This window comes from Lutimonas sp. (genome assembly GCF_051011215.1).
Classification (GTDB): domain Bacteria; phylum Bacteroidota; class Bacteroidia; order Flavobacteriales; family Flavobacteriaceae; genus Lutimonas.
Genome location: NZ_JBPCUJ010000105.1, coordinates 1 through 57,671, shown reverse-complemented (window position 1 = coordinate 57,671; position 57,671 = coordinate 1). Strand labels below are relative to the sequence as shown.

General features: G+C 37.2%; 55 protein-coding genes and 1 tRNA gene (1 of these 56 running past the window's edge). 23 read left to right on the top strand and 33 right to left on the bottom strand.

Annotation, left to right across the window (positions count from 1 at the left end; all coding sequences use genetic code 11):
• The 6 genes in view from panC to ACR2MV_RS09665 are tightly spaced (at most 35 nt apart) and all read left to right on the top strand, a layout consistent with a single transcriptional unit that may run on beyond the window.
• Positions 1-213: the 3' portion of a pantoate--beta-alanine ligase gene (panC, locus tag ACR2MV_RS09690; RefSeq protein ID WP_434021713.1), read on the top strand. 663 nt of this gene lie to the left of the window's left edge; the window shows 213 of its 876 coding nt (coding positions 664-876); its start codon lies beyond the left edge, outside the window; the stop codon is at positions 211-213.
• A gap of 33 nt (positions 214-246) precedes the next feature.
• Entirely contained in the window at positions 247-597 is a 351-nt protein-coding gene (gene panD, locus ACR2MV_RS09685) for an aspartate 1-decarboxylase (protein WP_434021712.1), read from the top strand.
• 4 nt (positions 598-601) lie between these two features.
• Positions 602-1,573, top strand: coding sequence for a lysylphosphatidylglycerol synthase transmembrane domain-containing protein (locus tag ACR2MV_RS09680; RefSeq protein ID WP_434021711.1), 972 nt, complete (start codon positions 602-604; stop codon positions 1,571-1,573).
• A 33-nt stretch (positions 1,574-1,606) separates the two neighbouring features.
• Positions 1,607-2,524 (top strand): GYDIA family GHMP kinase, encoded by a 918-nt coding sequence (locus tag ACR2MV_RS09675; RefSeq protein WP_434021710.1) that lies wholly within the window; start codon positions 1,607-1,609, stop codon positions 2,522-2,524.
• Complete coding sequence (locus ACR2MV_RS09670; protein ID WP_434021709.1) at positions 2,517-3,737, top strand: NAD(P)/FAD-dependent oxidoreductase; 1,221 nt, start codon at positions 2,517-2,519, stop codon at positions 3,735-3,737. The genes ACR2MV_RS09675 and ACR2MV_RS09670 overlap by 8 nt, the downstream gene beginning before the upstream one ends.
• A 35-nt stretch (positions 3,738-3,772) precedes the next feature.
• Positions 3,773-5,344: a M20/M25/M40 family metallo-hydrolase gene (locus ACR2MV_RS09665; protein ID WP_434021708.1), complete on the top strand. Its 1,572-nt coding sequence runs from the start codon at positions 3,773-3,775 to the stop codon at positions 5,342-5,344.
• A 27-nt stretch (positions 5,345-5,371) separates the two neighbouring features.
• Here the strand turns inward: ACR2MV_RS09665 and arsB are convergent, their stop codons facing one another.
• The 9 genes from arsB to ACR2MV_RS09620 form a co-directional block, all read right to left on the bottom strand.
• Complete coding sequence (arsB, locus tag ACR2MV_RS09660) at positions 5,372-6,403, bottom strand: ACR3 family arsenite efflux transporter (protein WP_434021707.1); 1,032 nt, start codon at positions 6,401-6,403, stop codon at positions 5,372-5,374.
• Complete coding sequence (locus ACR2MV_RS09655; RefSeq protein ID WP_434021706.1) at positions 6,403-7,020, bottom strand: low molecular weight phosphatase family protein; 618 nt, start codon at positions 7,018-7,020, stop codon at positions 6,403-6,405. Before ACR2MV_RS09655 ends, arsB begins: the two co-directional genes overlap by 1 nt.
• A 16-nt stretch (positions 7,021-7,036) precedes the next feature.
• Complete coding sequence (locus ACR2MV_RS09650) at positions 7,037-7,924, bottom strand: arsenite methyltransferase (RefSeq protein ID WP_434021705.1); 888 nt, start codon at positions 7,922-7,924, stop codon at positions 7,037-7,039.
• 14 nt (positions 7,925-7,938) lie between these two features.
• Complete coding sequence (locus tag ACR2MV_RS09645; protein ID WP_434021704.1) at positions 7,939-8,268, bottom strand: ArsR/SmtB family transcription factor; 330 nt, start codon at positions 8,266-8,268, stop codon at positions 7,939-7,941.
• A gap of 181 nt (positions 8,269-8,449) precedes the next feature.
• On the bottom strand, positions 8,450-8,929 hold the full coding sequence (locus tag ACR2MV_RS09640; RefSeq protein ID WP_434021703.1) for a DUF6428 family protein: 480 nt from the start codon (positions 8,927-8,929) through the stop codon (positions 8,450-8,452).
• A 57-nt stretch (positions 8,930-8,986) separates the two neighbouring features.
• Positions 8,987-9,478: an N-acetyltransferase family protein gene (locus ACR2MV_RS09635; protein ID WP_434021702.1), complete on the bottom strand. Its 492-nt coding sequence runs from the start codon at positions 9,476-9,478 to the stop codon at positions 8,987-8,989.
• A gap of 12 nt (positions 9,479-9,490) precedes the next feature.
• On the bottom strand, positions 9,491-9,823 hold the full coding sequence (locus ACR2MV_RS09630; protein ID WP_434021701.1) for an ArsR/SmtB family transcription factor: 333 nt from the start codon (positions 9,821-9,823) through the stop codon (positions 9,491-9,493).
• Between the two features lie 67 nt (positions 9,824-9,890).
• Positions 9,891-10,127: a hypothetical protein gene (locus ACR2MV_RS09625; RefSeq protein WP_434021700.1), complete on the bottom strand. Its 237-nt coding sequence runs from the start codon at positions 10,125-10,127 to the stop codon at positions 9,891-9,893.
• A gap of 73 nt (positions 10,128-10,200) precedes the next feature.
• Entirely contained in the window at positions 10,201-10,551 is a 351-nt protein-coding gene (locus tag ACR2MV_RS09620) for a MotA/TolQ/ExbB proton channel family protein (RefSeq protein WP_434021699.1), read from the bottom strand.
• Between the two features lie 194 nt (positions 10,552-10,745).
• Between ACR2MV_RS09620 and ACR2MV_RS09615 the strand changes: the two genes are divergently transcribed.
• From ACR2MV_RS09615 to ACR2MV_RS09595, 5 genes are all read left to right on the top strand, one after another.
• Complete coding sequence (locus ACR2MV_RS09615) at positions 10,746-11,813, top strand: sensor histidine kinase (protein WP_434021698.1); 1,068 nt, start codon at positions 10,746-10,748, stop codon at positions 11,811-11,813.
• Between the two features lie 10 nt (positions 11,814-11,823).
• Positions 11,824-12,540, top strand: a complete 717-nt coding sequence (locus ACR2MV_RS09610) for a LytR/AlgR family response regulator transcription factor (protein WP_434021697.1) — start codon at positions 11,824-11,826, stop codon at positions 12,538-12,540.
• Between the two features lie 34 nt (positions 12,541-12,574).
• Positions 12,575-13,660: a diphosphomevalonate/mevalonate 3,5-bisphosphate decarboxylase family protein gene (locus ACR2MV_RS09605; protein WP_434021696.1), complete on the top strand. Its 1,086-nt coding sequence runs from the start codon at positions 12,575-12,577 to the stop codon at positions 13,658-13,660.
• Between the two features lie 129 nt (positions 13,661-13,789).
• Positions 13,790-14,716 carry a mevalonate kinase family protein gene (locus tag ACR2MV_RS09600; protein WP_434021695.1) on the top strand — a complete coding sequence of 309 codons (927 nt, stop codon included), beginning with the start codon at positions 13,790-13,792 and terminating at the stop codon, positions 14,714-14,716.
• A 12-nt stretch (positions 14,717-14,728) separates the two neighbouring features.
• A complete protein-coding gene (locus ACR2MV_RS09595; RefSeq protein WP_434021694.1) occupies positions 14,729-15,673 on the top strand; it encodes a geranylgeranylglycerol-phosphate geranylgeranyltransferase in 945 nt (314 codons plus the stop codon).
• Positions 15,674-15,685: 12 nt separating this feature from the next.
• Here the strand turns inward: ACR2MV_RS09595 and ACR2MV_RS09590 are convergent, their stop codons facing one another.
• Positions 15,686-15,835, bottom strand: a complete 150-nt coding sequence (locus tag ACR2MV_RS09590) for a hypothetical protein (protein WP_434021693.1) — start codon at positions 15,833-15,835, stop codon at positions 15,686-15,688.
• A gap of 112 nt (positions 15,836-15,947) precedes the next feature.
• Here ACR2MV_RS09590 and ACR2MV_RS09585 point away from each other — a divergent pair, with 112 nt between their 5' ends.
• Positions 15,948-16,847 carry a pseudouridine synthase gene (locus ACR2MV_RS09585; protein WP_434021692.1) on the top strand — a complete coding sequence of 300 codons (900 nt, stop codon included), beginning with the start codon at positions 15,948-15,950 and terminating at the stop codon, positions 16,845-16,847.
• A 45-nt stretch (positions 16,848-16,892) separates the two neighbouring features.
• Here the strand turns inward: ACR2MV_RS09585 and ACR2MV_RS09580 are convergent, their stop codons facing one another.
• From ACR2MV_RS09580 to ACR2MV_RS09565, 4 genes are all read right to left on the bottom strand, one after another.
• A complete protein-coding gene (locus ACR2MV_RS09580) occupies positions 16,893-19,436 on the bottom strand; it encodes an alpha-amylase family glycosyl hydrolase (protein WP_434021691.1) in 2,544 nt (847 codons plus the stop codon).
• A 67-nt stretch (positions 19,437-19,503) separates the two neighbouring features.
• On the bottom strand, positions 19,504-20,814 hold the full coding sequence (locus ACR2MV_RS09575; protein ID WP_434021690.1) for a SusE domain-containing protein: 1,311 nt from the start codon (positions 20,812-20,814) through the stop codon (positions 19,504-19,506).
• A gap of 19 nt (positions 20,815-20,833) precedes the next feature.
• The gene (locus tag ACR2MV_RS09570) at positions 20,834-22,744 is read right to left on the bottom strand and encodes a RagB/SusD family nutrient uptake outer membrane protein (RefSeq protein ID WP_434021689.1); all 1,911 of its coding nucleotides are present in this window, start codon (positions 22,742-22,744) and stop codon (positions 20,834-20,836) included.
• Between the two features lie 11 nt (positions 22,745-22,755).
• Positions 22,756-25,659 (bottom strand): SusC/RagA family TonB-linked outer membrane protein, encoded by a 2,904-nt coding sequence (locus ACR2MV_RS09565; protein ID WP_434021688.1) that lies wholly within the window; start codon positions 25,657-25,659, stop codon positions 22,756-22,758.
• 405 nt (positions 25,660-26,064) lie between these two features.
• Between ACR2MV_RS09565 and ACR2MV_RS09560 the strand changes: the two genes are divergently transcribed.
• The 8 genes from ACR2MV_RS09560 (at position 26,065) to ACR2MV_RS09525 (ending at position 38,244) form a co-directional block, all read left to right on the top strand.
• Positions 26,065-27,105 (top strand): LacI family DNA-binding transcriptional regulator, encoded by a 1,041-nt coding sequence (locus ACR2MV_RS09560; protein WP_434021687.1) that lies wholly within the window; start codon positions 26,065-26,067, stop codon positions 27,103-27,105.
• A gap of 191 nt (positions 27,106-27,296) precedes the next feature.
• A complete protein-coding gene (locus ACR2MV_RS09555) occupies positions 27,297-28,646 on the top strand; it encodes an MFS transporter (RefSeq protein WP_434021686.1) in 1,350 nt (449 codons plus the stop codon).
• An 8-nt stretch (positions 28,647-28,654) separates the two neighbouring features.
• The gene (gene pgmB / locus ACR2MV_RS09550) at positions 28,655-29,308 is read left to right on the top strand and encodes a beta-phosphoglucomutase (RefSeq protein ID WP_434021685.1); all 654 of its coding nucleotides are present in this window, start codon (positions 28,655-28,657) and stop codon (positions 29,306-29,308) included.
• A gap of 10 nt (positions 29,309-29,318) precedes the next feature.
• Positions 29,319-31,622, top strand: coding sequence for a glycoside hydrolase family 65 protein (locus ACR2MV_RS09545; protein ID WP_434021684.1), 2,304 nt, complete (start codon positions 29,319-29,321; stop codon positions 31,620-31,622).
• Between the two features lie 14 nt (positions 31,623-31,636).
• Entirely contained in the window at positions 31,637-33,499 is a 1,863-nt protein-coding gene (locus ACR2MV_RS09540) for a glycoside hydrolase family 13 protein (RefSeq protein WP_434021683.1), read from the top strand.
• Between the two features lie 85 nt (positions 33,500-33,584).
• Complete coding sequence (locus ACR2MV_RS09535) at positions 33,585-34,658, top strand: alpha/beta hydrolase (protein ID WP_434021682.1); 1,074 nt, start codon at positions 33,585-33,587, stop codon at positions 34,656-34,658.
• Positions 34,659-34,679: 21 nt separating this feature from the next.
• Complete coding sequence (locus tag ACR2MV_RS09530) at positions 34,680-36,356, top strand: alpha-amylase family glycosyl hydrolase (protein WP_434021681.1); 1,677 nt, start codon at positions 34,680-34,682, stop codon at positions 36,354-36,356.
• A gap of 7 nt (positions 36,357-36,363) precedes the next feature.
• Positions 36,364-38,244, top strand: coding sequence for an alpha-amylase family protein (locus ACR2MV_RS09525; RefSeq protein WP_434021680.1), 1,881 nt, complete (start codon positions 36,364-36,366; stop codon positions 38,242-38,244).
• Between the two features lie 60 nt (positions 38,245-38,304).
• On the opposite strand, the gene ACR2MV_RS09520 is transcribed toward ACR2MV_RS09525, so the two are convergent.
• The 13 genes from ACR2MV_RS09520 to ACR2MV_RS09460 all read right to left on the bottom strand — a co-directional run bounded on the left by ACR2MV_RS09520 (position 38,305) and on the right by ACR2MV_RS09460 (position 49,150).
• Positions 38,305-38,724, bottom strand: a complete 420-nt coding sequence (locus ACR2MV_RS09520; protein WP_434021679.1) for a hypothetical protein — start codon at positions 38,722-38,724, stop codon at positions 38,305-38,307.
• 57 nt (positions 38,725-38,781) lie between these two features.
• Positions 38,782-39,225: an Hsp20/alpha crystallin family protein gene (locus tag ACR2MV_RS09515; protein ID WP_434021678.1), complete on the bottom strand. Its 444-nt coding sequence runs from the start codon at positions 39,223-39,225 to the stop codon at positions 38,782-38,784.
• Positions 39,226-39,367: 142 nt separating this feature from the next.
• A complete protein-coding gene (locus ACR2MV_RS09510; RefSeq protein WP_434021677.1) occupies positions 39,368-39,874 on the bottom strand; it encodes a nicotinate-nucleotide adenylyltransferase in 507 nt (168 codons plus the stop codon).
• 498 nt (positions 39,875-40,372) lie between these two features.
• Complete coding sequence (locus ACR2MV_RS09505; protein WP_434021676.1) at positions 40,373-40,636, bottom strand: hypothetical protein; 264 nt, start codon at positions 40,634-40,636, stop codon at positions 40,373-40,375.
• Between the two features lie 125 nt (positions 40,637-40,761).
• Complete coding sequence (locus tag ACR2MV_RS09500) at positions 40,762-41,607, bottom strand: universal stress protein (protein WP_434021675.1); 846 nt, start codon at positions 41,605-41,607, stop codon at positions 40,762-40,764.
• Between the two features lie 81 nt (positions 41,608-41,688).
• Entirely contained in the window at positions 41,689-42,720 is a 1,032-nt protein-coding gene (locus tag ACR2MV_RS09495) for a response regulator (protein WP_434021674.1), read from the bottom strand.
• Positions 42,721-42,753: 33 nt separating this feature from the next.
• Complete coding sequence (locus ACR2MV_RS09490) at positions 42,754-44,004, bottom strand: PAS domain-containing sensor histidine kinase (protein ID WP_434021673.1); 1,251 nt, start codon at positions 44,002-44,004, stop codon at positions 42,754-42,756.
• 113 nt (positions 44,005-44,117) lie between these two features.
• Positions 44,118-44,987, bottom strand: a complete 870-nt coding sequence (locus tag ACR2MV_RS09485) for a toxin-antitoxin system YwqK family antitoxin (protein ID WP_434021672.1) — start codon at positions 44,985-44,987, stop codon at positions 44,118-44,120.
• Between the two features lie 142 nt (positions 44,988-45,129).
• On the bottom strand, positions 45,130-45,342 hold the full coding sequence (locus ACR2MV_RS09480; protein ID WP_434021671.1) for a hypothetical protein: 213 nt from the start codon (positions 45,340-45,342) through the stop codon (positions 45,130-45,132).
• Positions 45,343-45,417: 75 nt separating this feature from the next.
• Entirely contained in the window at positions 45,418-45,870 is a 453-nt protein-coding gene (locus ACR2MV_RS09475; RefSeq protein WP_434021670.1) for a GNAT family N-acetyltransferase, read from the bottom strand.
• 21 nt (positions 45,871-45,891) lie between these two features.
• Positions 45,892-47,169 (bottom strand): cryptochrome/photolyase family protein, encoded by a 1,278-nt coding sequence (locus ACR2MV_RS09470; protein ID WP_434021669.1) that lies wholly within the window; start codon positions 47,167-47,169, stop codon positions 45,892-45,894.
• A gap of 17 nt (positions 47,170-47,186) precedes the next feature.
• Entirely contained in the window at positions 47,187-48,611 is a 1,425-nt protein-coding gene (locus ACR2MV_RS09465) for an SDR family oxidoreductase (protein WP_434021668.1), read from the bottom strand.
• Between the two features lie 11 nt (positions 48,612-48,622).
• Positions 48,623-49,150, bottom strand: coding sequence for a PH domain-containing protein (locus ACR2MV_RS09460; RefSeq protein WP_434021667.1), 528 nt, complete (start codon positions 49,148-49,150; stop codon positions 48,623-48,625).
• A gap of 173 nt (positions 49,151-49,323) precedes the next feature.
• Here ACR2MV_RS09460 and ACR2MV_RS09455 point away from each other — a divergent pair, with 173 nt between their 5' ends.
• Both ACR2MV_RS09455 and ACR2MV_RS09450 read left to right on the top strand, forming a co-directional pair.
• Positions 49,324-51,531 carry a penicillin acylase family protein gene (locus ACR2MV_RS09455; RefSeq protein WP_434021666.1) on the top strand — a complete coding sequence of 736 codons (2,208 nt, stop codon included), beginning with the start codon at positions 49,324-49,326 and terminating at the stop codon, positions 51,529-51,531.
• Entirely contained in the window at positions 51,528-52,574 is a 1,047-nt protein-coding gene (locus ACR2MV_RS09450; RefSeq protein ID WP_434021665.1) for an ATP-grasp domain-containing protein, read from the top strand. The genes ACR2MV_RS09455 and ACR2MV_RS09450 overlap by 4 nt, the downstream gene beginning before the upstream one ends.
• 14 nt (positions 52,575-52,588) lie before the next feature.
• Here ACR2MV_RS09450 and ACR2MV_RS09445 read toward each other — a convergent pair whose 3' ends face one another.
• On the bottom strand, positions 52,589-52,795 hold the full coding sequence (locus tag ACR2MV_RS09445; RefSeq protein WP_434021664.1) for a helix-turn-helix transcriptional regulator: 207 nt from the start codon (positions 52,793-52,795) through the stop codon (positions 52,589-52,591).
• Positions 52,785-53,261: a hypothetical protein gene (locus ACR2MV_RS09440; protein WP_434021663.1), complete on the bottom strand. Its 477-nt coding sequence runs from the start codon at positions 53,259-53,261 to the stop codon at positions 52,785-52,787. Before ACR2MV_RS09440 ends, ACR2MV_RS09445 begins: the two co-directional genes overlap by 11 nt.
• A gap of 162 nt (positions 53,262-53,423) precedes the next feature.
• Between ACR2MV_RS09440 and ACR2MV_RS09435 the strand changes: the two genes are divergently transcribed.
• Positions 53,424-54,230, top strand: coding sequence for a M48 family metallopeptidase (locus ACR2MV_RS09435; protein ID WP_434021662.1), 807 nt, complete (start codon positions 53,424-53,426; stop codon positions 54,228-54,230).
• 20 nt (positions 54,231-54,250) lie between these two features.
• Here the strand turns inward: ACR2MV_RS09435 and ACR2MV_RS09430 are convergent, their stop codons facing one another.
• From ACR2MV_RS09430 to ACR2MV_RS09415, 4 genes are all read right to left on the bottom strand, one after another.
• Positions 54,251-55,285, bottom strand: coding sequence for a bestrophin family protein (locus ACR2MV_RS09430; RefSeq protein ID WP_434021661.1), 1,035 nt, complete (start codon positions 55,283-55,285; stop codon positions 54,251-54,253).
• Between the two features lie 205 nt (positions 55,286-55,490).
• Positions 55,491-56,546, bottom strand: coding sequence for a VOC family protein (locus ACR2MV_RS09425; protein ID WP_434021660.1), 1,056 nt, complete (start codon positions 56,544-56,546; stop codon positions 55,491-55,493).
• Between the two features lie 23 nt (positions 56,547-56,569).
• Positions 56,570-57,364, bottom strand: coding sequence for an SDR family NAD(P)-dependent oxidoreductase (locus ACR2MV_RS09420; protein ID WP_434021659.1), 795 nt, complete (start codon positions 57,362-57,364; stop codon positions 56,570-56,572).
• Between the two features lie 201 nt (positions 57,365-57,565).
• Positions 57,566-57,638 (bottom strand) — tRNA-Phe (locus ACR2MV_RS09415).
• Between the last annotated feature and the right edge of the window lie 33 nt (positions 57,639-57,671).

Sequence of the window (57,671 nt, the reverse complement as noted above, 5' to 3'; positions counted from 1 at the left end):
AAACTTTTTGAAAATTCCAATCTTGCCAGAGTTAAAAGTTTTGTTAAAAATGAATTTATTCAAAACAAAGAATTAGAACTGGAATATTTTGAAGTAGCTGATGCAGAGTCACTTATCCCGGCAACTGAAATAATACCTAAAAAAAAATACCGTGGGTTTATTGCGGTTTATGCCGGAGAAGTCAGATTAATAGACAATATAGCTTTAAATTGAGTAACTTTGCACGGTTAAAATTTTAAGCAAAAAATGAATATTGAAGTTGTAAAATCAAAAATACATCGTGTAAAAATTACAGGATCTGATTTGAACTATATTGGTAGCATCACCATTGATGAAGATTTGATGGATGCTTCTAATATTATTGAAGGAGAAAAAGTTCATATTGTTAACATTAATAATGGTGAAAGGTTTATAACGTATGCCATAAAAGGGAAGCGAAAAAGTGGTGAAATAATTTTGAACGGACCTGCTGCAAGAAAAGTGGCAAAAGGTGATATCATCATTATTATTGCCTATGCCATGCTTGAATTTGAAGAAGCAAAAGTGTTCAAGCCCTCAATTGTTTTCCCAAATGAAAAGGATAATTCATTGACATAATTTTTTGAAATTCAGTTCTAAAAAGATCATTTTTACCATACTCCCGATTGCCTTGGGTGTGTTTCTTATTTGGTATTCTCTTTCGAAACTGAAACCTGCAGATATTGAAGCTATTAAGACTTCATTCAAAACCGCTAATTACTGGTGGGTTGTTCTCTCGTTATTTTTAGGGATACTCAGTCATTTATCAAGAGCCTATCGATGGCAGTTCATGTTGGATCCTCTAGGATACAAACCTAAGTTTGCCAATAATGTGATGGCAGTTCTTGTAGCCTATCTGGTGAATCTGATTGTACCTCGGGCTGGCGAGATTGCCAGGGCCACCACCGTCGCAAAATATGAACACATTCCTTTTGAAAAAGCCTTTGGCACCATAGTATCGGAGCGTGTGGCAGATGCTATCATGCTTTTGAGTATCATTGCGCTGGCTTTTGTTTATCAAACGGAACTCCTTTCAGACTATCTTTTTAGCAAAGAAGATACTGGAACAAGCTATACTTGGTATATTCTGGGCGTATTGGCAATTTTTGGACTGGGTTTTGCCTGGTTCTTGAGAAAATCAAAAAACCCTTTAGTACTAAAAATTCGAACATTTATCCAAGGACTCATTCAAGGTGTTGTGAGCATTTTTAAAATGAAAAAGAAGTGGGCCTTTATATTTCACACAGTCTTTATTTGGGTCATGTATGTTTTGATGTTTTATGCGGTGACCTTCGCCTTGCCAGAAACAACCCATTTGGCATTTGGTGCAATCATTGTGGGTTTTGTTGTTGGTGGAATAAGTATGGCTTTGACCAATGGTGGACTTGGCACCTACCCTATCTTTGTTGCGAGCGCGCTAACTTTATACGGAATTGACGAAAATCCTGCCCTCGCTTTTGGCTGGATTATGTGGACGGCTCAAACAGTGATGGTATTGTTTTTTGGAGGACTGTCGTTTTTAATTCTTCCAATTTACAACAAAGAAGAAGACTAACTTCTTTAAAAAAAAAATGAGCTCATTAACAAGATGCAAAAATTTTATAGCAACGGTAAATTACTAATAAGCGGAGAATACCTGATTCTTGATGGCGCTATGGGTTTAGCACTACCCACCCTTCAAGGTCAAGATTTGTTTGTAGAAAAAGTAGGTCAGGATCACGTCTTATCCTGGAAGAGTTTGAATGAAGATAACAGCGTCTGGTTTGAAGCCAGTTTTAATTTACCCAAATTAGAAATTATTAAAAGCAAGGGGGAGGAAAAAGTAGCGACTACCCTTGTCAAAATTCTAAGGAAAGCCAAAGCATCAAATCCAGATTTTTTAGGTCAGGCACATGGAATAAAGGTCACTACAAAATTACATTTCCCCAGAAATTGGGGGTTGGGAAGCTCATCTACCTTAATTAATAATATTGCTCAATGGGCAGAAGTTGATGCTTTTAAACTGCTATTCGAAAGCTTCGGAGGAAGTGGTTATGATATTGCCTGCGCTCAAAATAATCAGAGTATCTTATACCAGTTAAAACAAGGAATTCCCTTTATAGAAAAGGTCGTATTTGACCCTCCCTTTAAAAATCATCTCTACTTTGTTCATTTGAACAAAAAGCAGGTAAGCAGCGAAAGTATAAAAAGTTACAAAACGAGGCATCTGGACCTAAATACCGTGCAAAGAATTTCGAAATTGACACAGCGTATTCTTTTGGCGCATACGCTGACAGATTTCAATCATGCTGTAAAAGAGCATGAAGATTTGATTTCAACCGTATTAAATCAAATGACGATTCAGGAAAAATATTTTTCAGATTACAAAGGTCAAACAAAAAGTTTGGGCGCCTGGGGAGGAGATTTTATTCTTGCTGCCGGTGATGAATCGAGTATGGAATACTTTAAGAAAAAAGGCTTTGGTACGGTGCTGCCTTATGCTTCAATGATCAAAGAACATGAATAAATCGAAGGAAGTAATTATCATTGGAGGCGGAGCTGCAGGATTTTTCGCAGCGATCAATATGGCAGAAGCAAACCCCGAACTAAAGGTTACCATCTTAGAGAAGAGTGGGAAAGTATTACAAAAAGTTAAGGTTTCCGGCGGTGGAAGGTGCAATGTTACCCATGCCTGCTTCGACCCTAAGGAGCTTGTTGAGTACTATCCCAGAGGTCATAAAGAATTACTGGGGCCCTTTCATAGGTTTATGACTGGAGATACCATTGAATGGTTTGAACAAAAAGGAATTCAATTGAAAATTGAAGAAGACATGAGAATGTTTCCTGAATCAAACTCATCTCAGACCATCATTGATTGCTTTGTTGACAGTGCCGAAAAAGCCGGTGTAACCGTACTTTTGAACCAAAATGTTCAGCAAATCACTGCTTTGGAAGAGGGTTTTAGCATTGAAACAAAAACAAAGCGTTTTAGGTCTGATATCTTACTAATTGCTTCTGGTGGTACTACCAGAATTTGGGAGATGATAAAGGGTTTAGGGCATACAATTGTAACGCCGGTCCCCTCTCTTTTTACGTTTAATATTAAAGATCCTTTGCTCGATGAAATTCCAGGTATTTCGGTGCCTGATGCACAAATTAGCATTGAACATGGACGCTTTGAAAGCACTGGCCCTTTATTAATTACTCACTGGGGTCTAAGCGGACCTGGCATTCTTAAACTGTCTTCGCTAGCGGCAATTGAACTGGCAAAATTAAACTATCATTTCAGCGTAGAAGTTAATTGGTTAAATCTACCCCAAGAAGAAATTTTGGAGTCATTGAAAAAGCAAAAATCAAAAAACCCTAAAAAAAATGTACTTCTTAAGTCTTGTTTTGAACAAATTTCAAAACGTCTCTGGGCTAAAATGGTCTTGTCATCGAATATAAAAGAAACGCAAAACTGGTCTGACATTTCGAATAAACAACTCGAAGCTTTGTGTGAGCAACTCAGCAAAAGCAGATTCAAATCTCATGGTAAAACCACCTTTAAAGAAGAATTTGTAACAGCCGGCGGTGTGGATCTAAAAGAAATTAATTTTAAGCGCTTTGAAAGTCGGATTCATAGTGGTCTGTTTTTCGCTGGTGAAGTGCTCAATATTGATGGCTTAACTGGAGGCTTCAATTTTCAAAATGCCTGGACCGGAGCTTATATGGCAGCCAGCGCCATAGCCGATCAATAAATCAAGCGTTTTTCTTATATTTATGGAAAAACCATATGACACTCCCCAAACCTTTCCGCCTTTTTATTAGTCTTTTAATCCTCACTTCTTCGGTGTATGCTCAAGAAAATGCCTTGGCCAGGATCAATGCAGAAGGCTTTCAAAAATCACAAGTATATGAGCTCATTGAGGAACTATCAGACACTTACAGTCCTCGCCTAACCGGCACTCATCAATACTATAAAGCCGCGGAATGGACCAAAGGAAAACTTGAAAGCTGGGGTGTTGACAAGGTTGAATTGGAACCCTACTGCGATGACTGCATGGGCTGGGATTTGAAATCTTTTAACGTTGAAGTGACCCAACCTTCATATATAAAAATAGAGGCCTATCCTTATGCCTGGACAGAGGATTCAAAAGGTATACAGCAAGCCGAAATTATTTTGATAGAAAACTCAAATAATCTTGAAGAAGTCAAAAAAAAATGGTCTGGAAAATTAAAAGGAAAAACAGTTCTTATTGGGAATAATAATATCAAACTAAAGGGAGCTTCATCAGGAAATCATAAACTGCTTGAACCATTGAGCGAAAGATATACTGAAGATAGGTTGACAGAGGCGGAAGGTTCAATAGTGCCTATTCCTGAAGACCCTTTGGGATATGTGGCAGGCGATCTTACCTTGCCTCAAATGATGGACTTTTTCGAAAATTTCCTCAAACAAGAAAGGCCCTTTTTTGAATTTTTGAATCAGGAAGGTGCCCTTGCTGCCTTTGGGACAAAAGATTTACATCCAGGAATTTTGCATCCTAGCGGCACCTACAACCTCAAAAGTTCTGATACACAGAATATTCCTTATTTCGCCATTGCTGTCGATGATTATGGAAGACTTAGCCGACTCCTTAAAAAAGGGGTTCAACCCTCCATAAAGTTTGAACTAGATTCAGAACTCTATTTAGAACCAAAAAACAACGTAAACATCATTGGAGAAATTACAGGATCTGACCCTAAACTAAAGAATGAAATTGTCATGATTGGCGCTCATTTTGATACTTGGCATGCTTCTTCCGGAGCCACAGATAATGGAGCTGGAACGGCAGTGATGATGGAAGTTATGAGAATTCTAAAGCATTCAGGTGTAAAACCGAAAAGGACGATTAGAATCGGTCTATGGGGAGGAGAAGAACAAGGATATATAGGCTCCCTTGCTTACGCGCAAAATCATCTAGGCGGGGTCAATGATGAGAAACTCAAAAAGGAATCGGAACTGATTTCTGCCTACTTGAATATGGACAATGGTGCAGGAATGATGAAGGGAGTTTTCTTACAAGGTAACGAAGCAATACGGCCTATTTTTGAAGCTTATCTTACCCCTTATGCTCATCTTGATGTGAATCATTTAACCATTGAAAACACTAATTTTACAGACCACGATGTTTTTAACCATTATAATATCCCGGCTTTTCAGATTATTCAAGATCCGCTAAACTACAATTCTGTTACTCATCATACGAATATGGATGTACTTGAATATGTTCCGGAAAAGGACTTGATGGTCAATGCTACCGTTTTAGCCGGTCTTGTATATCAAATTGCACAACGGCCAGAATTATTGCCTAGAAAACAATAAGGTTGAGGCTTTTCTGATAAGGTCGAATTAAAAATATTTCTTTTTTAACCAAAAGGAAACCTTCACCAACAAAATAAGGGCTGGCACCTCTACCAATGGACCAATTACACCTGCAAAGGCCTGTCCTGAGTTTAATCCGAAAACTGCTATCGCAACAGCAATAGCCAATTCAAAATTATTTCCTGCTGCTGTAAATGCCACAGCTGCCGTTTGATCGTATTTGGCTCCAACACTTTTGGTGACGAAAAAACCAATGATGAACATCAGACTAAAATAAATAAGTAAGGGTATGGCGATAATTACTACATCCATGGGAATTTCTACGATCAATTCTCCCTTGAGCGAGAACATGATCACAATCGTAAACAACAAAGCTATTAAGGTCAACGGTGAAATGGTTGGAATAAACTTTTCATCGTACCATTTTTCACCTTTTAATTTTACCAAAATGACCCGACTTAATATCCCTGCCAAAAATGGGATCCCCAAATAAATAGCAACACTTTCTGCAATGGTTCCAATGGAAATATCAACAATAGCACCTTCAAATCCAAAATAAGGAGGCAGTACGGTAATAAAGATCCAGGCATAAAAACTATAGGCAAAAACCTGAAAAATACTATTCAATGCCACTAAGCCTGCTCCATATTCGCTGCTACCATCTGCTAAGTCATTCCAAACCAACACCATAGCGATACAACGTGCAAGACCGATCAATATCAGGCCCACCATATATTCTGGATAATCCCTGAGAAAAGTAATTGCCAGAAAAAACATTAATACCGGTCCGATGATCCAATTTAACAACAAAGAAATGGAAAGAATCTTCGTGTTTTTAAATACTTTAGGAAGCAATGAATATTTGACTTTTGCCAAAGGAGGATACATCATTAAGATCAATCCGATTGCTATGGGTATATTAGTTGTACCAGAACTGAAGGAATTCACAAAGTCAGGAAAAGTTGGCACATAGTATCCAAGAGCCACTCCGATTGCCATTGCTACAAAAATCCACAGGGTCAGATTTCTGTCTAAAAAGCTTAATTTTTTTGATGCCATTAGGATTGGATTTTAGAGAAAACGTAGAACATTTCAGTGGCAATTTGCAAACTTCTTTCAGCGTACTTAGCAGCCTGTATGGGCGTATTATCAAATGCCTTTGGATCATCAAAAGTGATGGGTATTCTTGCCGCCGCACCTGGAACAAAAGGACATCCTTCATCTGCCTGCGAGCAGGTCATTACAGCTGCAAAATTTGAACTGGGATTAAAATCATCATCGAGTTTTTTAGAAAATCCAATAACAGGGTGTTGATCATCTGAATATTTAATGCTATAAACAGGGTTCTCTCCAGTTGATAAATTTATAATCTCGAATCCTGTACTTTTCAAAGTTTCGGCTACCATTGGGAACAGAGCTGTAGCCTCCGTTCCACCGGAATAACAGTACACATTCTTCACATTAAAATAGTGACTTAAGGCTTGTGCCCATACTTGAGATAAATGACTTCTCCTTGAATTATGCGTACATATAAAATTGATATTGATCGTTTCTTCTGAACTTAACTTTTCCGAAACATAATCGATTAGTTTTTGAAGCGTTTGCTTTCTCTCAACTGATATATCTTCCGTATTGAGCTTTGAAACGAACTTATCCAGTTCTGTAAATAATGCCATAATTATGATTAAATGGTTAACAACATCCACTCTTATGGTCACAGGAAGACGCTTCCTGCAATTCTGAAAGTGTACGATTTGGTTTTTGTTGATTGCTTTGAGGCTTTTCACCATAAACGGTTATACTAAAAATTCCTATCCCTGATTTGTTGAAATTCTTGATTTCACTTTTAGATAAGTATTTGTCAAGGATATCATCAGGAATAGTGATCGCCTTTTCTTTTTGCAATCTTAAATTTTGAAACCCCTGTTCCTCCAATAGATTTAGATAATCTGATTTTTGAATTGCTCCGGCTACACATCCTGCGTACATTTCGGCATCCTGTTTAAGCGCTTGCGGCAGATTTCCTACCAATACGATATCTGCGATACTGAAATGTCCTCCTGGCTTGAGAACCCTAAATATCTCACCTATTACCTTTGGTTTATCGGGAACCAGATTGAGTACACAATTACTGACGATAACATCGGCCACATCATTATTCACCGGCATATTATCGATATCTCCTTCTCTGAATTCAACGTTGTTAAAACCTATTTTTTCAACATTGATCCGTGCTTTTTGAATCATTTCAGGTGTAAAGTCTATACCGATCACCTTTCCTTCGGCCCCTGTTTCATGTCTGGCCACAAAACAATCGTTACCTGCGCCAGATCCAAGATCGATCACCGTATCACCGGTACTTATTTTAGCAAACTTTGTAGGAAGACCACAGCCAAGACCCAAGTCTGCCTGTTCATTATACCCGTCAGTTTCGGTATAATCATCCATCATAATATTATAAATCTTGTTAGAGGAAACTGTTGCTCCACAACAGGAAGATGCGTTCTCAGCTTTACCTTGATCTGCAATTTTCGCGTATCGATCTCTGACGATCCCTTTTAGTTCTGTTTCTTTTTTCATACTAACTATATTTGTTAACAGCAGTTGGTTTCGTGAAGATCCGAATTTAAAAATGCTGACATTAATTCTTTCATTTTGGTCCATTTCTCAGGATCTATACAATAGCAAACACTTGTTCCTTCAATACTTCCCTTGATCAGACCTATGTGTTTCAGCTCCTTTAAGTGCTGTGATATCGTGGCCTGAGCTAGTCCAATTTCATCCACCAGATCACCGCAAACACAAGCATTAATCTTAAAAAGATGCTGTAAAATCGCTACTCGAGCAGGACTTGCAAAGGCCTTAGCAAGCAATGAAATTTCATTTTGTTGATCTGTAAAGATGTCGGTTTTCGCTACTCCCATATCTTAATCGTTTAATTGCAATATTACGATGAATGTCTGTATTCGTCAAGGAAAATTTATGCCAATTATCAAATTTTAAAATACCCCTAATTAAAAATATCTAGGGGTATTTTATAAACTCTAAAAGCCTTTATCATCCTAGATCTGTAGGCTCTTTTATCTTGGCCCAGCGAATGCTCAATTAGGCACAACAAGTTGCCTCCTCTTTTTGTGCTGCGCCGGCACCTTCCGGGATCCCGCATGCATCATTTGCCTTGCATCGCGTTGCTTCGGCAAAAAGCGACACGAGCACTCTACTCTCTTGCAATGTAATATGTTCTACAGGCATGACTGAAGTCGCAAAACTATCATTGCCATATTCCATTTTTAATTCGGTATCGACTTTGACGGGTTTAATACCATCCACTCGTTTGATAATCGACAATATCTTATCAGTAGTCATATACGTTCTTTTGCCCAATTCACTAGGGCTTTCCCAAAGTTGGAAATGCGTTTCTTCCCAGAAATTGGTCTTTCCTCCGCAATCTGTAGTATCAAACTGTACGTTTTTCACTTCCGTCAGGTGGTAATTAGCACCAACCAATTTATCTTGTGCATACGAGAATACTAATTCTTTATTCTTATTTTGTTCTAATACTTTCATAAATTCATTTACTTTCATAATCTTTAATTTACTTGTTATCAAAAGGGTATCGATCCAAATAGAACTTTCATTTTTTTATACCCCAGTTTTTTTACTTCTTTTTTCCATTAGGACATTATCTTTCCATTCCCCGTCCAGTTGACCAATTCGTTCTCTAAAACCTATTTTTCTAAAACCCAGATTCTCATGCAATTTTATACTGGCCAGATTCTCCGGAAAAATGCCAGATTGCAGGGACCAATATCCTTGCACTTCACTTTGATCAATTAGGTTTTTCAATAATATGGCGCCTACTTTCTTGCCTCTAAGGTTGGTAGCCACATAAACGCTCACTTCCGCTACACCACCATAAACACAGCGAGATGAAACTGGTGACAAGGCAGCCCAGCCAACCACCGAACCATCTATCTTAGCAACTATTCTGCAAGACTCAAGATGGTTTTTATCCCATTCCTCCCAGCGTGGAACGCTTTTTTCAAAAGTCGCTACATCCGTTTCGATGCCTTGCCTGTAGATCTCAGAAACTTCCAACCAGTCTTCAGGTTTCATTTGTTGAATTTCAATCATTTCTACTATTTTTTAGCAACAGCTCATACTTGTGAAATCTTCTTTGAACAAGATTTGAAAAAGTCCCTGGGCCTTTTTCCAATTCGCATCGTTGATGCAATATTTCACCTTGGGAGGGTTTACTTCACCATCTATCAGACCTGCTTCCTTTAGCTCCTTCAGATGTTGAGAGATTGTTGACTGTGCTAAAGGCAACACATCTAACAGATCTCCGGTAAAACAACAACTCTGATTACTAAGGTGTTTTAAAATAATGATACGTGCAGGATGTCCTAAGGCTTTGGCAAATTTTGACAAAACCATGGTGTCTTCTGTATATTCGAATTCTTTGGCTGATCTTTTCATCTCCTTTGTTAATTGTTCATCGCAAATGTACGATGAATATTATTATAAAAAAAATCTTCTTGAAAATTTATGGAGCGACTTCACCTCGATGAGGGTGCAATGCATCTCTAAATACAATCATATTCACCTCTCTTACAGTAATATAGGCCATACAATACATGTCATTTACAGCTTGAATATCTGTCTCATAAAAAAACAAATCCTCCTTATTGGAGAATTCTTCCAAGTGAACGACATGATGTTTTGCTATTTCTAACGCTTCCGGACCTCTAAAATCCCAGATCAATTTAATTTTTCTGTCCAACGTGATAATTTTGAACAAAGATATTCATTCTGTAAACAAAATGAATATCCTTTAATTGTAAATAAATTTTGAATTAGTCCTTTTTAATCCAGGTCAGAACGATAATTCCAAGCCTTCCTACCAAAAAGGTAAACATCCCAAAAACGGGTGCTAGAAAAGCCACCTTCAAGCCAGCTGCCAACATGGCGGGGGATACTTCACCAATCGATTCAATAGCATCAAAAGCACCAATCAAACCAATAATTTGGCCTAAAAAACCCCATACAATGGCAAACAGAGATATTGAGCTAATCAAACTCATGGTTTTTTCAACCGATCCTTTCTGTAAAAATGCTTTTACAATTAAAATGATAACAAGAATTAGAATTAGAAATAAAGGATACATAAAGAATGGACCTCCTTCGTTCAATCGGTCAAATAACATAGTGTTTGATTTAAGATTTATACCTGCAAATGTAATTGAAAGGTTCAAATAAAAAATTTATATGCGACGGACCGACTAATTTCCACCTGATTTGACCAAAATAAGAGGTATTATGCAAAATCTATGCGTAAAGTGGTAGAATCACCGGCTAAAAATGCAATTCGCCTGAATAAAAGTATCATTTCAAATAAATTATGCAACTTGCAGCCATGGATATTGTAAAATATGTCAACTCTAAATTCATTCCGATTCACCTGTTATTCTGGGTAGGAGTTTGGTTCTTCTATGTCTATTTTTTTAACTACAATTCTACCGATGCAAATTTTGTCACCTGGTTTTCTGCCTTTCTATTGCCAGTAACCATGGTTACAACATACTTTGTTGTTTATTTTTTGATCCCAAAATACTTATTGGTCAAAAAGTATTTTTTATTTACACTTTACAGTATTTATACCCTGATTATCTCCACCTGGCTTATTCTAATGACCATTTTTGCAAGCCTGCTTTTCCTGTCTAACCTGAACATCGATCGAATGCCACCCATGAGTCGAAATTATATTTTTGTTCTCATTTTGGTCTATTTAGTAGTATTGTTGGTGAGTTTTGTAAATCTTTTAAGTCATAACTTCCAAATTGAATCAAAAAATAAAGAGCTTCAAAACAAAATTTTAGAAACTCAATTACAAATTAAAGATCAGGAATTGCAATACCTGAAGAAGCAAATTCATCCTCACTTCTTATTTAATACCCTGAATACTATTTATGGTTTTGCCTTAAAGCAATCTAAAAACACCCCCGAAATCATCCTAAAACTTTCGAACCTATTGGATTATATCTTATACCAGGTCAATAAACCAAAAGTTAGTTTAAAAGAAGAAATTCTTCATATAGAAGAATATATAGATTTAGAAAGGATCCGGTTTCAAGACAGTCTTGACATCAGTTTCTCTTCTGATATCAGGAACGAAGAGAAACTAATACCGCCTATGTTGTTCATCCCTTTTGTGGAGAATGCTTTTAAACATGGAAACCTGATTGATGGTTCTTTACAGATAATTATCGACATCAAACTCAATAAGGATAGCTTGAATTTTTCCATAAAAAATACGGTTAAATCAGATTCAGATCAGGAAACGAGTCCGGGTATAGGTCTGGAGAATATTAGAAAAAGGTTGGATCTGATATTTTCAGATCAATACGAGTTACAGGTTATTCCGAAAACAGATTGGTATCAGGTTGAATTAACTATCAATAACATTTAAATTGTAGAAAATGGGGAAGACCATTCATTGTATTATCGTTGATGATGAGCCCATGGCTCGGGAAATTTTAGAAAACCATCTGAAAAGGATTGATTCGGTGGAAATTATCGGCTTGTGCAAGAATGCCATAGAAGCTTTCAACCTTCTAAATACCCATGAAGTTGATCTTATTTTTCTCGACATCAATATGCCTGAAATTTCCGGCTTATCCTTTGCAAAATCAATCAATAAGAACATAAAGGTCATTTTTACAACGGCCTATCGTGAATATGCTATTGATGGCTTTGATCTCAAGGCTGTAGACTATCTTCTAAAACCAATTTCATTCGAACGGTTGGTTCAGTCTATTGAAAAATTCAAAAACGAAAGTATCGAATTCAGACCTGAGGACACCTCGGATATTGCCAACGAAAAAACAGATTTTTTCTTTGTACGGTCCAATCGTAAAATGATGAAGATCAATTATGCCGATCTTCAATACATAGAGAGCCTGGCGGATTATGTGAAATTGTTTGTCAATAATACATCCATCGTGACCCGGGAAACCATTACAAGTATCGAAGCGAAATTACCTGCCAAAGAATTTCTGCGTGTACACCGATCTTTTATTGTATCGATTGATAAAATTGATTCTTACACCCAGGAATTCATTGAAATCCAAAACAAGGCCATACCGATTAGTAGAAGTTATAAAAACGATGTCAGGCAGAGATTAGATAATGTATAACTAAAAAATTATCTTTGTCAAAATTTCAGAAATCTTGATCGAAAAAAATTTTATATTTCATATGCCCGTGAGTAAAAAAGCACTTTCAGGAAGTGTGGCATGGAGAAGTCCCAGCAATATTGCGCTTATAAAATATTGGGGGAAAACAGATCCTCAGATTCCTAAAAATGCTTCTATCAGTTTCACCTTATCGAATTGTCACAGCAATACAAGACTTGATTTTTCACCTAAAGCCACTCCCTCGGATCAATATGATTTTCAGGTTTTTTTAGATGGTAAAAAAGCGCCTGATTTTGAGCCGAAAATAGCGGCATTTTTCAAGAGGGTTGACACCTATCTTCCTTTTCTAAAAACATATTCTTTTGATATAAAAACAGAGAATTCCTTTCCTCATAGCAGTGGGATCGCGTCGAGTGCCAGTGGCATGAGTGCATTATCACTTTGTTTGATGAGCCTTCAAAAGTTAATAGATCCATCTATTTCTGAAGAGGATTTCTTTAAAAAAGCATCCTTTCTGGCCCGTCTGGGATCGGGAAGTGCTGCTCGAAGTTTGACCGGCCCGTTGGTGGTTTGGGGGGAGCATCCAGACATACATGGAAGCAGTGATCTTTATGGAACAGCTTTTACAAATCTTGTGCATGCTAATTTTCGAGATTATCAGGATACGATACTACTGGTAGACAAAGGAGTTAAACAGGTCTCATCTACTATTGGTCATAAATTAATGCTTGGGCACCCGTTTGCAAAGGCTCGATTTGAACAGGCACAAAATAATCTGTCTCGTATGGTTGAGATTCTCAAAAGTGGGAATCTTGAGGATTTTATAGATGTGGTGGAAAAAGAAGCCTTGTCATTACATGCAATGATGATGACCTCTGACCCCTATTTTGTTTTAATGAAACCAAACACACTTGAAATTATAGAAAAAATCTGGGCATTTAGAAGATCTTCAGGATCTCATATCTGTTTTACCCTGGATGCAGGAGCCAATGTACACGTTCTATATCCCTTAAAAGATAAAGATTTGGTAGAAGCCTTTATCGCAAGTGATCTTGCTCCATTTTGTGAGAACAATCAGTTTATCCAGGATCAGGTGGGTATGGGCGCCTCACAATTATAATGTTCTGGACGAACTGAATAATTTCGAATTAAAGGCACGTTTTTTAGGATTCAGACGTTTATATGACAAGCAGTTAAGTAACTAAAGCATTTTTCTCTTATATTTGTAACGAATTTTTAAATGGACGCAATGAACGGCCCCCTTTTTTACGCTAAAATCCTTTTGTTTGGAGAATATGGCATTATAAAAGACTCAAAAGGTCTGGCGATCCCTTATAATTCTTACCAAGGTGCTTTGATAATTTCTGAGGATAGTTCAGAAAAAGCCAAAGACTCAAATCAAAAATTACGTGAATTTTACAGGTATCTGGCAGATCTAAAGGATCCTAATATTCGCTTACGTCTTGACGAATTAAAAGTTGATATAGACAATAACATGCATTTTAACTCCAGCATACCTCAGGGCTATGGGGTAGGAAGTTCTGGAGCACTGGTCGCTGCGATTTATGACAAATATGCGGATGATAAAATAACCGTTTTAGAAAACCTTACCAGAGATAAATTACTGAAACTGAAATCCATTTTTTCAAAAATGGAATCCTTTTTCCATGGGAAAAGTTCAGGCCTAGATCCTTTGAACTCTTATTTGAGTCTGCCGATTCTTATCAAGTCCAAAGACAATTTAGAAGCTACAGGTATTCCTTCTCAGAAGGAGGGAAAAGGTGCTGTTTTCTTGTTGGATTCTGAAATGATCGGAGAAACACAACCTATGGTGAACATCTTTATGAATAAGATGAAGAATGAAGGTTTTAGAAAAATGATCGATCGTGACTTTGCAAGGTATACGGACAATTGTATTGATGATTTTTTACATGGCAATGTGAAGTCTCTGTTTGGAAATGTGAAAAAATTGTCAAAGGTGGTTTTAAAACACTTTAAACCTATGATCCCTGATTCCTTCCATCAACTATGGGAAAATGGTATCGAAACAAACGATTATTATTTAAAACTTTGCGGATCAGGAGGCGGTGGCTATATTTTAGGTTTTACGGAAGACTATCAGAAAACCAAAAAATTACTCGAAGATTATAAATTAGAATTAGTTTATAGATTTTAACCATTTAATACCATGGTTGATTCTGATACAGGGCAGTTAAAAAAACCAAAGCCCAAAAAACAATACTCACTTTTCTTTAAATTTTTAAGCCTTTTATCAGTGGTTAGGGGCTATAACATTGCTATTATTGTTCTGGCACAGTACCTGGCTGCCATCTTTATTTTTTCTCCGGAAAAATCGTTGAAGGATGTGGTCTTGAACCTCGATTTATATTTTTTGGTGCTTGCAACTATCTGTGTGATTGCTTCAGGATATATCATCAATAACTTTTATGACAGCAAAAAAGATTTGATAAACAAACCCATCAAATCGAAAATAGATAGCATCGTAAGTCAGAAAATAAAACTGCGTATCTATTTTTTACTAAATTTTATTGGGGTTTGTTTCGGGTTTTTGGTTTCCTGGCGTGCGGCCTTGTTTTTTTCTATTTATATCTTTTTGATCTGGTTGTATTCCCATAAACTCAAAAAGTATCCTCTTACAGGTTTATTCTCAGCCTCCATCCTATCCATTCTGCCCTTTTTTGCGATTTTTATTTATTACAAGAATTTTTCAGAGATAATATTTACGCATGCAGCCTTTTTGTTTTTTGTCCTGATGATCAGAGAATTGCTCAAGGACCTTGAAAATATAAAGGGAGACATTGTTCAAAATTATCAAACTATACCCGTAAAGTATGGCGAGCATTTTACAAAGCTGCTGATCACGGTACTTATTTTTCTAACGATGAACCCTGTTTATTTTTTATGGGAATATCCTGAAATCGGGTTGATGAAGTATTATTTTTATTTTGTTGGAATTGTCTTTATACTCTTTCTCATTTTCCTCTGGAAAGCTAAAACAAAAAAAGACTATGTGATTTTACACAATACCATAAAACTGATCATTTTGATCGGTGTTTTAAGCCTGATGCTGATAGATACTTCAGTTATCATCAAACGAATACTGAAGGTCTAGGAATATCTTCAATTACCACTGCTTTAAGATTTTATCAAAATAACTCCCATTCAAAATAAATCCAAGGGATAAGAATCCCAAAAAAACGAAAAGCAATCGGAGTAAACTTCTCCACCAGGAAAACGTGGCTGTATTAGATTTTTCTATGTTAACTTTCTTCATAACTAACGTTATTTAGTTCATTTTCTATAAGATACGCATTTTTCTTGGATGTTATTGACGCATAATCGACAACTTATTGAAATGAATTCGTATTTTTGCAAAAAATTTATCAATGACCGCAAAAAACAACTCGTCGAGAGGACGACAGGAGCGAGGATCAGGCAACAAGTCTAAAGGAAGCAAATCAAATGGAACTTCCGGATCTTTTAAGGGAAAATCAAAGGATAAAAACTTCAGACCACATCCCGAAAAAATCAAATCATTTAAAAAAGGACCAGCAAAACCAGCAAAAAAAGCCGAATCGGATGAGATTCGATTGAACAAATACATTGCAAATTCAGGTGTTTGTTCTCGAAGAGAGGCGGATACCTATATAAGTGCCGGAAGTGCTACCGTCAATGGTAAAATTATTACTGAGATGGGTTATAAAGTAAAACCTACTGATGAAGTAAGGTTTGATGATGTGCTGATCTCACCGGAAGCAAAGCGTTATGTTCTTTTAAACAAACCTAAGAATTATATCACTACCATGAATGATGAAAGAAACAGAAAAACTGTTATGGAATTGATCCATCGTTCAACAAAGGAAAGGATATACCCGGTAGGCAGACTCGATAGAGAAACGACCGGTTTATTATTATTTACCAATGATGGTGAAATGGCGAAGAAGCTGACCCACCCTAAGCACAATGTAAAAAAGCTTTATCATGTGACTTTAGACCGAAAACTATCGATGGTGGATCTGCATAAGATTGCTGAGAACTTTGTACTGGATGGTAAAATGGTATTTGTAGATAAAGTCTCTTATATAGAAAACAAGCCGAAATTTGAAGTAGGGATTGAAATTCATTCCGGACGAAACCGAATTGTTCGAAGAATATTCGAACATTTTGGATATAAAGTGGTCAAACTGGATCGTGTTATATTTGCCGGACTGACTAAGAAAAATCTTGGTCGAGGAGTTTGGAGACATCTCACAGAACAGGAAGTGAATAATCTGAAAATGATCTGATATCCATTAAAAAAAAGACTGCTTATCAGCAGTCTTTTTTTTGAATTATTGAACAATGAGTCTTCTTGAGCTACTTCCTAACTCAGAACTAATTTTGAGCAAATAGATGGAGGGTTCTAAAAATGACACATCATATTCTTTATCAGGATAAAAATCACCTGAAATAGAGCTTACCAACCTACCTGTTAGATCGTAAATGTCTACTTTCTGAACATTCTTATTGATTCTAAACGTGTTTTGAGCTGGATTTGGATAAATATTCAATCCACTTAAAGGATCATATTCCTGCACCGGTAATGCCACCTGGTTACTGCCATAGACCTTAAATTCTCCTGGTTGCAATGAAATCAATTGATTCACATTAGACACATTGAGTTCAACATTATCATTTAACAAATCATACCAAACACCCGTTTCCTGAAAATCAGGATCTATACTCTGAGTGGTAACACCAAAATTTCCGATTACATTCACATATTTCAAACTTGCGCCATTGATCTCATTGGTCAATTGGATTTTTTTCAAACCTGTCGTTGCATTCGCATCCACAGTAAAATTCTTTGTTGTAAAAATATCTTCCTGTTTTCTAAGTTTGATCAAATCGGCCCAAACATCATAAACAGCTTTCCGCTCCGGATCGTCAAAATAATCCCATCGAATCGGTTTGTTGGAAACCCTGCAATCGTTATTGATCGTTCCATTTGGGCAATAGTTAATACTGTAATCATAGCCCAGCTCTCCAAATTGCCAAATCATTCTTGGTCCTGGTACCGTAAAATAAAATGCTCCCGCTATCTTTTCACGTTCCAAGGCTGTAGAAAGATCCTTCACATTGTAGCTTCCACTTGAATTTCCGAATTCAAGATTTTTATACATCAATCGTTCTTCGTCATGACTTTCCATATACGCGACGTTGGCCGGAACATCCCAACCTCTGTTTTTATAATCTATCCATGAAAAATCTGACTTACCGCTTTCGTGGAATCCCATGGTGCTTTCGTTATATGGATCTGTTAGTTTACTCCACATCATGATTCCTTTTCCTTCATCCAGCCTGTATTCAACCCATTGAGTCTCTTCAGTATTTGTTCCTAAATGTTCAAAAATGACATAAAAATCATCATTTACGGCCCATTGATAATCTGCGTATTCTTTTAAAACAGCTACCCTATCAGCCTGCAATGCATTGGTACATGACTCGCTTCCTGTACAGTTCTGAGTAAATCCTTTGGTTAAATCCCATCTGAAGCCATCAATTCTGTATTCATCGATCCAATACTGAGTGGTTCTTTTTACATAATCTTTTGTGGCTTGCTTGCTATGGTTAAAGTCATTAAAAACACTGTACGAATGCGTCGCAACCTGGTTGAAAAAAGGGCTGTCAGCACTAGCTTGTCCTCCATAACCGCCTTGTGAATTATTCCAGAGTCTGTAGTAAGGGTGCTGACCTGTGGCATGGTTGTAAACCACATCTAAAATCACCGCCATATTTCGTTTATGACATTCATCGATCAGCTGTTTAAAAGCATCTGCAGTCCCGTAATATTTGTCTAATGCCATATGAAATGAAGGATTATATCCCCATGACTCATTGCCATCAAATTCACTTACCGGCATCAGTTCAATCGCATTGATTCCCAAGGTCTCTAAATAGTCCAACCTCGCTTTAATGGCATCAAAGCTATGCAATGCATCAAAATCTCTTGGCAATAATTCATAAATCACCAAATTGGTCTTTTCCGGAAGGTTGTAATTATTATTTTTCCAGTCAAAATCCTCATCTCCTGTTCGCAACAATGAAACTGCATGAGATGTGCTCCCTGTTGGATAAGCAGGTAAATTAGGATAGGTTACATCATCAATAAATTGATCGTTATATTCATCTAATATAGTGGTAGAATACGGATCTGCCACTCGGATTTTTCCATCGACAAAATATTGAAACGTATGATCAAATTTAGGTGTTAAGCCACTTAATTCAATCCAGAATCTATCTTTAGAACTATCTTTTTTTAATACATAAGCAGCATCCTTCTGCCAATTATTGAAATCCCCAATAACATATACAAATTCCTTCAGTGGCGCATATAAAACCAGAGTGGCTTTTGTATTGTCATCAGGATCCAGGTTGATCCCATCAAGCATACCTGCCGGAACTGGCGCTTCAGTAACGGGAGGAACTTCAATGGTCCCAACTAAAACTACATTGTCCTGAGATTTTTTATCTCCTTCTCCATTTTTTGCCTTTACCAAAAAACCGATGCTTTCAAGTCCGGTTCTGTCGTAAAAATCTTTTGGAATAAATGAAATCGAATAGGTCCCATCTCCATTATTCGTCATTTTCTGAAGTTCATTAGAACTTGACCAGGTCCCGTTATTGGGCGCATCTTCTTGTACTCCGTTAGCAGATGACCAAGCCCAGAGATAAACATCTGTAACTCCCCAAACTGCCGGATTAAAATCTGATGCTGTGATGGTAATTAGCTCATCTTCTTCAAAGGTCTCTGGACTAACATCAAAAGTCACCTCTAATTGCTGAGCCAACATAGAATTAGAAATCAATACAATAAAAAGTAAAAGTTTTCTCATATGAACTGTTTTTAAATGGAAAAAAAGGGCTGTTTAAAAACAGCCCTTTTTAGTACTAACAATCAATTTATTTCTTCGTCATAGTATAAGTAGGAACGCTAGGATTACTAAAGTCAAGCATGATATCATAAACACCTGCCACCGAAGGAATGTTATCTCCTCCTTCTTCTAAAATCCCATCTAATCCAGTATCTCCATAGTTAACACCCCAATCATTATTCACACGGAATTTGATTTCGCCATCAACCAAGGTCACATTATTCGCATAGTAAATACCTTCATTACAGTAATCTGGTGTGAAAGGGAAATCTGGTGTTGCTCCCCAATCATTATATCCAGAACCAACTACCCCGTAAATATCTGTTTTTTCAATAGTATACGTAGAGGCGTTAAAGTCGACGATTATCTGATAATACCCTAAAGTAACCGGAATGTTTCCTCCACCTGCTTGTAAATTTCCATCAGCACCATCCGAACCATAATTCACGGCCCAATCGTTATTCTGACGAATCTTCCATTCACCATCATTTAATTTAACAACCGCTTTCCAGGTATCTGAACAAGAATCATAATCCAATGGGAAATCAGGTCCGTCCCAACCGTTTGGCGTAGCACTTCCAACCAATCCCCAGCTGAAAGCTTCGATTGTGTATGTCAAATTTTCCTCATCAAATAAGATCTTGTACGAGCCGGCAGTTACTGGAATATTTCCACCACCTTCTTGCAAAGTACCATCGTTAGCATCTGATCCATAATTGACAGCCCAGTCATTATCTTTTCTGATTTTCCATTCTCCGTCAATCATCGTAATATAGGCCACATAAACACCCGCTGCATCCGTCTTATAGAAAGGCGTATCAGGTCCGTCACCCCATCCATTTGGAGTTGCACTACCAACAACACCCCAAGGAGTTGTCAAGTCAAGTACACCAGAATAAGCTGTTGCTGTAAGGCTGGAAGCTTCCGAAGCTTTTCTGTACTGCTTGGACATAATAATGTCAACTTTTACCTGCAATTGAGTTGCAGTTCCAGGCTCAGCACCAAGATTTAATAATACCTTGTTTAAATCTTCTGTATTAAAAGATTTCTCAAGCGCAGATCCTGCTGAAACTGTTTCAGGATTTGAAAAATCACCTGAAGCAAGATCGAACATCACATTATACTCTGCTGCGGCATTATACCCGAAATCCGGTTGACTCCAAGTCACAGTAAGTGCATTCTGGCCCTCATTGGATTCTTCAAGAATGATGTCGTTATTGTCAAGGCTTACAGTGGTGTTGAAATCTTCATTGATTACAACAATGTCCTCCTTTTCACAACCCACTATCAACACAGCGAAGGTCAGTAAAAACAATATTTTATTCATATATTTTTTCATGATATATCTATATTTTAAATTAGTAACCTTCGTTTTGCGTCAACGTAGGGTTGGCAATTATATCTGATGAAGGAATTGGATACACATCTCTGTATTTCTCCGTTGTTTTTCCTTCCATAATACCACCTTTCCAAGGCCAAACACCGTTTTCAGTGAATTGATTAAAACGAATCAAGTCAGTTCTTCTGTGACCTTCCCAGTGTAATTCTCTTGATCTTTCATCAAGTATAAAATCCAATGTTAAATCCGTAGCATCGATATTTCCTGCAGGACTACCATAGGCTCTTTCTCTTAACATATTAACATACATAGCTGCTTCACTTGCGCTACCACCACCACCTCTTAAAAAGGCTTCAGCATACATTAAATAAGCATCTGCTAAACGGAACATTGGAAAGTCAATATCAACAAAATCACCCGAAGCATCTGACCCTTGATTTCCGTTTACATCCAGATTTCTAAATTTCTCTACAGCATATCCATTTGAGAAGTTGAAAGGATCTTCAATCTCCAATGTTTGATCTTCTGTGAAGAAATTAGCTCTTGAATCCCCTACTTCTGTCATCGTGTAGGTATTGTTTGCTGCATTTAATGAGATGAAATAACCACCATCTTCAGCGACAACGATATTTGCTCCTCCCGGTTCCAATGACCCATCTGAATCATTATCTCCAAGATTTACACCCCAGTCATTGTCAAATCTAAACTTCATTTCTCCTGCAACTAATTGTGCAAAGATGCCGTATTGATCTGTACCTGATTCGTACATAATCATATCCGGACCATCCCAGCCATTTGTTGTAGCTGATCCAACCAAGCCCCATTTAGAAGCAGGTCCGATAGCATTGTTTAAATCGTCAAGATCTACACCTGTATCAAACTGGAAAACAAAGTTCTTCGTGGTTCTGATACCACCCCATCCACCGTTGATTCCAAAATCAGCAGCATTCATTTTTCCACCTACAGGCGCATGTGTCAAGAAGGTTGTTCCACCATATCCTGTGGTATTCAATCCGTCAAATCGAATTGGGAAAATAATCTCATTCTCAGAACCATTGATATCATTATCCGCTAAGAAAAGATCTGTATAAGTATCTGTTAAACTGTATCCGGCATTGATCACTTTCATGATATTGTCCATCGCTTCAGAAGATCTGTCAACACCAGTATACACCTGTGAATTCAAATACAATTTGGCCAATAACATCCAGGTGGCTCCCTGGTCTGCTCTCCCGTAATCATTCTGACGAGCACCAATCATATTTGGTTCGATAGCATTTAATTCAGCTACAATAAAGTCAAATACAAACGTTCTGTCTTTTTGTTCTGGAAAGAAATTTCCCACAGGATCCTCTTCAGTTACAAATGGTATGTTCCCATAAAAATCAATCGCGTGCCAATAACTTAATGCCCTCATAAAACGAGCCTCTGCCTTAAAAATTTGAATTTCAGCTCTTAAGGCTCCATCTACTCCTCTTTCGTCAAGCTTCGCATCTGTAGTTTCTCTTAAGAATTGATTAGAAATTCCAATCTGAAAGTAAATTCTATCATACATCGCTCTAATGAACTCATTACCTGAGGTCCACACGTGGTTGTGCAGGTCATGAATAGTTCCGTCATTCCAGGCAATTATTGCCTCATCTGTGTTCAATTCCTGGTGTTTCCAGAATTGACGCAAGTAATTCGAGAATCCTTCATCGATTCCCTGAATATCAGGTCTACCAGCGGGTCCTTCTTGTCCACTAACTGCAAGCCCTGCATAAACTCTTGCTAAAAACTCAGTATATGCTTCAGGATCTTCAAAAGCCTGGCTCTCTGTTAGTTCAGTCACAGGTTGTTTGTTTAATGCATCTTCACAAGAAACAAATCCCATGGCAAGCATTAAAGCAACAAATCCTACTTTAAATTTTAAATTTTTAAATATCTTCATCATTGATGCTTTTAAAAGTTAACATTTAATCCAAGAGTGAAAATTCTTGGTCTTGGATAAAAATTATTATCTATACCTCCGAAAATTTCCGGATCTAATCCATCATATTCAGTCACCGTAAAGACGTTCTGAACAGTTGTAAATAATCTCAATCCAACTTCTCCTTCTTTTAAATCCTGGAAAGTATACCCTAAGGAAATATTGTCCATTTTTAAGAAAGATGCATCTTGGATGTAGTAGTCAGACCAAAGCTGCTGCGTATCGAAATTTGTCTCAAGAACTGAGGAATGAACGTTTCTCAACGATTCTAATTCATAAACAGCTCCGTAGTAACCTCTTGAAGAGCTTACGTTATTATACGCATAGTTTCCTAAAGATGCTCTCAAAGTAAATGAGAAATCAAAATTCTTATAATTCATATAAGATGAGAATCCAAATAAATAATCTGGGTTCGGGCTCTTATAAATTCTCTTGTCGCTGTCGTTGATAACACCATCTGAATTTTGATCCACATAAACACCTTCTAAAGGAGCTCCTGATTCATCGTATACCTGTTCGTATACAAGGTAAGAAAATTGTGGATGTCCTACTTTATGCGTTTGAATTGTATTACCAACACCACCGCTGATTCCTCCTTGCGCAATACCTGGAGATTCTGGATCCTCAACATTATTCAACTTCTTAATTTCATTGGTCAACCAAGTTCCGTTGAAGTTTACATTCCATGTGAAGTTTTCTCTTTGGAAAATATCAGCATTTAAGGTAAATTCAACACCCTGACTTGAAAGATCTCCAATGTTGGTATATAAATTGTTTGTTAAATTTGATCCTGCAGGAGGAGCAATTGTACTCAAAATATCTGAAGACTCTCTTCTAAAGTATTCGATCGAACCACTGATTGCATCATTCATGAAACCATAATCAAGTCCTACGTTATACGTGTCAGATTCCTCCCATTTGATATTCTTGTCATAACCTTCTGGTCTTAAGGTATAGTGGTATTCAGATCCAAATGGATATCTTACACCAGCGTCTCCAGGAGTATAAATTGGCAAGTAACCAAAATCTTTATCTATTTCCTGTTGACCCGTCTGACCAAATCCTAACCTCAATTTAAGTGTAGAAACCGCTTCTGAATCTCTAAGAAAATCTTCTTCTGAAATACTCCAGGCCAAAGCTCCGGAAAAGAAGTTTGCCCATCTGTTTTCAGGAGCAAATCTTGAAGAACCATCTCGACGGAAAGTTCCTGTTACCAAATATTTATTATTGAAAGTATAGTTTACCCTCGTGAATAAAGACTGAAGTGCATTCAAAGATACAGTTCCAAGGTTTCCTGTTGCAGGGCTACCTAAACCATCCTGAGTCACATTGGTGTTCTCTCTGTAAAAATCCTGAAACGAATGACCCACCATAATATCAAGTTTGTGCTTTTCGTTAAAAGTATTTACATAGTTCAAATAAATATCTGCTAAGGTATTTCTCTTCAATTCAGTATAATCTCTTACTGATCCATTATCGTTGAATCCACTTGCAGATTCAGCAGGAACAATAAACTGACCTTTTACCTCAGAATAATCAAATCCAAGGTTAACTACAACGTTTAAACCATCCAGGAATCCAAATTTATAATCAAATTTAGCATTTCCAAGATATCTCTCAGTGTTGGCTTTATTTGTATTTTGCATTAATTGACCTACCGGGTTTCTTGGAGCTAACGTGTTCACACTACCGTCATCATTTAACCATTCCCAATATCCTCCAAATTCAGGTTGTCCGCTGTAAATTGGTTTTGTAGGATCAAATGATACTGATCCACCAATAGCACCGTCGTCTGCAAAATTATCTGTCACCCAAGATCCACGAATGTTGAAATCCATTTTCAACGAATTGTCAAACAAGTTTTGCTTGAAGTTCATAGAAAGACCTGGTCTTGTGAAATCATTGGTCTTTAAAATACCTTGCTGATAGGTATATCCGAATGCAATTCTATAAGAACTATTGTCAAAACCTTCAGAAATAATAAGGTTATTATCCGTTCCTAAGGCAGTCTGATAAATTTCTTCTTGCCAGTTCGTACTGTCATCCGTTAACTTGGCAATCGCATCGTCGTTTCCAAGTCTGTTCACAGTTGCTCTGTATTCCTGTGTATTCAACACATCAACTGTATTCATTTTTGATCCAACTGAGAATTTAGTGTCAAACTCAACTCTAAAATCAGAATTCATTCTTCCTGACTTCGTCGTAATGATGATAACACCGTTTGTTGCTCTCGATCCATAAATAGCTGTTGCCGAGGCATCTTTTAAAATGTTGAAACTTTCAATGTCATTTGGATTGATGGAATTTAGTGCAGGACCTTTCTGGTCGATTGGCACTCCATCAATTACATATAGCGGGCTGGTATTGCTAAAAGAAGATATACCACCACGAATCTTAACGGTACCTGATTCACCGGGTCTACCACTTGGAGGTGTAACATTCACACCGGCAGTTTTACCTGTAATTAATTGTTCAGGTGAAGCAATGGCTCCCACGTTAAATTCTTTTTCACTTACTTTTTCTACTGCACCCGTTGCATCCTTTTTGGTTGTTTGTCCATAACCAATAAGTACAACTTCATCTAAGCTCTCAGCTGATTCCTGCATCACTACCTGCCCACTGGCAGAAGCTGCAACTTCTATATTGGAATAACCAACATAAGAAAAAACTAAAATTGCGTCTGCGGCTACTTCTATTTCAAAGTTTCCGTCAAAGTCTGTCGCCGTTCCCTGTGTAGTACCTTTTACCATAACAGATACTCCGGGAAGATCTATTCCTTGGTCATCTTTTACATTACCCTTAACGACATCCTGAGCGGACATCATAAATGGTAATAAAAACAAAATCGCAAAGACTAATTGTCTAATTTTTTTCATAAAAATGAATTTAGTTATTAAGCATAATGATTTGTAATTAAACTTGCTATTTATTTAATATTTCACCCGACGAAGTTACTTTGTTAACACCAATTTAACATAAATTTTGAGGCTCTAAATTATTACGAAAACGTTTTCGTGTTAATAAGTTTAATTACGAAAACGTTAGAGTGAATTTGGATGAATGCCCATAAACGTTAGGAATTTCAGATTTTCGGTTCCAAAAATTAATAATTTGTTAAAAAAAGAGGTTCTAAATGTGTAATCGACAACTTGCGTTTTAAATATTTTTTTCAATTATAAAAATTGACTACTTTTATGAACAGAATTAACCCCCATAAATTTTTAAGTGAACCTGAATATAAACGAAGTCTCGAACTGGGATAATTCCATCTTTGCATTGATATGAAACAAAAGATAACTCTTAAAAAAATAGCCAAAGAATTTGGCGTTTCCATATCAACCGTATCTAAAGCTCTGAAGGATAGTCATGAGATCAGTACAGAACTAAAAGATAGGATTCAGGCCTTTGCAAAATACTACCATTACAAGCCAAATAGTTTAGCACTCAACCTACGAAATCAGAATACCAAAACAATCGGGGTCATCATTCCTGAAATTGTCCATCACTTTTTTACAACGGTCATTACAGGCATCGAAAAATTAGCCAATGACAAGGGCTATAATGTGATGATTTGCTTGTCTAATGAATCTTATGAAAAAGAGGTTTTAAACCTTGAAATGCTGGCAAGTGGTGTGGTGGACGGAATCATCGCCTCTGTGGCCAAAGAAACTGAGGAAAAAGATGATTATACTCATTTTACTGAATTGATCAACAATGGTATTCCTCTTGTTATGTTCGACAGAGTAGTGGATGAAATTCCATGCAGCAAGGTGATTGCAGATGACAAAGGTGGGGCAATTTTAGCTACAGAACAGCTCATTAAAAATGGCTGCACCAATATTGCATTGCTGACGACACCTGATTATGTGACTGTTGGAAATGATAGAAGAGAAGGATATTTAAAGGCCCTGGAAGATAATAAATTAGAGGTTAAACCCGAATTGATCATCAAAATTGACGACAAATTACCCATTGAAGAACAGTTGTCGGTCCTTTTTGAAAGCGGAAATGTACCCGATGGTATTTTTGCTGTGAATGAAATCTATGCAGCAACATTTTTGAAAGTCGCCGGGAAATACGGGTATAAAATTCCGGATGATATCGAAGTAATTGGATTTACTGATGGATTAATTTCAGAATTCACTACGCCTTCTTTAACAACAGTGGCTCAGCATGGGAGAACCATGGGTCGTAAATCCTGTGAACTTTTATTGGACGAAATTGACTCTCAAGATACTGTTTATCAACATAAAACAAATTTGATAAAAACTGATCTTACTGTTAGAGATTCAACTAAAAAAGTTCAATTTCAAAAATTATAAATTTATTTTATATATTTGTTGACTATTAGTAAATATTTCACGACTTGCTAATTATTTAATTCTTCACAAACTAAGGGCAGCTATTAGTGCAGTCTTTTAAGATTTTATTTTTCGGTATGTTTGGCTTGGATGACCCATATGACTATATTACTGTGTAAATAATTTCAATTCATCAATTAATAAAATAAATTATGGAAAAAAGACGTCTCAGTTTTTGGGAAATCTGGAATCTAAGTTTTGGTTTTCTAGGTATCCAAATGGGGTTTGCCCTTCAAAATGCAAATGCCTCAAGGGTATTACAAATATTTGGTGCTGATGTTCATGAATTATCGTGGTTTTGGATTGTTGCTCCCTTAACAGGATTAATCGTTCAACCCATTATTGGATACTACAGTGATAAAACATGGACCAGACTCGGACGAAGAAGACCTTTCTTTTTAACCGGAGCCGTATTGGCTTCTTTTGGCTTAATATTGATGCCTAATGCAGATATGTTTACTGCATTTATGCCTGCTTTATGGGTTGGTGCCGGAATGCTGATGATTATGGATGCCTCGTTTAATGTGGCCATGGAACCCTTCAGAGCCTTGGTTGCCGATGTGCTGCCAAGTGACCAGCGAACCTTAGGCTTTAGTGTTCAAACGGTGCTGATTGGTATCGGTGCTGTTATTGGATCCTGGTTGCCATATGTTTTGACCAATTGGGTTGGTATAGAAAACACTGCTGCTCCAGGAAAAGTACCATTGAGTTTGATGCTTTCCTTTATTATTGGAGCTGCCGTGCTTATCATTAGTATTTTAATCACTGTGTTTACTACAAAAGAATATTCCCCGGAAGAAATGGAACTGATTAATGGAGCCATCGAGGAGGAAGTGATTGAAGAATCCAGTCTCTTGAATATTTTCACTGATTTTAAAAACATGCCCACGACAATGAGACAATTGAGCTGGGTTCAGTTTTTTTCCTGGTTCGGTCTCTTCGGCATGTGGGTATTTTCTACCCCGGCCATAGCGCACCATGTATATGGTCTGTCACTAGATGACACCCATAGTACAACCTATCAAAATGCAGGTGATTGGGTAGGAATATTATTTGGTGTTTACAATGCGGTATCAGCAGTTTATGCGTTCTTTTTACCGGCGATTGCAAAAAAAGTTGGTCGAAAAAAGACGCATGCGCTTTCCTTAATTATCGGAGGTATCGGACTTATTTCAATTTATTTTGCACCAGACGAAAATTGGTTGATTCTTTCAATGTTTGGAATAGGTATTGCATGGGCGAGTATTTTAGCCATGCCCTATGCCATTCTTGCCGGATCAATTCCTCCGCGAAAAATGGGAGTTTACATGGGAATATTTAATTTTTTCATTGTAGTTCCACAAATAATAAATGCCCTGATCGGTGGTCCGATTGTAAAATATGTATACGATGGGAATCCTATTTATGCCTTGGTGATCAGTGGAGTTTCTTTTTTGATCGCTGCAGCCTTAGTTTCTAAAGTAAAAGACGTTGATGACGAAGTAATTATAAAAAATACATAATTAAAAAAATGAGTAAAAAAGCCATAATATTTGATTTGGATGGAGTGATTGTGGATACTGCCAAATATCACTATTTAGCATGGAGAGAACTGGCCATTCAATTAGGGTTTGATTTTACAGAAGCTCAAAACGAACAACTCAAAGGAGTGAGCAGAGTAAGATCTCTTGAAATCCTGCTCGATCTTGGTAATGTGAGTCTGGAAGAAGAAGAAAAAACAAAATTATTAATTGAGAAAAACAATCAATACCTGGAATATATTGCTGAGATGGATCATTCTGAGATCCTGCCTGGGATTGATGACCTGTTACATTATTTAAAATTAAATAAAGTTCCTTTTTCACTGGGTTCAGCCAGTAAGAATGCTCGACTCATTCTTGAGACACTGGAACTCCTGGATCTATTCGATGCTATTGTAGATGGCAATGATGTGAGCACAGCCAAACCTGATCCCGAAGTTTTTCTGATCGCAGCTCAGAAGCTAGGTGTTGATCCAGAAAATTGCATTGTTATTGAGGATGCCCAGGCAGGTATAGAGGCTGCAAATAAAGCAAATATGCTAAGTATAGGTATTGGAGATGAAAAAGTGCTCCAGGACGCAAATTATATATTGAATGATACAAGTGAATTAACTATTGATTTTATACAGAAGTTGATTGATTAAACCAAAAACTATGAATTTAAATTATATAAAACCCGACGAATGGAAAATTATTGAGGAAGGGTTTGATAAAGAAAATGTTACTGCCTCAGAGAGTATTTTCAGTTTAGGGAACGGTGCCATGGGGCAACGTGCAAATTTCGAAGAACAGTACAGTGGAGAAACGTTTCAGGGAAGTTATATCGGAGGTATCTATTATCCTGACAAAACCCGTGTAGGATGGTGGAAAAACGGATATCCTGAATATTTCGCGAAGGTATTGAATGCACCAAACTGGATTGGAATAGGGGTAAAAATCAATGGAACTACATTAGATTTAAATACCTGTAAAGTAATTGATTTCAGCAGGGAACTGGACATGAGAAATGGCGTCTTAAAGCGATCATTTATCGCTGAATTTGACAATAGTGATATGGTCAAAATTGAATCTGTTCGATTTCTCAGCATGAGCATTCAGGAAGTTGGAGTCATCCGATACAGTGTCACTCCAATTAATTTTCAGGGAGAAGTAGAGTTTACTCCTTATATAGACGCCGGAATTGTCAATGAAGACTCCAATTATGATGAGTTCTTTTGGGAAATTCTGGACAAAAAGGAAGAGGAGAATGAAGCCTATATTCTTTCAAAAACCTTAAAAACCGGATTTCTGGTTTACACTGGTATGAAGATCGAGTTCGAACTGAATGACTATATCATCAACATCGATAAAGAGTCAGAAGTATCTGACAAAAAAATAAGCAACAGCTATAAAACCGAAGTCAATAGCGGGGATACTTTTTCTATCGTAAAATACGGAGGGTATACCCAATCTATGAATCATCCAGATGCTGAACTTTTTAATGTCTCAAAGCGACGATTAAATGAAGCTGCGGAACTGGGCTTTGATGTTTTACTCGAAAAACAACAAAAAGCCTGGGACAAAATATGGGATACGGCTGATATTATGATATCAGGAGATATCAAGGCTCAACAAGCCATCAGATTTAACATATTTCAGTTAAATCAAACTTATTCAGGAGAAGATTCAAGACTCAATATTGGACCCAAAGGTTTTACCGGCGAGAAATATGGAGGAAGTACTTACTGGGATACGGAAGCTTATTGTATTCCATTTTATATGAGTACTAAAGACAAGGACGTGGCACGAAATCTTTTAATCTACAGGTACAATCAATTGGATAAGGCCATTGAGAATGCCGAAAAATTAGGTTTTACAAACGGAGCTGCTTTATATCCAATGGTTACTATGAACGGCGAAGAATGCCATAATGAATGGGAAATTACATTTGAAGAAATACACAGAAATGGTGCCATGGTATATGCTATTTACAACTATGTAAATTATAGCGGCGACTTGGATTATATGGCCTCCCACGGTTTGGAGGTGATCATTGCCATTGCCAGGTTCTGGAGTCAGCGTGCTACTTTTTCAGAAGACAAAGAAAAATTTGTGATCCTGGGCGTTACCGGACCAAATGAGTATGAAAATAATGTCAATAACAACTGGTATACAAATTACCTGGCAAAATGGTGTCTGGAATACGCGCTGGAAAACATTGAAATACTCAAGGAGGATTATCCGGAAGATTTTATAAGAATCACTAAAAAGGTTCAGCTACTTGAAACTGAATCAAAGGTATGGGAAAACGTTGCAGAAAATATGTATTTCCCATTCAGTGAAAAGCACGGTGTGTATTTGCAACAAGATGGCTTTTTAGATAAAGAACTTGTTCCTGTTGATCAGTTACCAAAAGCCGAAAGGCCGATCAATCAAAAATGGTCCTGGGATCGAATTTTAAGATCTCCCTATATAAAGCAAGCGGATGTGTTGCAGGGTTTTTATTTCTTTGAAAACCTATTTGATCAAGAAGCCATAAAAAAGCATTTTGATTTCTACGAGCCGCTAACAGTTCACGAATCGTCACTATCTCCTTGTGTACATTCCATCCTGGCCGCAAAATTAGAACGTACTGAAAAAGCCTACGAAATGTACCTGAGAACTTCCAGGCTCGACCTGGACGACTATAATCATGAAGTTCATGAAGGTCTTCATATCACGAGTATGGCTGGAACCTGGCTTTCCATTGTTCAAGGTTTTGGAGGCATGAGAAATTTTGACAATACTTTATCGTTCGATCCAATTATTCCAAAAAACTGGAAATCATATTCTTTTAAGATCAAGTATAGAGACCATACAATCAAGGTGTTCAAAAATCATGAAGGTTGTAAATTCTATAACGAATCTGATACACCTATTGATATAATTGTCTCAAACAAAACGGTTACCATTCAAAATACGGACCTGGTGATTCTCTAAAAAAACCTGTAACAATGAAACAAATAGTCTTTTTTTTATTGCTTTTATGTAGCACGGCGGCTATGTCGCAAATTGAAAGAGTTGAACCGCCAAATTGGTGGGTAGGATTTGAAAATTCAGAGGTACAGTTATTGATAAAAGGACAGGAAATTTCGGTGTATACTCCAGAGATAAACTATCCTGGAGTCGCTCTTAAGAAAGTATCCAAAGCTAAAAGTCCTAATTATCTATTCCTTGATCTCACCATTGGTCCTGAGACGAAACCGGGGAGCTTCACAATTGTTTTTGACGTAAAAGGAAAGAAAAAGATCAAATACACCTACGAGTTAAAAGAAAGGGAAAAAGCCGGCATAGACTATATCGGTTTTGATAGTTCGGATGTAATTTATCTTATCACACCGGATCGGTTTGCCAATGCCGACCCTTCCAATGATATCGTCAATGGACTCCGGGAAACCGCCATTGACCGCAAAAGTGACTATGCACGACATGGAGGTGATATCAAAGGCATCAGTACACATATTGATTACATTTCTAATATGGGCTTCACCGCTATCTGGTCTTGTCCTTTGCTGATTAATGATATGGATAGCTATTCCTATCATGGCTATGCCATTACGGATCTTTATGAGATCGACCCTAGATTTGGTAGTTTAGAAGACTATGTGGATTTATCAGCCAAAGCCAGGGAGAAAGGAGTAAAACTAATCATGGATCAGGTGGCCAATCATTGTGGACTTGAGCATTGGTGGATGAAGGACCTCCCATTTGAAGATTGGGTGAACCACCAATCTACATTTGAAGCTGGTGAAAAAACAATTTATTCAAATCATCGCAGAACTACCAATCAAGATCTTTATGCTTCCAAAATAGATGCCATTGGTATGACTGATGGTTGGTTTGTAGACTCAATGCCGGATTTAAACCAAAACAACCCTTATATGGCAACCTATCTTATTCAAAATAGTATCTGGTGGATAGAGACAGCACAATTAGGAGGAATCAGACAAGACACCTATCCTTATCCTGATAAAATATTTATGTCGAACTGGGCGGGTGCCATCATGAAGGAGTATCCGAATTTCAGCATCGTTGGAGAAGAATGGAGTTATAATCCTTTGTTGGTAGGTTATTGGCAACAAGGCGCAAAAAACCATGATGGGTATGAATCAAACTTGAGATCAAGTATGGATTTTCCTATGCAGCGTAAAATTGTGGAAGCACTGATTGAAGAAGAAAAATGGGATAAAGGGCTGGTTAAAATATATGAAGGCTTGGCCAATGACTTTCATTATCCAAGTCCGAAGGACATTATGATATTTCCAGACAATCATGATATGGATCGTATCCATACACAATTGAATGAAGATCCTGTATTGACCAAAATGGCCATGGCCTATTTGTTAACGCTTCCAAGGATTCCTCAACTATATTACGGGACCGAAATACTAATGCAGAATTCTGCCAAACCCGGAGATCATGGATTAATTAGAACTGATTTCCCCGGTGGTTGGGAAGGTGATACTGTAAATGCTTTTACAGGTGAAGGACTGAATTCCGAACAAAAGGATATGCAGCTTTACTTAAAGACCTTATTGCAGTTTAGAAAAAACAGTCCGGTAATACATGAAGGCCGCACGATTCATTTTTCACCAAAAGATGGAGTTTATTTACTCTTTAGAATTAAAGACGATGCTATCGTTGCAGTCATTTTGAACAAAAATGACGAGCCCTATAATTTAGATCTGCACAATTTTAAAGAAATGGGCTTGGAGGACAGGCAACTTCAAAATATCATCACCAATGAGAAAATTATTTGGAAGGATCAGTTAACCCTGGAAAAAAAAGGAGCTATTATTTTATCTACTCTCGATTAGGATGTCTATTAACAGAAGTTCAAAATGGTTCTTCACTATTTTATATTGCCTTTGGTCAATACTTGTGCTTGGGCAAACTAAAATCGTGCTAGCATCAATTCCTGAAAACACACCAGCTGGATCCCAGATCTTTATTTCGGGAGATTTTGAAGGATGGTCCGGTGGTCAGGAAGGGTATGAACTAGCGTTTTCGGAAGGTCAATATTCTATCATATTGCCTGACAGCTTGAATAACATTTCTTTCAAATTTACAAGAGGTTCCTGGGATCAGGTAGAAGTCGGTTATAATGCCAGACAAACTCAAAATCGAAGCTTAGACCTCTCTAAAAATAAGCGGCAATACAATGTTTCGATAGAGAATTGGAAAGACTTGAGTCTATCGCAATCGACTGCTTCGAAAAATGTACACCTCCTTTCTGAGGCCTTTGAAATGCCGCAACTGAATTCAACAAGACAAATATGGATCTACCTGCCGCCAGATTATGAGAAATCTTCTGAACATTATCCTGTTCTTTATTTACAGGATGGACAGAATTTATTTAACGCCGAAACCTCTTACAACGGTGAGTGGGAAGTTGATGAGGTCCTGGATGTTTTATTTGAAAAAGCAGGTCTTAAAATCATCGCAATCGGTATTGAAAATGCCGGAGCAGAAAGAATCAATGAATATACCCCCTGGAAACTTAAAGGATATGGTTCGAACCCAAAAGGTGACGCCTATATTCGGTTTATTACTGAGACATTAAAACCCTATGTTGATGAAAATTACCGCAGCCTTACATCAAGTGAAAATACGGGTATCATCGGAAGTTCTCTCGGGGGACTCATCTCGCATTATGCCGCATTCAAATATCCTGAAATTTTTGGATTGGCAGGTGTTTTTTCGCCGTCTTTTGAATTGACCCCGGAGAGTTTTAATTTTACTCAAAAGTACAGTCCATTGTTTTATTCAAAGATCTATTACATGTCTGGAGATTCAGAATCTCCGAAAATGGATGAATTAATGTTAAAAATGACAGCCCAGATAAAAGCTTCTGGTTTTCCGGAAGCAAACATCAAATCAAAAGTTGTGGCGGGCGGTGAACACAACGAAACTTTATGGAGAGAGAATTTCGGAGCAGCCGTTAGCTGGCTTTTCGATAAAAATAATAAAGAATAATACCACTTAAAATTCAATACAATGATCAAGAATCTTCTTATGACAAGCCTGAGTTTCCTTTTACTTTTAGGAGCATGCAAAGAATCCAAACAAGAAGTAACCTCTGCCGAGAAACCTTCAAATGAAGCTCCCTTTTATTGGGAAAATGCCAGTATCTACTTCCTGTTGACCGATCGATTTAACAATGGAGATAAAAGCAATGATGTAAATTTTGACCGCACACTGGAAACTGCACCTATGAGAGGCTTTCAGGGTGGTGACATTAAGGGTATCACAGAAAAAATAGCCTCTGGATATTTTACTGAGCTTGGAATCAATGCCATTTGGTTCACGCCTGTTGTAGAACAGATTCACGGTGGTACTGATGAAGGAACAGGGTTTACTTATGGGTTTCATGGGTACTGGGCAAAAGACTGGACAGCCCTGGATCCTAACTTCGGAACGTTGAAAGACCTGGAAACCTTGGTGAAAACGGCGCATGAACATAAGATCAGAATTGTTATGGATGCAGTTATAAACCATACAGGGCCCGTTACTGACATAGATCCGGTCTGGCCTGAAAACTGGGTGAGAACCAGTCCTAAATGCGAATATAATTCGTACGAAACGGCAGTTCATTGCACCTTGGTCGAAAACCTCCCGGATATTTTAACCGAATCAGATGAAGCAGTGGATTTACCCGAAGCGCTTGTTCAAAAATGGAAAAATGAGGGTAGGTACGAGCAGGAAATGAATGAATTAGATGCATTTTTTGAAAGAACGGGGTATCCAAGAGCTCCCCGGTTCTATATTATAAAGTGGCTGTCTGATTTTGTAAGAGACTATGGAATTGATGGGTTTCGAGCCGATACAGTGAGGCATATTGAAGAAGAGGTCTGGTTGGAATTCAAGACGGAATGCGATCTTGCCTTCGAACAATGGAAAAAAGAAAATTCTGCAGAGGTATTGGATGATACCGATTTCTATATGGTTGGAGAAGTGTATGATTATGATATCATCTCTTCTGGAAAAAGTTTTGATTTTGGAGATGTAAAAGTCAATTATTACGACCATGGATTTGACAGCATGATCAATTTTGAATTCAAAAAAAGTGCCACGGGTGGATATGAAGAATTATTCGCTACGTATAGCGATACATTAAACAATAAAGAAAAAGGGTTTCAGGTATTGAATTACCTCACTTCACATGATGATGGAAACCCATTTGACAAGGAAAGGAAGAAAACCTATGAAACTGCTACAAAATTATTACTAAGCCCGGGAACAGCTCAGGTTTATTATGGTGATGAAACTGCCAGAGAACTCATCATTGAGGGAACTCAAGGAGATGCTACCCTACGTTCCTTTATGAATTGGGAAGCCATTGAGTCTGATGCTCAAACGAAAGAACTGTTGGCTCACTGGCAAAAATTAGGAGTTTTTAGAAGAGATCATCCAGCTATTGGAGCTGGTCAACATTCAAATATAAGTATGGCTCCTTACATCTTTAAAAGGGAATTGTCTAAAGATACATTTACGGATGCTGTGGTCATTGGTCTGGATCTCGAAACTGGAGTAAAATCTATTAATGTTGCTAATGTCTTCGTCAGCGGCGCTGAAGTTCATGATGCCTATTCCAATACGTTTGCCCAGGTAAAAGACGGTACAGTTACTTTAGATACGCCATATTCAATAGTGTTACTCGAATCGAAGAATTAGAAATAATATGAAAAATCGATTAATCCTTTTCGTTTTACTAATATTCAGCTTATTTTTCGGCTGTCAAAATGAACATGATTCAAAACCTCCCTCGATGACAAAAAAAGAACAGAAAAAAGTAATCTATCAGGTTTTTACGCGCCTGTTTGGAAATGACAATACAACAAATAAACCCTGGGGAACCATTGAAGAAAATGGCGTTGGTAAATTCAACGACTTTACAGATGAGGCACTGGCTGAAATTCGCGACCTTGGTGTAAGTCATATCTGGTATACAGGCATATTGCATCACGCAATGGTGACTGATTATACCCAATATGGGATATCAAATGATGATCCTGATGTGGTAAAGGGTCGGGCAGGTTCTCCCTATGCCGTAAAAGATTACTATAGTGTAGATCCGGACATGGCATCAGATCCTGCCAAAAGAATGGAGGAATTTCTGGCACTGGTTGAACGAACTCATGCCCAAAACATGAAAGTGATTATCGATATTGTACCGAATCATATTGCACGTAAATATGAAGGAATGAACAATCCGGAAGGAGTCGTCGATTTTGGAGCTAATGATGATACTTCAGTTGAATACAAAAAAGATAATAACTTCTATTATGTTATTGGGGAGTCCTTTAAGGTACCTCATTGGCAACATGGTTACAAACCTTTGGGTGGTGAAACTCATCCATTAGTAAATGGAGAGTTTAAAGAAAATCCGGCCAAATGGACCGGTAATGGTTCTCGATTATCCCAACCCGATCAAAACGATTGGTATGAAACAGTAAAGATCAATTATGGCGTACGACCTGATGGAACCAAAGATTTTGACTCACTTCCCCAGGATTTTAGATCGAAGGATCATCAAGTACATTTTGATTTCTGGAAGGATAAATCAGTTCCGGATTCATGGATCAAATTTAGAGATATTGCTCTGTTCTGGCTTGAGAAAGGAGTTGATGGCCTAAGATATGATATGGCAGAAATGGTTCCTGTGGAATTCTGGAGCTATTTAAATTCATCTATTAAGGTGCAGTATCCAGACGCGCTTTTATTGGCAGAAGTATATAACCCTGGTCTGTATCGAGACTATATTCAATTGGGGAAAATGGACTACCTATATGATAAAGTTGGCTTTTATGACAGTATTAAACATATTGTTCAGGGACATGGCTGGACCGATCATATCCCAAAAGTGCAGGAAGAAATCATGGATATTGAACATCATATGCTTCATTTTTTGGAGAACCATGATGAGCAGCGGATCGCGAGTCCTGACTTTGCCGGATCAGCTGAAAAAGGAAAACCTGCGATGGTGGTCAGTACAACCATCAGTACCTCACCTACCCTTGTCTATTTTGCACAGGAACTAGGAGAACCTGGGGCGGAAAATGCTGGTTTTGGCTCGCCTACCAGAACTTCGATTTTTGATTATATCGGCGTACCGCATTTACAGCGTTGGACCAATGATAAAAAATTCGATGGAGGCTCGCTCTCTGCTGAAGAAAAAGAGTTACGTAATTACTATGAAAAGTTACTGAACTTTTCGCTACATAGTAGCGCATTAATGGGAGATTATCGCGAGATTCATTATTTCAATAAAGATCGTAACCCTGATTACGACCACAGAATTTTCTCTTTTGTACGCTGGTCAGAAGATGAAATAGCCATTGTTGTTTCAAATTTTGATGTTGACAATAAGTATGTACTTGATCTGATCATACCAAAGGATCTTATAGATCTTTGGAAGCTAAAAGAAGGAGATCACAAGCTCATTGATCAACTTGATGAATCGTCTCATGGCAGCTTAAAAGTTAGTGACAAGGAGGGAGTTATTGGTATCAAACTGGCACCGCTCGCTTCTCATATATTTGTCTTAAAAAAAAATGAATAGGCCGTTTTAAAAAAAGCAACCTATTCATTTCATAATGAGGGGGAAAACGATTTTCTATAGTTATTTTAATAGTAATTTTTGCTTGTGACTTTTCATTATTTCTTTGATGAGTGAGAAAATTTTCTTTTTCACATATTTAAACTTTAGCACATAATGGTTGAAGTCTTTTTGAAAAAAGCGCAGTTTTCGCGAGATTTCAGTGGTTGACTGGTCCTTCTCATCATGAACTGACGATGCCATCCATTGGTCAAAGATGGTCAGTTCGTCAATCAATTCTACACCCATACCTTCTACTTCCTTCAGCTTTTTAATGAGCTTTCTTGTTGTTTCAAATAACTCCTCTGAACTCAATTCAAGAAAATGAGAACTCAATAAATGCTCTAAAAAAGACTGCTCATCCTGCATGAACTCTAATTCACGCATATAATTAATTGACAGCTCATGAAGCTCATACATCGTTTTAATTTCTTTTTTCATCATCTTAGAAATTTCATGTTGATTGAAAAAATAGGGAGACACTGCTCCCTATTTCTATGATTAATGCACTTCAATGACTCGTTTTGGAATAATTTCATCCGTATGAACCTTATTCAAAACTAATTTCAAGATACCACGATTGTATGTTGCATCAATCATTTCTTCTTCATTTACATTATCTGGTAATGTAAATGATCTTAAAAAAGAATTGTAATTAAACTCTCTACGAGTATAATTTTCAATCTCTTCTTCCATTTCCTCCTTTTTTTCTGCGGAGATCTTTAACAAACCATTTTCAATCGAGATTTCAAAGTCTTTTTTCGTAAATCCGGGGGCAGCCATTTCAATTTCAAAGAATTCTTCAGTTTCTCTGATGTTCATAGCCGGGATCCATTTGTTTTCGGTTAAAAAATCATTTGTTAAAAGTCTGTCAGAGCCTAAAAGGTCATTAAACATGGTGTCGTACCAAGGTAATCTGGTTTTTTTAAATTTTACTAGAGTCATGACAAATCATTTAAATTAATAACAGCATAAAACTACTTTCCTATCTTCTTTATCACAATGATGATTGTCAATCGTATCATTGATTCTAATCAAAAAAGTTGCCCCGAAGGGCAACTCATTTTTTAATCAACTGTATTTCTAATTATAGAAATACTCCTTCATCATCTACCTTCACCCTAATCCTTTTTTTACCATTTTCCAGCACAATTTTGTACTGTTTTTTACTACCGAGCGTGGCATCATAATTTACCTTGTATACATCCTTGGCAATCTTCCATCCTGGAAACCTATCAGCCACTGATGAGGCTACACTTTCAGGTAAAGCAACATTTTTGAATTTTTCAATGGTGTAAAGAATTTTCCCATCTCTATCATAGGCAGCTACAACTTTTCCATCAGGTATGTAAAAATATACCCTGTAAAAATCGCTTCCGTCTTCATAGAATTCAGAACTTTTTACATCAAATTTTGCCACCATATCCTCCAATAACTGAACTGAAACAGCAGCTTCTGAATTATCTATGCTATTCAGATATTTATAATTAGTGGCACGCACCTCTACTTCTGGTAACATGCCATCATTAACAACCTGAGCATAGAATTGGGCGCTAAGCCCAATAGCTAATAATACTAACAATAATTTTTTCATAATGCGTTGGTTTTAATTAATACTGTTACTCATTTCTGGGTACTAATGTAGATCGGAAATAAATTTCAGGCAATGACAAGGCTCAAGGGAACCAGTGATAGTTATCAATCATCATGCTGAAAATCGAGCCATGGGAAATCTAAATTGTAGAGGAAATGCCCACTTTACGTGCAGCCAAAAAAAAGGAACAGGAAGTTTTAATTTCCTGTTCCCTCTCAAATCAAAAATACCTTTTATAAATTCACAATACCTTTCGCTAATTTCAACTCAGATCATACTCTGATTCCGGTATCTGACAAGCTATAAAACCTATCTTTGATTTTAAAGGCCTTTCGGGTTTTTAATCTGAAGTGCCTTTCTTAATGTTTCATAGAATTTGATTCTTTAAATGAATGAATACTTCTCTCATTTAATACCCCAAACTTATAAGATAAAATAAAGCAAAACAATGACCAGGATCAATCGAAATATTGATTCTAATCAATTCGTTCAAATCACCTAATACAATACCCATTGATAGGCCTGGTTTAAAAGAACCAATCCGATAATAAACATCATAAAAAGGACAAACTGGAACCATTTAAAATCAATATTTTCGATCCATTTATTTGCAAATCCAGGAAAAGCAAACTGACTCACCCCTTTTAACAAACTAAACCATCCGAATAAGGTGATCAGAATCCGCCAGTCTTTTACCCACACATTGTGAAGCAAAATATTTAACAAGCCTATCAAAATACCCAGAATTGATAAAATGAGCATGAATGGCTCGTTTTTTGTAAAGGAGAACATCTGCTTTATTCTTTTAGGATAGAAAATGAAAAGAGCAAAAAACAATACAAAAAACCAACCCCAAAATTTGGCCAGAAAAAGAGCGTCAATCATAATCAATCAGTCAATTGGTGAATAACAAAAAGAGGCACCTTTGAATGAAAACTCAAAGCTTTTACTTTGGGTTTAAAAAATAGCCTTTCAAAAAAATTGTAGTGTCTTGCTATTATGGCAATCATATCAATTGTTCCCCTGCTTTGGATAAAACAATTTATACCATCCTCAAAATCATCCATCGTGAGGAAATGATAGGTATGGTCAACATTGATGAGGAAGGAATCCAGTATGTTCTTATTCTGATGCTGTATTTCATCCAATTCATCCTTATCCGTAAAATGGACAATTCTTAGCATTGCCCCCTGCATTTCTGCCAAGCTTAACAAAGGGGCTAAGTCTTTCAACTCATAATTGATTTGAAAGTCTGTTGGAAATACGATCTCTTTGGGTGGTTTAAAATCACTGTATTCAGGAACTGCGATTACATGACACGTATTTTTCATGATAACATCACTGGCATTGCTCCCGAGAAAAATTTCTTTTGCTCCGGTGGCTCCCTTAGTTCCCATAACAATCAATTCAACATCCTTTGTGTCAACTACTTCTTTCACCGCTAAACTTAAGAGGTTATAGTCGCTTAAGGCCTCAAATATATGTTTATCATTTTGAGGTATTTCTTTCAGAAGATTTTCTAATTCTTGTCTGGAGGCATCGTACATTTCGTCTTCCACCAATGTCAGATTTGAGATGTTCTGGTCTAAAAGCTCTTCGTTTGTGAGGTGTGGAATTCTAAACACATTCAATACGTAGAAAGTACATGGTACATTTGCAAATAACTTTGTAGCGTATCGAATGGCATTGACAGAATTTTTTGAAAAATCAGTGGGTAGTAGAATTTTCTTCATGATCAAATATTTAATGCTTTTAAGCTAAAATATTTGCCCTTATTTTACATTGACCTGCATCAATTTCCCCATTGATTTTAGTCAACATATTCTTTGTAAACCTTTATGATCAAGAATTTTAATTTCGTTTTTAAAGGTTTTGATTAGCTTTTCATCCTTAAAATCCGTCAAGGTCCTTGTCAGGGTTTCTTTGGCAATTCCCAAGAAACTTGCCAGATCCGACCTGCTTATATCAAGAGATCCCGGATGTCTTTTTTTCCTTTGTAAATGTAAAATTGCATCTGCCGTTCTGCATCTTACTGAGTCATAGGCCAAATGCATTAAATGGTCTTTTACATTCTCGAGGTCGGATGAGAGAAGGTCAATGAAATTCAATCCAAGTTTCGGATTTGATTTTATTAATTCCAATAATTCTTGTTTTCTAATTCTTATCAGGGTGGTATCTTTAATCGTTTCGGCATTTTCAAGATAAGGCCTGTTCTCGAGCAAGGAAGTGAAACCGAAAAAGCTATTGTCAGAAAATATTTCTGTTATCAACTCCTTACCTTCTTGATTCATTTTATACGTTTTCACTTTGCCTTTTAAAATGTAAAAAACATGATTACTGATATTGCCTTCACAATAGATAGTCGATCCAGTCTTGTATTCCAGCCTTCCTTTGTGTTGAAAGGCCTTTTCAATCTCATCAATACGCCATTTTTTTACTTCCTTGTCCTCTTTTGTTTTCTTGGAAGTCATTATATCCCGCCTCTTTAATCGGGAGGCAACTGCGCTTAATAATTCAGATTCTTCAAAAGGTTTGGTAATATAATCAGTAGCACCCAGGTCCATACCTCTTCGGATATCGTCGTGTTTGGTTTTTGCAGACATAAATATCAATGGAATTTTCTGTAAAGAAGCGCTTCTCATCATGATCTGTAAAACACCATACCCATCAAGTTCGGGCATTAAAATATCGCAAATGATTAGATCAGGATTAAAAAATTTTGCTTTTTCAATTCCAAATTTTCCATTCTCGGCAGTGATTACATCATAATTCGCCAGTTGTAAAATTTCAGCTGTATTCTCTCTTACGATTTTGTCATCTTCAATAATTAATATCCTTTTCTTCATGTTTTCCCTTTTTAAAAACAACATTCTAATTAGCTAGTCGCCAAAAACCTCATGAACCAACGGCAATTTTATAGAAACCGTAGTTCCTTTATGCTCAGCGCTCGATATACTTACCTGACCTTTTAACTTTTCCATATGCTTTTTCACAATATTCAAACCAATACCGGTTCCTTTGATATGCAAGGCATTTTTCGACCTGTAGAATCGGTCAAATATAAATTCCTGTGCATCTGCTGGAATTCCTATTCCCTCATCCTCAATGTCAATCTTTAAAAAACGGTCCCCTTGGATGCGAATCCGTATGACAGAATTCTTATCTGAGTATTTGATGGCATTGTATAATACGTTTCGAATAATAATATCTATTACCTTTTTATCATGAGAAACTTCAATGGCGTTGACACATGGTTCTAATGCTATTTTTTGGCCTTCTTTAAGCATCACACTGGCATCGTCTATTAGTTTGTTGACCAATGTACATATCTTAAAATCCGATACCTGGAATGAATAGGAGTCGCTTTCGGTTTTTTCAAGAAATAGAAAATCATCCAGAATACTATTCAATTGATTTACCAAGGTCTTAATTGTATGGGTATGTGAACGGATTTTTTCTTGTGCTCCAATTTCATTATACTTCTCAATAAGGCCTGCAGAAGTAAGAATACCACTTAAGGGTGTTTTGAACTCATGAGATGCCAATGACATAAACTTGGTTTGCATTACATTTAGCTCCTTTTCTTTTTCAAAGGCTGATTTTGCACTTTTCTCGGCACAAATTCTTTCTTTAATTTCTTCCTTTAATTTTTGATTGGAACGTTCCAGTTTGACAATTGCCTCACTCAATTCTCGTGTTCTTTGTACTACTTCTTTCTCAAGGTTTTTATTTTTATCCTTGATTCGTTGCTCCTTCTTCTTTCTGGAACTAATCTCAGATATCAACGCCTTGGCATAAAAACCTCCCTCATGTCGAAAATAATTCAGACCAATTTCTAGATCGAGAATAGTTCCGTTTTTATGCAGACCTTTAAATTCCCGGCCTTTGCCTTTTTTATATTTTTTTGGAAAATTAAGATAGTTATGAAAATGCTGGAGATGAGTCTCTCTCAAGTCTTCCGGTATCAAAAAGTCTATTTTCTGACCGATGAGTGCTTGTTTTTTATACCCAAAAATCTCTTCTAAGGCAGCGTTGATCATCACAATTCTACCCTCTTGATTTGTTATACAAATCCCTTCTAGCAGAGAATCAAAACAAATTCTATAAAAAACTTCATCACTTTTTACCATGAGCGTCGTTTTTAAAAAATTCGATAGATCAAGTTACGAAAAAAACGGAAAATTTTCGGATAAACAGCTAGTTAATTATCTATTACAGATTGATTCTAAATAAGTTACTATACTTATAAAGAACTTATTTCCTGGCCATTTTTGTAGGTAGTTTTATTCACCAGGCGACCGGCTTCATCATAGGTCTCATATTCACCACTAAGCCGACCATCTTTAAAATATCCCTTTCTTTTTAATTTTCCATTTTCATGAAAAATCTGGAAGGCACCATTTTCTTTTCCTTGAGAATAAGAACCTTTTCTCTTCAGTTGGCCATTTTCATGGTACATAAAAAATTCTCCTTCTTTCTGCCCATTTTCATAGGCTGTTTTTACGTACAAGGCCAAATCCTCATAAAAGTTCTCATAGGCGCCGGAAAGCAAATCGTTCGAATAGGTGGCGCTTTCTTTTAAGTCTCCATTTTCATAATACTTAAAGCTAACACCCTGTTTCAATCCATTTTTATAATTAACGATGGATTTGGTATTACCATTTTCGTAATACTTCTTCTGCTCTCCATCAAAATTGCCATGTAAATGATTGCCTTCAGCTTCCTTTTGACCATTTTTGTAGTACATCACTAAAGGTCCGTGGTATTTGCCTTCTTTGAAACTGGTCCTAATTGCCAATTGACCATTCTCGTAATATTCTTCGTACTGACCATCATATTTGTCGTCCTTAAAGCTGGTCTTCCTCTTTAATTGTCTGTTTTCGTAATACAGTTCATAAGGTCCTTCTTTAACTCCGGCCTTAACAGTATACTTTAGCTTAGGATGCACATAATTTTCATACACTTGCCCATCATACTGAACATCATTTGCATAAATCACAGTCCTTCCATGAACATTGCGTTCTTCTATCTCCGATATATGTACTTTTTCCTGAGCTTCTAACATTGTAACCCACAAAAACATAAGAAAAAGTACACCGATTTTTTCTTTCATTGCGTCAAGATTAATTTCACCAAACCGCTCAAAAATAAAAATTTAAACCGAATAATAAAATATGTGCCCTTGCCTACTTATTAATTGTTTTAAACAAAAATGATTGAAAATGAGCTATTTGCCCCTAAAAACACCCTTAAATTTATTTTTTTATCAAGCAGGTTTGAACCAATTCAAAGGCTGATTTTGAGATAATCACCCCTCCCATTAACAAAATAAGACCTGCAAATCCCTTGACTACCGAAGTCATTAGTTCTAATTCTGGCGCATGGGATGCTATCAAGGCTTCAAATGTTAAAAATAAGCCCATCATAAAAGTCATCCCTATCAAAGTTATAAATATCTGTTTCATCATTTTCCTTTTAAATTAACTATACATCAAATTTAAAAGGATCTATTCGATATGTATGCGACATCTTATGTCTGAACTTCAGGACAATAGCTTTTCAAAACACAAACTGTTCTCTATACCAAAATACTGACCGTAATTAATGATTCTGTGATACCCTTTCCTTTCATAGAGTACAATGGCCTCAGGTTGTTTCTTTCCTGTCTCTAAACGACACTTTTTATAAGCAAGTTCAAATGCCCATTTTTCCAGTTCAGCAAGAATTTCTCCAGCTACACCCTTGGTTCGTGCATTGAGCTTTACATACATTCTTTTGATCTCCACACTGTCCTGCGTTAACTCTTTTAGAGCGCCGCAACCAATGGCTTCATTGTTTTTATAGGCAACTACGGTATAATTCAAATCAACAATTGAATTGAATTGATGGTAAAATTCATGATCGTCCCCATCCCTGATCGCCAGCTCAGCATCTAACAAATTCACTAATTTTTTAAAGTCTTGGTTATCTGAGTTCGTTCTAATTAAACGTATCATATTTAAAGTAAGGTTCTATAGTTAACTATCAATACCAATTTTATAAACTTCAAGCGCCCTTTTTCTTGCTATCTTATGATCAACCATGGGTTCAGGATAGTCAGAGGTTCCAATTTCAGCTATCCATTTCCGCACATACTGTTGCTCCTTATCAAATTTTTTCGCCTGTTCATATGGATTAAATATCCTAAAATAAGGAGCAGCATCACAACCCGTTCCCGCTGCCCATTGCCAATTTCCATTGTTTGAAGACAATTCATAATCCATGAGTTTTGAGGCAAAATATGCCTCGCCCCATCGCCAGTCGATGAGCAAATGTTTGCATAAAAATCCAGCGGTAATCATTCGAACCCTATTGTGCATATAGCCCGTACTGTTTAACTCTCTCATCCCGGCATCCACCATCGGAAATCCCGTGAGTCCATGCTTCCATTTCTCAAATTCTTCCTTGTTGTTTCTCCAAACAATACCGTTGTATTTTGATTTGAAATTCTCAAAAACTACTTTTGGGTAATGATCCAGAATTTGCATAAAAAACTCCCTCCAAATCAATTCACTCAATAGCGTATCACTTACAGTTAAAATATGTGCTGTCAACCTTCTTATACTAAGCGTTCCGAATCGCAAATGAGGTCCAAGGTTAGAGCCTCCCTCTTTTGCGGGGAAATTACGCTCATTTTCATAATCAGCTATCACAGAAGGATCATAGGGTTTAACTTCTAACTCACTCCTTTCAAAACCCAAAGAGCTCATACTTGGGAAATCCGTTTGTGTTTTTTTGAATTTAGAATAATCCGGTGTCTCAAAATTATGGTTCGAAAGATACCTTTTCAACCATTTGTTCTTGTAGGGTGTAAACATATGGTAAGGTTTCCCATCATCTTTTAAAATTTCCCCTCCCTCAAATATTACCTGATCTTTGAAATGCTTCAATTCTATGGAATGATTTTTTAGCAAACTCTCTATACTACGATCTCTTTCTTTAGCATATGGTTCATAATCTCTATTGATATAAACCGCTTGAAATTCTATCTTTCCCAGTAATTCCTTCCAAACATCAATCGGATTTCCCTTAAAAATATGAAGACCACTTCCATACTTTTTTAAAAGATCATTTATATAGAAAAGCTGCTTATAAATAAATGAAATCCTGGGGTCATTAGAGGATAATTCTTTGACAATCTGTTCATCAAAGATGAAAACTGGTAAAACAGTATCATATTCTTCCAAGGCTCTTTGCAGTCCTGTATTGTCATCTAATCTAAGATCCCTTCTAAACCAAAATATTGCTGTGCTCATACCTTCTTAATTCATATCTAGTCTAATGGAGAAGCAATTTTCTTTAACATTCCATTAAAAATTAATCCGTGAAAAGGGTATACAGCATACCAGTACAAACGCCCTGGCAGACCCACGGGCCTGAAGGTGGCTGTTTGAACCACAACCTCATCTTTAACTCTAAATTCCAACCAGGCCTCTCCGGGCAATTTCATCTCTGCAAATAACAACAACCTGCCTTCCTTTTTATTGGCATAGAGTACCCTCCAAAAATCAACGGCATCACCGGAATGCAATTCTACTTCGCTGGTTCTTCCTCTTCTTAATCCTACACCACCAAACATATTATCAAGAAACCCTCTTGTTTCCCATAACCAATTTCCATAATACCAGCCATTTTTTCCACCAATTCTCCAAATTCGGTCTACAGCAGCATCAAAATTGTCAAATTTCATTTCACGTTGATCCTTAAAGCATCCAAATGAAGGAACATTTATAAAATCAGATATTTCCATTTCCATGGTACCGCTGCTCATCGCATCTTTCCAGCTGGACACAATTTCGTTGCTTTCAATTTTATTAAATGCCCTTTGTAAGGCTTCCCGATATGAAATGGGTTCTATTCCCAAAATTTCGGCCCAGTCATTATTTCTGCAAATCACCTCAATCTTCATGCTATTGACCAATGCAATGGCGAGATTATAGGATGTTGAAGTGACAAAATACAGCCAGTAGGAAGACAGTCTGGGTGTCATCACAGGAACGATATATATGTTTCGTTTTAGATTTCTAACATTGGCAAATTCAAGTAACATTTCCTTGTAACTTAATATATCCGGACCTCCAATATCGAAATCTTTATCAAACCCTTTTTCATTGAACAAGGTTTTTACCAAAAATTTGATGACATCGGTAACACCAATAGGCTGACATCTTGTTTGCAACCATTTCGGTGTGATCATCAACGGTAATTTTTCAACCAGGTCTCTGATTATTTCAAAGGAGGCACTTCCTGACCCAATTATTATACCTGCCCGTAACGTCGTCAATTTGTAATTCCCTCTGGATAATTCCTCTTCCACATTCTTTCGGGAAGACAGGTGTTTCGACAAGCCCTCTGCGTTTATAATTCCGCTTAAATAAACTACATGTTTTACATTGGTAGCATTCATGGCTTCCTTAAAATTCAAAGCAGAATCATGTTCAAGTTTTTCATAATCCTTGGAAGATGACATAGAATGAACCAGATAATAAGCCCCGTCAATATCCTTAGGAATATTTTTCATGGTACTTTTATCTAATAGGTCGAGCTCTATAATTTCTATTTTCGATTTCAGCGACTCCGGAGGATTAAACCTTCTCAAATCGCGAACACAACAAACTACCTCATGTCCATTATCCACCAAAACCGGTAACAATCTCTTTCCAATATATCCTGTGGCACCTGTAAGAAGTATTCTCATATACGAATCAATTATTTCTCTTTTTTCATATCCTTTAGCAAGTCACGTATTTCCAACAGCACTTCTAAAGATTCGTCTTTCATTTCCTGTTTAGACCCAGTTGAAGGCTTTCGAACAAGCAGTTCTCTTTGCTCCAACACTTTTTCTTTAAACTTTTCAGCTTGGTTAATGCCTATCAATTTCATATCGCTTCCATGAGGGTTGCTACTCCCGGCTGTTTCAATTTTCAGAATTTTAAGGTCAAGGGAATTCAAAATAGGGTTCTGAAGAAAGGTAAGGTCCTGTATATTTTCTAGCGGGATGGTTTTCTCTACTTTAAAAAATGCCCCCTTGCTAAAGACCAAATGATGTTCAGTAAGTTTACACTTTAAGTTCTCATAATACTTTGCACTGTAATATTGTCCAAAACCTAATAACCATATAATCAATAATGGAATTCCAATGAGAGAGACCAATAAAAAAAAACCTACAACCAGCAAAATATAAGTTTTGATCTTTAGACTGAATACGGCCTTTTCAATAATCTTCTGTTCTTCCATTTACTTGTTCGATAAACGATTAGTTTTCTATAAAAATAATGAATTAATCGCTAAAATTAATGAAGAATACCTGGCATTCCCTTTCAAATTTTTTTACCCTGACTCGAAGGTGCCTCCAATACCTTAAAAAAATTATCTTTGTTACAAGTCACATTTTTAAGCCACCACATTTTATGAAGAATTTATACTTTATTTTTTTACTACTGATGCTGGGCTGCGCTCCTTCTGAACAAGAAACTTCAAGAAATAACGAGCTTCAGCGATGGAAAGAACAGGCGAATAATGTAGAGATCATAAGGGATGATTATGGAGTTCCTCATATTTATGGAAAAACAGATGCCGATGCCGTTTTTGGATTATTATACGCCCAGTGTGAAGATGATTTTAACAGGGTTGAACAAAACTATATTTGGGCCACCGGTCGTCTGGCAGAAGTTGAAGGCGCATCAGCGCTGTATAGCGATCTAAGGGCTCATTTATATATGACACCTGAAGAAGCCATCCAAAATTTCGAACAAAGTCCTGAATGGTTACAGAAGTTATGCGTTGGCTTTGCCGATGGTATCAATTACTATTTGGCCTCTCACCCTGAAGTTACACCTAAACTGATTAAACGTTTTGAGCCTTGGATGCCCTTTTATTTTAGTGAAGGTTCCATTGGTGGTGATATTGAAAGAGTATCTACAAAAAAGATTCAAACCTTTTATGATGTTTCTCCTGAAAAAGGAATTGCCAGTGTTCACGATGGCAAATTAGGTCTTACATACGGCGACCTTCAAGGTTCCAACGGGATCGCGATTTCGGGAAAACATACTGCCTCAAAAAATGCCATGTTATTGATCAATCCTCATACCTCTTTCTTTTTCCGAGGTGAAGTGCACGTTGTAAGTGAAGAAGGACTTAATGCCTATGGAGCCGTAACCTGGGGACAGTTTTTTATCTATCAAGGGTTCAACGAAGCCACCGGCTGGATGCATACCTCAACCGGAACCGATATCATCGATGAATTTGAGGAAACCATCATTGATACCAAGAAAGGAATAAAATATATTTATGGGGATGAAAAAAGAACATTGGAAGAACTCCCAATTAGCCTGAAATACCTTTCAGAAAACGGTATAGAAGAGAGAGATTTTATCGGCTACAGATCGCATCATGGTCCAATAACTCATTCCAATGAAGATAAATGGGTCGCTACCGCACTCATGTGGAAACCAATAAAAGCATTACAGCAATCGTTTATTCGAACCAAGCAAAAAAATCATGCGGGTTTCAAAGAAATGATGAATTTGAGAACCAATTCATCCAACAATACAGTGTTTGCGGACAAAGAAGGAAACATAGCCTATTATCATGGAAATTTTATTCCCAAGAGAAACGCCGAATTAGACTACACACAACCTGTTGATGGCAGTAATCCAGATACTGACTGGAAGGGTCTTCATGAAGTTGATGAAAATATTCTGGTCGTCAATCCAGAGAACGGATGGATTCAAAACTGCAATTCTACGCCATTTACTTCAGCCGGGATCTATAGTCCAAAACCTGAAAATTACCCCCGATATATGTCTTCTTTCCCTGAAAATTATCGAGGCATTCATGCAATTGAACTTCTGAAAAAAGCAAATGACCTTACTTTGGACAAGTTAATCGATCTGGCCTATGATCCGTATTTACCGGGTGCTGAAATTTTAATCAAAGGACTTCTAGAAGCATCGAAATCTATGAAAGAATTAAATCAAAATCAAAAAAAGGCATTGAATGAATTGGAAAAATGGGACTTTAAGGTTCGTGTAAATTCAATACCGATGCTTTTAACTCAATATTATTTAAACACCTATATAGGATCAGAAAATATTCGTAAAAAAAGAAGGGGGTTTATCAATATGGTAAACTATATGGCGAATGAATCTTCCTATGAAGAACGAATGACGGTGTTTTTCAAGGCTGTTGATCAACTAGAATCTGATTTCGGTTCCTTGGAAACACCCTGGGGAGAATACAACAGATATCAAAGAATTAATGGTGATATCATCCAAAAATTCAATGATAGTCTTCCAAGTAAACCAATTGGTATGGCCAGCGGCTATTGGGGAGCCCTTGCTTCTTTCGGCACAAGGCACGGAGAAAACACCAAACGAGTTTATGGAGTTGGAGGAAATAGTTTTGTAGCGGTAGTTGAATTCGGAGACAAAGTGACGGCCCGGAGTTTATTGGCAGGAGGGCAAAGTGGCAACCCGAAGTCCAAACATTTTGACGATCAGGTAGAAGCCTATGCAGAAGGAAAGTTTAAAAACGTGGCCTATTACAGGGAGGATGTTATCAAAAGGGCTGTATCAACATATCGCCCCGGAGAATTAAAGGACACATCAAACCATTGAAAAAAGTAGCAATCCTATACCAGGCTCATCCGGCTCCATCTCAGGACGGCGTTATAAAACCCATGAAAAAAGGTGGGTATTCTGATAGTGGTGCTGATCTTGCTGTGGCATTAAAAAATGACTATTTGGTTATCACTCCTAAAGATACTCCCAACGAACAGAATGATCTAGACTGGGTATTTCCGGATACGGAACAAGGAATTCAACATGCCCTCGATCTTGGTGCACAAGTACTTTGGCTTAACACAGTGCTCTATCGTAGCCATCCAATCATTAAATTTGTTGGTAAAGGACTGGAAGTAGTGGGTCAGAAATCCGATATGGTGGATACATTTGATAACAAATGGACAACTAACCAGCTGTTAAAAAAGCATCGCATACCCATACCAAAAGCAGTAATGATCGATAAAGCTACGATGGATCTGAATCAATTGGAGTTTTCTTTTCCTGTGGTATTAAAACCGATTCGGGGAAGAGGAAGTCAAGGTGTACAAGTAATTGAAAGCGCCTCTCATCTGGAGTCAAGTCTGGAGAAGATGTTCAATGCCGAATTGTACGGATCCAAAGTGTATATCGAACCTTTTTTATCAGGAAACGAGATTACTGTTACTGTGATGCCTCCCGGCACATACTTTCTAAAAGAAAAGACCCTTGAGTACAGTGAACCATGGTGCCTTCCTCCCATTCACCGTTATAATCATAAAAATGGTATAGCTCCTTACAGCGGCGAAGTTCCGGTTGTGCTAAACTCCCGGGTTCTAACCCCTTCGGAGATTAGTAGCCATAAAATTCAGAAGGTGATGAATCATTGTATAACAGCGGCAACCCTGCTAAAAGTGACTGCTCCCATTAGAATTGATTGCCGCGCTGACCATAATGAACTATATTATTTATTTGATCTCAATCTTAAACCCAATATGACCGGTAACATCCGAAAAGAAAGGACAGATCAGAATAGTTTGAGCTCCATCGCTGCAGCTGCATTTGGCTGGTCCTATACAGAATTTACCATAAATATTTTGGAACAAAAATGGGCCCTGTAATTCACTAAAATTTGTTACTCCCAGTCTTCTTTGTCAAGTATAAATAATTCGCTTAACTCTGTCTCAAAAATACTGGCAAGTTTAAGAGCCAGGACTGTGGAAGGCACATACTTGCCTAACTCCATTGCATTAATGGTTTGTCTGCTCACCTTTGCCAAAGCAGCCAATTCTGCCTGAGTGATGTTTTTTTTGGCCCTCGCTACTTTTATATTATTCTTCATAACTCAAGGATTTATTCAGAGCTCTTACCTGCCAGTTGAATCTGATCATAAAGAAAAGTAATATGGTAAACATGTTGGCGATCATCACCCAAAGAAAGGAAATTCCATAAACAAATAAAATAGAGAATACTAGTACGGCATAATTAACGTACGTGGCCCAAACCAGTGAATCAAGGCGAATTTTCTCGATTAATTCATCCTCTTGTTTCTCTTTAGAAAACGCCGCCATTAAAAAACAAATAATAAGTGCAAGTCCTATCAATTCATTGAGTATGTTATTCTCAGTCATTCCAAAAGTGAATTTATCACCAAAAATTTCGTCAACGAAAATTGCAGGAACTCTCAGATCTAAAAAATCAGGCTCTATGTCTAAATGAATCACATAAATGCCAGCGATCAATAATGGAATCAGTAAAGCCATGCCAATGTGCTTATACCGATGCGGAAATAAATAATTTAGTTTCATAATTTGCTATTTAGACTTCAAATGTAAAAAATATTTATCATAATGTAAAATAAACTTTACATTATGTATGATAAATTTTACTTTATCGGTCAAGTATTCTAAATCTACTCTTAAAAATTCATTGGCTATTTCTTAACTTTGCGCTTCAAAATATCCACTGTTATGCAAAAAAGAATCCTTTTTTTTATAAGTATATTCGTTCTAAATGCCTGCAGCACTGTGCCTATCACAGAGAGAAAAAGAGTCAATATTGTAGAAGATTCAGAAATATTACCCGCCAGTTTTGCTCAATATGACACCTTTCTTAAGGAGCATAAACTTTCAACGAATGCCAGCCAGACCAGACAAATAAAAGAAATTGGTGGAAGGATATCAAAATCGGTTGATCGTTTTATGAGAGCCAATGGAATGACTGAAGAAGCAAATAATTATAAATGGGAGTTCAATCTCGTTGAAGATGATCAAATGAATGCCTGGTGTTTACCGGGTGGTAAGGTTGTATTTTACACTGGAATTTTACCCATATGTGGCAACGAAGATGGTATAGCGGCTGTAATGGGCCACGAAATTGCACATGCTTTCGCAAAGCATGGACAGGAAAGAATGACAAGTTCTTATGGACAGCAATTAGGTGGTATGGCAGTTGCCCTGGGAACTTCAGGTCAAAATTATGAGACGCAAGTTCTTTGGAACAGTATTTACGGTATCAGTTCACAGGTTGGAATGCTGGCCTATAGCAGAACCCACGAAACAGAAGCCGATAAACTTGGAATGGTATTTATGATCATGGCAGGGTATGATCCAGAAGAGGCTATTGATGTTTGGAAGCGTATGAAAGCGGACTCAAAAGGTCAGGCCCCTCCCGAATTTTTGAGCACCCACCCTTCTCATGATACCAGAATTAGTGATCTACAAAAATACTTACCTGTCGCAAGAATGAACGCACGGGACTATGGCATTGAAAACTAAATACTGGGCACAAAAGTAATTTACATCAACACTCCGTTTTTTGGAGAAATGGCAGCAGGTAATTCTTTTTCACCCAGCATTTCTCTCAGATCAATCTCAATGGTCCTGCATAATGATAACATCGGAATGTCATTGGCCATTCCCTGAAAGGGGTTCTCTGAATAATCTGCCACTACCTCCATCATCACATAAATCCAACCAATCAACACTGTAATCGGTACAGATAACCAGACTCCATAATTAGCGATTTTCATCAACTCAGGAATCATACTAAAAGGAAGAAGGATAATAAATATCCCAACAAAATAACGACTCATATTGGCATATTGTCTGGGCAGTGGGAACTTCTTTATTCTTTCATTCTTTCCCTGCAAGGTGTAAAAATTCTTTAATAGCCTGGTCAACTCCATGTGTCTGAAGTCATCGATAAGTCTCTGCTCTCTTAATTGCTTCAGGTCTCTTGATTGCTGGTTAATGATTTGAGTTGCGGTGTTGACATATTCAAGCAACTCATCATGCTCTTCATTGGGTAAAAATTGTTTTAATTCTAACCTTGTCACCTCATCATCGACCAATCCTACACCAAATTTTTTTTGATACATTTTTGCCGTTTTTGTCATCAAACCTCCCTGGCTAATGTGTTCCCATGGTGTCGCCACCAATAACTGACTTCGATGAGCGTATAACCATGCTATATGCCGATACACCAACCTTTTTTTTATTCGCTTGATTTCTGCCGGACTTTCGAGAGAATCTGTAAATTGATTTGTAATAAAACCATCGATCATCATACCCCAGGAGCGACTGTCGTTTACAATACCTCCCCATATTTTTCTCGCTTCCCACATTCTGTCATAGGCCTGGTTGTTCTTAAATCCCACATAAAATGCTACCGCCGTACCTACGACTGAAACCGGCAACCACGGAATATGAATATTGAAAATATCATAGTAGTAAAGGCCGGCAATAGATCCCATAACAAGAAATAACCAGGCTAAATGATGCATGGTCCAGCTTATGATGCTTTTTAGACTTATTCCTTTGGTGATGATCATGCTATTGGTTTTATGTTAAAAAAGAAACTTCAGGTATTCTTTTTAAAAATAGACAAAATCCAGACAACGGAATTCCTAAAGCATGCTTCATTTCTTACTAAAAAATCAAAAAACGGAAACCTGCATCCATGGATCGGATAAAATTCAATCTGCCCTATTGAATAGTTTGCACGCCTGAGAATGGCATGACAAAAAATACTGGTATTTATTTTACTCTTTTAAATCTGAATAATTTCAATATCCAGTTTGGCAAAGGATGATTTCCTCTTTTTCTAAAGTCGATGTACCAACCCAGTTTTTTAATCAAGGGAATTTTGTGCGTTTCCACGAATTCGATTAAAGTCCCTTCCGGTGCCTGAATATAAGCAAAATTCCCTGCAGCGTCTCCCATATCAAACGTATCCATTGCTCTGGCACTATCTACTGTAAAAGGATGCCCAAAATTCAATGCTTTTTCTCTTAAGGCATCCATGTCATTCATATCGTAGCAAAGGTGAATAAATCCGGGGTCCCCCCAGATCCTACCTTCATAAATACTCTTTGGAGTCCCATTGAGTACTTGAACCAGTTCTATCTCTGATTTCCCAAATAAGGTGCTGAAGGCGCCATTTTTAACATCTGAATGTTGTAGTAACACTCTTCTAAACTCCTGATTTCCTCCCGGAATTTCTGAAAAATCTTCAAAAACTCCTGTTTCGTCATAAGCAATTTGATCAAATCCCAGAATATCTCTATAAACGGCAAGGCTCGAATCGATGTCTGCCACTCCAATGATGGTTCCAAATACACCTCCATTTACTGAAGTCTCTTTACTAAATACTACCGGGTGTTCTTTGACCTCCCAAAGATTATCATATGGATCCTTTAAAAAAAAGTGTTTGTCTCCACCAGGAGCAGTTCTAATTTCACCCAACAAATTCAATCCAGACTCTTTATAAGTATGATAGGCTTTATCAACATTATCCGTTTTTAAAACACCAATATTAATTCCAAAATCTCCTAAAACAATAGGTATAGCTATTGGACTGGGTTTTTTGTCGGTATGTTGCCAGATTTCAAAACCTCCGCCCCCTTCCATATTCAAGGCTAGAATTGCATGTCTTGCTCTTGGCTTTCCATCTGTATGAGCAAGCATTAATTTGGCTTCTGCTTCTTCATCAAACATCAAAATATCCATCGAAAAATGTTTTCGATACCATTTCCAAGCCTCATGCACATCTTCGACGCCAACTCCTAATTGCTGTATTCCGTTTATTTTCATGACAATTTTTCTATTATTTTATACTACAAGGGTTGAACTTTGGTTGAAAGATAATAAAACAATCTTGGTAAAAACCTTCTTATCTGAACCATTAGTAATTCACTCCCTCCAATAAGTATTTCTTTCCTTTCTTTTCCCAACGAATTTACGATAGTCCGGCCCGCCTTTTCAGCGCTCATACCCTTGTTTTGGCCGTCATCCATTTTATGATAGGCTTTTCCTTGACTATCAAGGGCATTCATAGAGATATTGGTTTTAACCCTACCCGGAATAAGCATCGAAATCAAAATATTATGAGCTACATTTTCGGCTCTCAGACTTTCAAAATAACCATGTAAAGCATGCTTTGAAGCTGCATAGGACGAACGGTAAGGAAAACCAAATTTTCCAACGATACTGCTGGTAACTCCAATTTGACCTCCTCCGTTACCAATCATAATAGGTAAAACCATCTTTGAAAGTTCAATGGTTCCAAAAAAATTAACCTCAAAAATCTTCCTTTCGACTGCGATATCGGTATCAATCGCATAAGATCGCTGACTGATTCCCCCAAAGTGATAAAGACCGTCAATTGTTTTGTTAAAGGCCTGCGCCTTTTTTACAGCGGCAACTATGGATTCCGAATTCCCTAAATCAAGCGGAATCACTTCTGCTGAACTTCCATTGTGTTCACAAATACCTCTTACTTCTTCAAGTGCATCTTTATTTCTGGAAGAAAGTATTAAATGACATTTTTTATATGAAAATTCAATGGCCACTGCCCTTCCTATACCCGAAGAGGCACCTGTAATCCATAATGTTTTCCCATTGAATTTCATTTGAAGCTCTGTTTTCGATTTTGGCGAAGATACCTTTATTATCTCTTAGGTTCAAAAAGATTTACATCTGGCATTTTTATTAAAAACCTTATAAAATCTATCTAGTTGACATATATGCCTCCTAATCAATATGCGATTATTCCAGTACAGAATCAAAAAAATAAAAAACCCTTAATTCAACTAAGAATTAAGGGTTTAAAGTGGTACCTCCAGGAATCGAACCAGGGACACATGGATTTTCAGTCCATTGCTCTACCAACTGAGCTAAGGTACCATCCGTTAAATCGGGTGCAAATATAAATTTATT

Coding starts and splice junctions, on each gene's coding strand:
- ACR2MV_RS09555 (WP_434021686.1), top strand. CDS start 27,297: ATGGAAAAAAGACGTCTCAGTTTTTGGGAAATCTGGAATCTAAGTTTT.
- ACR2MV_RS09505 (WP_434021676.1), bottom strand. CDS start 40,636: ATGCTCATTTTATCAATTCTGGGTATTTTGATAGGCTTGTTAAATATT.
- ACR2MV_RS09515 (WP_434021678.1), bottom strand. CDS start 39,225: ATGACTCTAGTAAAATTTAAAAAAACCAGATTACCTTGGTACGACACC.
- ACR2MV_RS09525 (WP_434021680.1), top strand. CDS start 36,364: ATGAAAAATCGATTAATCCTTTTCGTTTTACTAATATTCAGCTTATTT.
- ACR2MV_RS09470 (WP_434021669.1), bottom strand. CDS start 47,169: ATGAGCACAGCAATATTTTGGTTTAGAAGGGATCTTAGATTAGATGAC.
- ACR2MV_RS09640 (WP_434021703.1), bottom strand. CDS start 8,929: ATGAAAGTAAATGAATTTATGAAAGTATTAGAACAAAATAAGAATAAA.
- ACR2MV_RS09520 (WP_434021679.1), bottom strand. CDS start 38,724: ATGATGAAAAAAGAAATTAAAACGATGTATGAGCTTCATGAGCTGTCA.
- ACR2MV_RS09495 (WP_434021674.1), bottom strand. CDS start 42,720: ATGAAGAAAAGGATATTAATTATTGAAGATGACAAAATCGTAAGAGAG.
- ACR2MV_RS09580 (WP_434021691.1), bottom strand. CDS start 19,436: ATGAGAAAACTTTTACTTTTTATTGTATTGATTTCTAATTCTATGTTG.
- ACR2MV_RS09530 (WP_434021681.1), top strand. CDS start 34,680: ATGATCAAGAATCTTCTTATGACAAGCCTGAGTTTCCTTTTACTTTTA.
- ACR2MV_RS09460 (WP_434021667.1), bottom strand. CDS start 49,150: ATGGAAGAACAGAAGATTATTGAAAAGGCCGTATTCAGTCTAAAGATC.
- ACR2MV_RS09570 (WP_434021689.1), bottom strand. CDS start 22,744: ATGAAGATATTTAAAAATTTAAAATTTAAAGTAGGATTTGTTGCTTTA.
- ACR2MV_RS09500 (WP_434021675.1), bottom strand. CDS start 41,607: ATGAAGAAAATTCTACTACCCACTGATTTTTCAAAAAATTCTGTCAAT.
- ACR2MV_RS09425 (WP_434021660.1), bottom strand. CDS start 56,546: ATGAAAATAAACGGAATACAGCAATTAGGAGTTGGCGTCGAAGATGTG.
- ACR2MV_RS09430 (WP_434021661.1), bottom strand. CDS start 55,285: ATGATCATCACCAAAGGAATAAGTCTAAAAAGCATCATAAGCTGGACC.
- ACR2MV_RS09630 (WP_434021701.1), bottom strand. CDS start 9,823: ATGAAAAGATCAGCCAAAGAATTCGAATATACAGAAGACACCATGGTT.
- ACR2MV_RS09655 (WP_434021706.1), bottom strand. CDS start 7,020: ATGGCATTATTTACAGAACTGGATAAGTTCGTTTCAAAGCTCAATACG.
- ACR2MV_RS09435 (WP_434021662.1), top strand. CDS start 53,424: ATGCAAAAAAGAATCCTTTTTTTTATAAGTATATTCGTTCTAAATGCC.
- ACR2MV_RS09565 (WP_434021688.1), bottom strand. CDS start 25,659: ATGAAAAAAATTAGACAATTAGTCTTTGCGATTTTGTTTTTATTACCA.
- ACR2MV_RS09635 (WP_434021702.1), bottom strand. CDS start 9,478: ATGATTGAAATTCAACAAATGAAACCTGAAGACTGGTTGGAAGTTTCT.
- ACR2MV_RS09590 (WP_434021693.1), bottom strand. CDS start 15,835: ATGAAGAAAGTTAACATAGAAAAATCTAATACAGCCACGTTTTCCTGG.
- ACR2MV_RS09610 (WP_434021697.1), top strand. CDS start 11,824: ATGGGGAAGACCATTCATTGTATTATCGTTGATGATGAGCCCATGGCT.
- ACR2MV_RS09455 (WP_434021666.1), top strand. CDS start 49,324: ATGAAGAATTTATACTTTATTTTTTTACTACTGATGCTGGGCTGCGCT.
- panD (WP_434021712.1), top strand. CDS start 247: ATGAATATTGAAGTTGTAAAATCAAAAATACATCGTGTAAAAATTACA.
- ACR2MV_RS09440 (WP_434021663.1), bottom strand. CDS start 53,261: ATGAAACTAAATTATTTATTTCCGCATCGGTATAAGCACATTGGCATG.
- ACR2MV_RS09445 (WP_434021664.1), bottom strand. CDS start 52,795: ATGAAGAATAATATAAAAGTAGCGAGGGCCAAAAAAAACATCACTCAG.
- ACR2MV_RS09615 (WP_434021698.1), top strand. CDS start 10,746: ATGCAACTTGCAGCCATGGATATTGTAAAATATGTCAACTCTAAATTC.
- ACR2MV_RS09545 (WP_434021684.1), top strand. CDS start 29,319: ATGAATTTAAATTATATAAAACCCGACGAATGGAAAATTATTGAGGAA.
- ACR2MV_RS09595 (WP_434021694.1), top strand. CDS start 14,729: ATGGTTGATTCTGATACAGGGCAGTTAAAAAAACCAAAGCCCAAAAAA.
- ACR2MV_RS09475 (WP_434021670.1), bottom strand. CDS start 45,870: ATGATACGTTTAATTAGAACGAACTCAGATAACCAAGACTTTAAAAAA.
- ACR2MV_RS09650 (WP_434021705.1), bottom strand. CDS start 7,924: ATGAAAAAAGAAACAGAACTAAAAGGGATCGTCAGAGATCGATACGCG.
- ACR2MV_RS09490 (WP_434021673.1), bottom strand. CDS start 44,004: ATGGTAAAAAGTGATGAAGTTTTTTATAGAATTTGTTTTGATTCTCTG.
- ACR2MV_RS09620 (WP_434021699.1), bottom strand. CDS start 10,551: ATGTTATTTGACCGATTGAACGAAGGAGGTCCATTCTTTATGTATCCT.
- arsB (WP_434021707.1), bottom strand. CDS start 6,403: ATGGCATCAAAAAAATTAAGCTTTTTAGACAGAAATCTGACCCTGTGG.
- ACR2MV_RS09575 (WP_434021690.1), bottom strand. CDS start 20,814: ATGAAAAAATATATGAATAAAATATTGTTTTTACTGACCTTCGCTGTG.
- pgmB (WP_434021685.1), top strand. CDS start 28,655: ATGAGTAAAAAAGCCATAATATTTGATTTGGATGGAGTGATTGTGGAT.
- ACR2MV_RS09510 (WP_434021677.1), bottom strand. CDS start 39,874: ATGAAAAAATTATTGTTAGTATTATTAGCTATTGGGCTTAGCGCCCAA.
- ACR2MV_RS09600 (WP_434021695.1), top strand. CDS start 13,790: ATGAACGGCCCCCTTTTTTACGCTAAAATCCTTTTGTTTGGAGAATAT.
- ACR2MV_RS09420 (WP_434021659.1), bottom strand. CDS start 57,364: ATGAAATTCAATGGGAAAACATTATGGATTACAGGTGCCTCTTCGGGT.
- ACR2MV_RS09560 (WP_434021687.1), top strand. CDS start 26,065: ATGAAACAAAAGATAACTCTTAAAAAAATAGCCAAAGAATTTGGCGTT.
- ACR2MV_RS09675 (WP_434021710.1), top strand. CDS start 1,607: ATGCAAAAATTTTATAGCAACGGTAAATTACTAATAAGCGGAGAATAC.
- ACR2MV_RS09665 (WP_434021708.1), top strand. CDS start 3,773: ATGACACTCCCCAAACCTTTCCGCCTTTTTATTAGTCTTTTAATCCTC.
- ACR2MV_RS09485 (WP_434021672.1), bottom strand. CDS start 44,987: ATGAAAGAAAAAATCGGTGTACTTTTTCTTATGTTTTTGTGGGTTACA.
- ACR2MV_RS09465 (WP_434021668.1), bottom strand. CDS start 48,611: ATGAGAATACTTCTTACAGGTGCCACAGGATATATTGGAAAGAGATTG.
- ACR2MV_RS09480 (WP_434021671.1), bottom strand. CDS start 45,342: ATGATGAAACAGATATTTATAACTTTGATAGGGATGACTTTTATGATG.
- ACR2MV_RS09670 (WP_434021709.1), top strand. CDS start 2,517: ATGAATAAATCGAAGGAAGTAATTATCATTGGAGGCGGAGCTGCAGGA.
- ACR2MV_RS09540 (WP_434021683.1), top strand. CDS start 31,637: ATGAAACAAATAGTCTTTTTTTTATTGCTTTTATGTAGCACGGCGGCT.
- ACR2MV_RS09585 (WP_434021692.1), top strand. CDS start 15,948: ATGACCGCAAAAAACAACTCGTCGAGAGGACGACAGGAGCGAGGATCA.
- ACR2MV_RS09645 (WP_434021704.1), bottom strand. CDS start 8,268: ATGGGAGTAGCGAAAACCGACATCTTTACAGATCAACAAAATGAAATT.